The sequence below is a fragment of the Peribacillus sp. SRI_006 genome (genome assembly GCF_057586375.1).
Window position 1 is genome coordinate 1 of record NZ_JBYCZT010000016.1, and the last position, 57,671, is coordinate 57,671.

Consider the following 57,671-nt stretch of genomic DNA (forward strand, 5'->3'; position numbering starts at 1 on the left):
TTTGTAGTTTTTTTCAACTAATTCATCGTAACATAACGTTGAATAGTTGTCAACTTCTACGAAGTATTTCTTTTTTAAAATCGCTCATTAATTAGGCGACTTCATTATCATACTGCTATTTTTCTTTAGTGTCAACATTTAATCCGTAAAATAAGAATCTCTAATAACACTTTCCTCTTGAAACCATCTTGTTAATGAATACAAAAAAAAAACCCTACGTGTTTCATCTTTAAATTAATCAACTGGGACGCACTAAAATAATCGATGGATCATTCAATATGAATATAAAAGTTCGTACGAACAGACTATTGAGTGACACCACCAATTAACAACAGTTCCTAAATCGTAACCACTAGGGGTAAAAGGCTCATTCTTCCTAAGTATCCCCTCGTTCCCAATGACGATGGCAGCTTTATTGTACTCAATAGGATAGATCGTTGTAGGTTTCTGTTTTACAGAAGCATTTTCTTTTGTAACCAATCTTCAATTTCTACTGCTGGTAAAACAGCTAACAAATTAAGTTTTTTATTATACTTTTTAAAAATGGCAAGAAGTTGTTTTTCTTCTTTTTCAGTCACTTCTGTTGAGGGCAATTTTGTCTTCCGAATAAATAAGTTCAGCTTCAGGAGAAGTATGTATTGTTTCATCTTGAAGCATATGTCTTTGTTGTTTCTTATTACGTTCAAGATGCTTATAATAGGAGTGCTTCGCTATTTGACAAAGCCAAACTGACATTTTACATCACCATTATATCTATCAATGGATTTTACAGCTTGATAGAAGGTTTCTTGTGTTAGTTCTTCTGATAAATCTGAGTTGTGACAAAGATACATTAGATATTTAAAAACTTCTTCAGCATAATTGCTATAAATTTCATCTAGTTCTCCCAAGCCTTTTCCTCCTTTCGTCTATATATCCGATTCAGGTCAATTTTGTTACAAAAAATATTTTTTTTATTGGCAACAGAAAACCGCCAAACAAAATGGCGGCTAAAGCATTTAATTCAACATAACTAACCTCCCCGTTACTTTAATTGAAATGTTTCACAATATGTTCTCTTATACAAACAAGAATCTTTTTAATGTTTGTTTCCTTTAGCCTCTATTTGCACGTGTGAAATGAACAAAGCAGCATAAGACATACATATTAGAGTGAACTATGTAAGCTGATTTTCATAATACATTCCATTTTCCTTCTTTTATTGAATATTTCAACTGATTACATTCCTTGCAAAAACAAGAATAAGAAGAGGGGCAGGACACAAACTATGCTAAAAAGGAGAGTGTATATCATGGATGAAAAGGGTTTAAAACAGAACGCTAGTAATACTTTACGTACGAATAAAAAGAAAACTTTAAAAATAATAGCAAGTGTTGATGAGTTGAAAAAAGAGCATGAACCAGAGTATGTCTTTTTATATTGGGATGAATTGAGATAAGTATCTTAAGAAGAGAAATTGAAATGGATATTGGATAGAATAATACCAAAATAAAGAAATTCTCCTTATTGAGAATTTCTTTCAATCCAGTAGGATATTCAAGTAATGTACCCGTTAGTTGAACAAGATTTTGACAAGTGTATAAGTCTTATCTTTCAGACTTCTTTTTAAAAACAAAGAAAATCAATAAACAAATGACCAAATATATTAATGCTTGAACAGTTGAATTTTCACTAAGAAAATTGTGAATGCCATTGGCACGAAGTATGGAACGAATAACAACGGAAGGAATTGCAGCGATAAATATAGAAATAAAGACTCTTTGCCCATGAAATTTCACTCACTTTTGGTATTTAATCTTAAATGTTTTAAAACATAGGTCGTAAAAGGTATTCAAATTCCTCCACCTAGATAACCAATAACCAATACACAATCCAATCATCTATTCCAGTTCCATAAGTTTTTGGTATTAAAGTATTTAACGCTTTTATTACCTCTTTTTTATCCTTAATCGATGTTTTCTCTAATTGACTTAACACAGGACATTCTTTAGGTTGTGCGTACCCTTGAATTGAACAAAAAAACAACATCGGAATGTTAACAATCAATATATTTAGCCTTTTCATAAAACTCAACTCAAAATTTATCTTTCCTAATTTTAAGAAAAATAGTCCAGTATTTGAGGTTTAATAGCTCAATTGTTATTCAACTAATCTGCCCCGATAGTTGCATAAAGAAAAAGCCACCTTAAAGACAGCTCCGAACTTCAACTATAGCACCCGTTAGTGAAGCATTAATCCTTAGTAAAACTTCAATGCTTTATTCTTTCTTTTTCCAAGACATTAAATCAGAAAATGCCAATCCGAATGATACACCCAAAGGAATACCTAAATCCCAAACATCCATTTCCGAACGTCTAAAAAAATAAGAAAGAAGATAGTTCAAAGCATTTAAAGAAATAAACCAAATAATAAACGTAAAAAACCTTTTTCTTATTTGAATCCAATTTAACTTCCTTGTATTCGCAATAACTAAAAAGAGGGAGAACAAACTTAACGCAATTGCTGAAGGTGAAGAGGATCCTGAAAAACTAGCAAACTTTGCTCGACGCACAATGAAAAAGAAGAAAGATGAACTAGAACTCGCCCTTAAAGGTTATATCAATTCGCATCAACGCCTCATGTTAAAAACCATTTTAAAGCATATTGATTTTTTAACAGAACAAATCGAGATGCTCGACCAAGAGGTCGAGGAAAGAGTAAGCTCATATCAAGAAGATGTGGAACGATTAGACTCTATTCCTGGTATAGCTACAAGAATGGCTGAGCAAATTTTATCTGAAATTGGGACTGATATTAAGAAACAGTTTCCAAGTGCAGCTCATATGTGTTCTTGGGCAGGACTAGTTCCTGGGCATAACGAAAGTGCGGGGAAAAGAAAATCGGCTAAAACAAAAAAAGGAAACAAGTATTTGAGATCAGCATTAACAGAAGCAGCTCATTCTGTAAGAGGATCTAAAAATTATCTCGGAGCACTGTATAGGCGTACAGCATCTCGAAAAGGTAAGAAACGAGCAGGAATAGTAGTCGCTCATGCCATGTTACGTATCTCCTATTTATCTCTTAACTCGAAAAGAAATGTATGTAGACTTAGGCGAAGACTACTTTGATAAACAGAGACAACAATCAATTTTTCGGCATTCTCTAAGAAGACTTGAAAGTTTAGGATACACAGTTACATTACAAGAACCTGAAGAATCTTAATCCAATCCACTTACCTACAATAAATCAGTAAATTAGGCGCTCTCCCCTTTTTAAAAAAACAATGAGCTGCGTCTTCTTAAGTATTGCCTTTTCCCCTAAATTCCAGAAGTCTATTTTCATGGTAGTTCCGTAAGAAAAAGGTTGCCGCAGCAACCTATTATGTTCGTCTGTTGGTTCAAGCCGTTTAACTGGAACATGGTGAATAGTGTTTACCTTATTAGAAGGAATATGCGGTCCACCGGCTACATAGCCGGTGGCGTTTTCATTATGTAAAACAATTAGTTTTTTCCAATGCCGAATACTGTACCTTCCTTAAAAATCAAATGACAGTTCAGGCATGAATTGATTCATATGTTTTTGGATTTCGTTATATTTGTCAGACTGATCACTCAAGGCATTCATTGGAATGATCTCATATGGCCGGTTTACCCAGGTTGGCAGGAATTTAGGATTTTGCAGTTCGATTTTCACATCATCCCCGGTTTGGATTTTCCTTACGCCAATTTGCATAATACCGCCGATGTCTTTGTAATCCCCCTGCTGGCCGGATAGGAAATTCCCAAGCGAATAAGCAACAAATGCCCGTTCGCCGTTTGGTTTTGTAAGCCATGAAACAGGCTGCAAAACGTGTGGGTGGTGGCCAATAATAATATCAGCACCTGCATTAACTGTCGTTTGAGCAAGCAGCTTTTGTTCATCATTAGGCAACCGTTCATACTCTTTGCCGAAGTGCAGACTGACCACAACGACATCTGAAACTTTCTCTGCTTCTTTAACTTCCGTCTGGATTCTCGTGGTATCAATTAAATTCACAAGATGGGGCTTCCCCGCAGGAACAGGAATCCCGTTCGTTCCATACGTATAGCTGAGAAACGAAAAGGTAATATCGTTTCTTTTTAATATTCGAATGATCTTCTGGTCTTCAGGAGATTGATAAGCTCCTGTATATGGCATCCCAATACTGTTCCAGTGGTCAAGCGCATTCAAAATGGCCTTTTCTCCTCGGTCAAGTGTATGGTTATTGGCGATTGTCACGAGATCAACCCCGTTTGCCTTTAGAGCATCGCCCACCTCTACTGGTGAATTAAAGGAAGGATATGAGGAAAGCCCCATTTCTTTCCCGCCAATCATCGTTTCCTGATTGGCCACCGTAATATCCGTTTTCCCTAGATAGGGCTTCACAAATCGGAACATCGGATTAAAGTCATACGTGCCGTTTGACTTGCGAGCGGGTATATACACCCTATCGTGAATTAAAATATCTCCTACAGCGCCTATGGTTGCTGAAGTTACTTTTTGTTTCGGAACAGGTGTTAGAGCTTGAGATGAAGCGTTGTCGGGTTTAAGTTTCTTTTTATTTTCTGCCTTTGTTTCCGAGACTTTTGGTTCCTCTTGAAATTGACCTTTTACAAATGGTGCAAGAATCCATAACAAACACATAAATGTAGCTAGAAACACTAGTATTCTTTTCATGACAAATGCTACCTCCTACTATTATAGTAGGGTGTTTTTAGGAAATAACAACAAAAATATCTATTTGATATTTAAAATGAACACATCATTCGTTTGAAACAGAGTACGAAATAATAAAAGTTAGACATATCGTGTGTTGCTATATCAGATGTGCTTGCTATCTCCGGCTATTCCATCATATTTATCCATTTTCCCGTTATTAGTTCAAGCTCTACTTTCTTTTACAGGGACAGCCATTGATATACCCTTTCTAGCTAAACTAATAAATTCAGCCACTCTATTTTTCCATAAATCATGTCGGAAGTTAGGGTTAAACGATAGAAATATCCCCCTATTTTTTGCAAATTCAATTGCCTTTAAATAAGTTGTTTTAAAAGGGTTTTCAGAAATGCAGTTGCAGATCTAAAGTGAATGATCTTTGCACCGATGCGATGTGCCTTTTATCACAAAAACCACCACAACTTATATGGAGGTTGTGATAGTTTTAGTTAATTTTAGAATTAGTGCGAAAATTTATAAATAAATGAAAAGCAATTAGAGCTTATTTTCACTGGGGATTAGTAGGTTCTGAGTAAAACTCAACAAGATCCCCTCTTGCTAATATTTGATAATATTCGATAGGTCTTTCGAAAGAATCATAAGTGGTGCCTTCTATTGAAAGGCAAGGGTTTTCATTTCCTATTTTGAGTAATTTACTTTCAATCGGATCCGACAAAGATATTCGCATATACTGTTTTTGCTTTGCCAATTTTAATCCGTAAAATTCATCTAATACATTGTACAAGGATACCTTGGTAGATATATACTCTTCTATTTGTGAGCAAAATTTGTGCGGTATTTGACTTAATTCTATAGCAACAGGGATATTATCAACGATTCTTAATCTTTTTAAAGAAAAAATCTCTTCCCCCGTAGAGATATTTAATTTACTAGCCAGAAATTCATCTGCTGTCTCTATTTTTGCAAATATTGTCTCGGTAGAGGGCTTTAAACCTTTATCTTCCATCCCTTTTGTAAAACTATTTACAGTAATAAAGTTCCATTGAATTTTACGATTCGAAATGAACGTACCTACCCCCACTCTTCGTTCAACAAACCCTTCTCTTTCCAAGGTAGAAAGCGCGTGTCGAGCTGTCATTCTACTTATTTTGAACTTTTCAGCTAACACTCGCTCTGAAGGTATCTTGTCACCATACTTAAGGTTCCCAGTTTTAATTTCCTCTATAAACATTGTTTTTAGTTTTTGATAATAAGGAATTCCATCAATTTCTTTTTCCATATTCTACATCATCCTTAATTTATTTCGATTTATACACGCACACTTCATAACAATTTAATGTGTACCTTTTAATATGTTATAAAATCATATTTTCTTGTTATACATAAATTTATTAACTTTTATAATAAGGATTCAATAATTTCAATCAATAACCCTTCAAAATGAATAATAAAACTCTGTTTGGAACGTTAGATTTGTGTAAACAATCTATTGATTGTACGTATAAAATACAATAAGAGGCGGACTCAAATATAAAAGTTCCCGCCCCTTATAGTTTAAATGCCCATTTAAAAGATCATACCAAGTCTTTGGAAAGGTTAGTTTTTTTACTTAATCCATATCCAAATGCACCATAACTTTCACAGTTTTTTGCGGCTGCTATTGCTGCCTTGTTCAATGCTTCAGTGACATTATGATGTTGGTGATAATGTACCAAAAACATGGAAATGAAGGAATCACCTGCTCCCAGGGTGTCTATCACTTTAGCTTCCACAATAGGTTGCTTATACACTTGGTCATCCACCAAAAATAAAGCACCTTTTTCTCCTCTTGTAACTCCAATGATTTTAGTTCCTAAATTTTTTGCGTAATGCATTAATTCAATACACTGTGAGTCGTTTAATTCACTTCCTGAAAAAAAACCATAATCAAGATACGGGCAAACCTCTTTAAGATATGTTTCTTCATGTCTTGAAGAAAAATCAAAAGAAATGGATATTTTTTTCGATAGCTTATGTAAATCTTGTTCTATATGGCTATACAAGCTTGTATGCATAAGATCATGAGTTGAAATATAGTTAAGATCGTTTTCATCAAAATTTAATTTTATTAGGCCTTGTACCCCTCCATTATTTGATCCGACAAACGTGCGGTCGTTATTTTCGTTAAGAGAGATAACCGATTCCCCATTTGGTCCATATGCTTTTCTAATTCTAGAGATATCAACACCTTCAGCTTTCAAGCTATTTACAATATGCTCAGCCGCTAAATCGTTTCCGATAACTCCAATATATGAGCTTTGTTCCACCCCATACCTTTTACATAAAACAGCTATATTTAGAGCGTTTCCGCCTGGATAAATTTCACCACGGTCTTGATAATAATCAACTACATTGTCCCCTACCCCTACGATCTTCATTTCCCTTCACCTCAACATCTACATTTCATCTAATAAGTAATTCCAATGAAAGTGAAGAATCTATTATTTAATTTAAAGTTATCTTACTTTTCCTAACTCTATAATCAATCTAAAAGACCCTTTTATCTTCAAGTTTATTTTCAGTATCAAACGGCATTTCTTGATATAGTACTCAAAAATTTTCTGATGCGTTCATTTCCATTCGTAGAGTGAAAGAACCTTTCTGGTGGAGCATCTTGAACAATTACTCCCTGATCAATAAATATGACACGGTCACCTACTTCACGAGCAAAGCCCATTTCATGTGTGACTACTGCCATTGTCATGCCCTCCAATGCTAATTCCTTCATTACTATAAGAACTTCACCCACTAATTCAGGATCTAGAGCGGAAGTTGGTTCATCAAAAAGCAACATTTTAGGCTTCATTGCCAACGCTCTAGCAATGGCAATTCGTTGTTGCTGCCCACCGGAAAGAGAATGTGGAAACTGGTCGCGTTTATCTAGCAAGCCGACTTTCTTTAATAGATATTCTGCTTCCTGAATCGCTTTCTCTTTTTTGATTTTTCTTACATGGATAGGCCCTTCAATAATGTTCTCAAGTACAGTTTTGTGTGCGAATAAATGAAAACCTTGAAATACCATTCCAATTTCAGCTCGAGATTTACTTAATTCCTTTTCATTTCGTGAAATAGGCTTTCCATTTATGTCTTTATAGAGAATGGACTCACCTTCTAGCTTAATATCTCCTTCGGTTGGATACTCAAGAGCATTCATCATTCTCAAAAGCGTACTCTTTCCACTGCCACTCGGTCCAACGATAACGACTACTTCACCTTTTCTTACTGATAGGTCAATCCCATTAATAACCTGCTTTTCATTAAAGGATTTTTTAAGATTGGTTAATTGTAACATTATTTTTATTACCTCGCTTTTCTAGATAATCTACAAGAATGGCAAGTGGATAATGTAAAACCCAATAAATGATCGCAATCATCGTGAATATCTGTATGTTTTGATATGTTGATGAGGCTAACAAATTTCCTTCATGCATTAACTCTGTCACAGTAATGACTGCTGCTAATGAAGAGTTTTTAATCAATACAATAGCTGAATTTCCGATGGCAGGAATCACATTTCGAATGGCTTGGGGGAGGACAATCCTACGCATCGAAAGAGAGTAATTCATTCCAATTGCCTTTGCTGCTTCCATTTGCCCCTTAGGAATTGATTTAATACCTGCTCGAAATGTTTCAGCTAAGTAGGCGCTTTCATTAATAGAAAGTGCCACAATAGCTGCTTGGAAAGCACTTAATGAAAGCCCCAAATCCGGGAAAACAAAGTAAACATACATCATTTGTACTAAGAGGGGCGTTCCTCTTACTATGCTGATATAAATACCACATACTTTATTTATAAATTTATTAGGTGTTATTTTACCAAGAGCAACTGCTAGACCAATAATAAGAGAGAGAATCAAGGATATTACGGTTAATTCAATAGTAATAATGGTACCTTCTAGAAATCTGGGTGCAAATTCTTTAGCATTTGAGAAAAAATCGTTCATCTACAGTCCCCTCCCTCTTCATTAATTATAGTCCCACTCCACACCCCATTTTTTATAAATATCTTTAAGGGTGCCATCTTCTTTCATTTCTTGAATGGCTTTATTGAATTTTTTTAATAGTTCAGGGTGATCTTTTGAAACACCTATTCCAACTTCCCCAGTGAGAGAAGGAACATATCCCTCAACAATTCGATACTTCATATCAGGATTCTTAGCTTTAAAATAACTAAAAGTAGGGGCATCTGCCAACGCTGCATCTATACGATTTGTTTGAATATCTTTTAGCAGATCGGATAGCGTTTGGTAAGTCTTTACTTCTATATTTAATGATTTATTTTCTTTTTCTAGCATGTCTTTGAATGAGGTGCCCATTTGAACACCGATTACTTTACCCTTTAAGTCTTTAAGAGATTTAGTTTTTGTATCACCTTCCGGTACAATAAGGCCTTCACCAAAACCAAAAACAGGATCTGTAAAGCTAATTTGTTTTTTTCTTACGTCAGTAATATACATAGCATCGGCAATAACATCTGCCTTACCTGATTTCAATGAAGGAATAAGCGAATTCCATTCTCCGGTTGATATCTGAACTTTCACATCTGATCTCTTAGCTAGTTCATTAACGATTTCAATAATAAAACCTTCAATTTCATTAGTTTTTGGATTTGTAGCATTAAATGGATATCCTCCAGCTGTAGTTATTACTTTAATTTCCTTATTCTTTGTTGAAGCTTCCCCACTTGTTGATGTGTTTTTGCCACATCCCACTACCCCAATAAGTAAAATGAGAGTCACACAAGCTATAAAAATTCTTTTCATTAAAAGCTCCCCCTATATTAAAGATTTTCCTACATTTTGACTTCATATGACCTGAAATCAATATTGTTAGATAATATTGAAAATTCAAGAAATAATAAAGATAGGCCTATCATACCACAGAAAAAACAAAATGGTATATACCAAATGAAATTTTATCTAGCCTACCACTTCAGCTTAAACTTCCCAAACGTTTTCTTGGTTGGTAATGATAAAATAACAGCTCCTGGATCAATACTCTTTACTGCATGTGTTACTTCCATCCACTCCAATTCAATAATCAAACATAGCAATACCGTTTTTTTCTTTTCACTGTATACACTTATGTCCTTCCATGAATTCACTTCTCTGTTTAACTTTGCTGTCAACAATGAAGCTAGTTCTTCCCCCTCGTTTGTAACAATAATTATCACATTTTTCTCTGCAATATTTAGAATGGCATCATATGTTTTAGTCCCCACGAAAAACGATAGGATTGTATACATAGCTAACTGAATATCGAAAATCAGAGCGGAGATCGTTACAATGGAAGCGCTAAAAATTAATCCAGATTTCCCTATAGAAAAATTCGTGTATTTCGCTATAACACGGGAAAGTATATCTAGCCCTCCCACTGACCCTCCCAGACGAAGAATAACGGCTGCTCCACTCCCCGAAATAATCGCTCCGTAAATACAACACAATAATATATCTTTAGTCCATATTAAGCGGACTGGAATCCAGTCTAAAAAAAGAGAGGATACTATGACCGAAAATAGAGTATAAATTATAAATTTTTTACCAACATGAATATAGCCTAAAAACAGTAATGGGATATTATAAACAAAATATTGTATTCCCATTGGCCATTCAAATAGATGATAAAAAATTGCACAAACGCCGCCTAGTCCTCCTGCTAATAAACTGGAAGGAGTTAGCAGGCAATTGGTTCCAAATGCAAATAGGAAACAACCTAATGTAATTCCTGATAGTTCATAAGTAATTTGATACTTACGAGCCACATTAAAACATCCTTTCAACTCTCTCACGGAGAACCTTCTGTTGACTTCCCATTATCACTAACTTAATTATGATCCAGGTCTAATGAATGGATGTTAAAAGGAAAATTATTTTACCATCAATACTTTTCCAAAAACTTTCTTTCATCAGACGCATCTATTCATACGCTTAAAATCTCAAATTCCCAGAAAAGTATTGACGTATGTAGTAATTAACTTGCTTGTTAATCACTACAACATGTGGCTTAGAAGCCTTACTTGAGGAGAATGATTACTACCTGTATCCTCCTCAAGTTTAACTATTTCTTAATATGCTACAGTACGATAATACCTTCTCTTATCTAATGAATGATTCCGTTTATCTTCAAGGTGAACGCTTACTCGTTGTAGTAAACTTCCTAAAACTAGCGGAGGGAAATATTGGCGGAATTCTGGACTAATTCCTTCAAGCACATAATCTTTTGTATCAAAAATCGTAAGCTTATCAGTATATTTCTCAGCAAATCGCTCGACTCTATCTGCTAAAGGTCTAGTTGCATCTTCCCCTTTTAACAAAATGATACTAGTGTCTCTTTCAACCAACTCAATCGTTCCGTGGAAGAATTCTGCTGCGTGGACGGATTTTGTACGAATCCATTGCATCTCTTCCAATACGCACATACTATATGCATAGGTTCGTCCCCAAGCTGTTCCCGATCCAATTAACATATGGTAATCTTCATCTTTATATTTAGTTGCGAATTCTTTAGCCTTTTCTTCCGCCTGTTCTTTTACTGAAATTAAATTTTCAGGCATTTTTTCTAACTCTGATACAAATTGTTCGTACTTCGCGAATTCCCCATTATTATGCATAAGCCTAAAGATAACCATATACATTTGAAGGTTTATTGAATCTGCAGCATAATCATTTTCCGCATAGTTAGCGATTGGATAGTCTACGATGTTGGCCAATGGCGTTCCCATTTCTCCTACTAAACCAATCGTAGTGGCTCCTCTTTCCTTACAATATTTTGCTGCTTCAACAGTTTCCTCTGTCGTGCCTGATAGAGAAGAGAGAATAACAACTGAGTTTTCATTAAATTGTTTATGGCTTTGTAACATAAACTCAGAAGCAATTTCGGCATAGGCAGGAATAGTTGATGTGGAATTCCATATATATTCAAATGGATACATAATAGCAATTGAACCACCGGATCCAATAAGGAAAAGATTCTTAAATTCTTTTTTTGAAACTTCATCCATCTTCTTCTCTATTCCTTCTCTTAATAAAACTGCTCCATTTGTTACTTTTAAATAGTTCTGGTGATTAAACTTTAGCATTTAGCACTCTCCCTTATAATTTGTAATGGATTAAGTAAACTTTTGAATGGTATATACCATTAGATAGAAAAAACATAAATGGTATATACCATTTATGTTTTAAATTATAGCATGCAAATTTCTAAGTATCAATATAAAAATTATAAAATTCTGAATATTTAAAGCGGTCGGTGGTGAAGGTTTATCAATTATCTGCAATGTAAAAAAGGAATCATATTCCCTTGTCTTAATTTATCACCGAACTATCTATAAATAATAAAATCCTGTATACAAATTAAGATATTGTTCTGCTTTTTAATACCCGCATACCAATCGTCCCTTAGCATTGGTTGCTTTTTACATTTTTCGAACCAATTTCCCGAAATCTTTTATTATCTTCAATTTCACTTTTCCAATCACCATTCTTCATGCTCCATCATATAATACCTCAAAGGAAAACCGGGGGTATCAACATGCAAGACAATCAACATGGATCGCAAATGACTGAGGTTGAAAAGTTTGATGAATGGGTAAAAAGTTTTTTTCTGGATCCGGAAACTTGTGCGTTGGATCATCAACTTTTTTCAATTGATATATACGAAAGTGACGATGAGTATATGGTGGAAGCGGTTTTGGAAGATCATGATGTAAAAGATATTAAAGTATGCCTAAGTGATAATGAGCTATCGATCATCGTTGACGATACTCATAAGCCATTTCTTGAAAAAAAAGAAGATAAGCTACCCACACAGAGAAAGATCCCTTTCCCCTTTTCGATTTGCTCACGAAGAATTACCGCTGAATTCTCGAATCCGATTTTGGTGATTCGCATCCATAAGTTTTCCCCCGGAAAAACAGCTGAAGATATTAACATTGAGTAGTCTGTTCATAAAAAAATAAAAAGAATGGTTAAGGGGAACCTCCCCTTGGCCATTCTTTTTTCTTGATTAACCAGCAAAATAAAAGGACGTCCGACTTCCTTTTTGTGTCGAAATGACTTGAAGCTGGGCATCGATTCTTTCTTTCAATTCCGGGACATGGGATATTATCCCGACCAATCTCCCGGTGCTTTGTATATCCATTAATGCTTCAATTGCATGATCAAGAGATTCAGGGTCGAGCGTACCGAAACCTTCATCGATGAACATCGTTTCAAGTGAAATTCCGCCAGCATTCTGCTGGACAACATCTGCAAGACCCAAGGCAAGTGCAAGGGAAGCCTTAAAGCTCTCTCCTCCCGAAAGGGTTTTGACATGCCTCTCTTGTCCTGTATATTGATCATACACAGATAACTCCAGACCGCTCTGGATATTCCTTCGTGTTGGATCAAGCTTTCGCAATAACTGATATCTTCCGCTTGTCATTTTCAGCAGCCTTGAATTGGCTTCTTTTAAGATATCATCTAAAAAGGCTGCCAGTACATAACGTTCAAAAGTTATTTTAAAGGAGTTTTGACCTTTGGAAATCTCAGACAGATGACCGACGATACTGTACCTTTCATCCAAACTTTTCTGTTCTTCCCTAATTTGCGCCAATTTCCTTTGGATTTCTTCGTTAGTCCGTTTTTCAGCCTGCAACTCATTCTGTTTTTGGCGTAATGACTCCAATTCTTCATCTATGAAATCAAATGTCTTTTTCAATCCTTCAAGATCCGGTTTGGTCACATCTTTTAATTTCATTTCTAAATCATGAAACAGACTTAAAACACTTTGCCAATTTTGATTATACTGCTGAACTTGGTCCTCCAAATTTCCAAGAGCTGCTTCCGATATTTTTGCTGCCGTATATTCTTTATAATTGGAAAAACCTTGATTGGTCATATCCGCAATTAACTTTTCCCGCTCCTCTTTCAATTCTGTATTTAAAGCCTCGATATTTCCACTTAGGGATTCTTTTTTCGCACTGATGGCCGATTCTCTTTCCTTCACCAGTTGAAGGTTTTTTTGTGCATCTTCCAAGGCCGATTGTAAGCGTTTCTGCGTATTTACAGCCATTAGATAAGCTGCATTATATTCTTCCTCTGTCCGTATTCCGTCTGGCAGGGAATCGGTTAATCCTGTTAGTTTTGTAGAGTTTTCAATATACCTGGTTTTTTCTTGGTCCTCTTTTCTCTCTAAAGAGATCAGATTTTCCTTTAGCTCGGATGCTTTCTCTTTTAAATCCAGCAACCTTTTTTCCAGATCATTTAATACTGACTTTTTCCGCATCAATTCTTTTAGCTGTTCTTGCAGCACTTTTCCTTTTTGTACAAACTGCAGCAAATGCTGATTAATATCTTCATTCCTAAACTCCGGCATGTCATTTTGTAAGTCACTTAGCTTCTCTTGTGAAGACTCTAACAGTGCGTCATATTTGGATTTCGCTTGATAATATTCACTTTCAGCTTGGCTTTTTTGTTGTTCCGCCGTTTTCAGCTTGTTTTCTTGCTCTTTCAGTTCAAAATCCGTCGGCATATGCTCATGCATCTGTGCTGGTTTTGGATGACTTTGTGAACCGCACACAGGACAATTTTCTCCAGAGTGCAGCATGGAAGCAAGCATACCCGCTTGGCCTGATCGCCAGTTTCTGTTCAGGGTTTCCAGTTTTTCCTTCTCCTGAATTTGTATTCTTTGTAACTCCTGGAACCGATTATTCTTTTCATCCAGCACTCGTTTCGTATTCTGGATTTCATAAAGAACTTCTTGAAGCTTTTTAATTTTCGATAAAGCTGAATGATTTCTTTCTGCTTCAATTTCCTGATCACGATAAAGAACAGCCGCTTTTTCCGCTTCTGTTTTTTCTTGAGCGACTTTCTCAGCTTCCGCTTCGACCGACAAATGTTCCGAAACAGTTTTTTCACGAAGTCGTTTACAAGTTTGCCACTCTTTTTCATCTAAGGTAACCTGTGCTTTTAAGCTTGCAAAAGTCATGACAGCCTCTTTTACCTGCTCAAGCTGATGAACAGCTCGGACTGCCCGCTCTCTTTCGCTTCCCTTCAACATTTCCTTATCATAGCAATCCTGCTTCTCAATGCGCTCAGTTCGTAACTTCTCGGACTGCTCGCTTAACTTTTGAAGTTCGGCATTCGCATCTTGCACTTGTTTGCCAATTCGCAAATAGTATTGTTCCTGCTTTTCAAGTGAAGCCGCTTTGTGTGCCATTTTCATTTGGACTTTCACTTGTTCCATTTCTGGCAGCTTTGCTTCAAGGGCCTCTTTTTCTTTTCGAAGTTTTTCTTTTTCCGAAAATCTATTTAATAAATCGACAGCTTTTGAAAGCTCTTGATTTACTTGATCACGAGCTTTTTGCTTTTCCTGTATTTGGTTATTTATATATTCATTTTTTTCTGTTGCTTGCACAATGACTTCCTGTAACAACGGTAAAACCTGCTGTTCATTAGGCTCTTCCCCTTGCAATTGCGCCTGCAGCTCTTCATTATTTCCAGGATGGATGCCTTTCATCAATTCAATTCGCCGCTGAGCACTTTTTTCGCTTTGCTTTCTTAGGATGGAAGCCTCTTCTTTTAATTTTTCTTCTATTCGTTTATAAAGTTCAGTATGAAATAATTTCTGGAGAATCTGTTCTTTATCCTTGCTGTCGGAAGTTAACAGTTTTCGGAATTCATTTTGTGGAATCATCAGGATTTGCCGGAATTGGTTCGCATCAAGTCCAATGAGTACTTTAATTTTTTCTTCAACTTCCCTTACATTCGCACCCAGCAATTTTTTTCCTTCAGGCAATACCTCATATAATTCAGCCTTTGCTCCAACCGTAGTTGTTCCTTCACCTGCTTTTTTCTTCCGTTCCTGCTGTGGCGACCGGGTCACCAAATACGTTTTTCCACGCAGGATAAATTGTAATGATACTTCAGTCAACAGATCATCTTCGGCAAACTGACTTCGTAAATCTTGCCCGCTCCGATCTTCACCGCTGGCTTTTCCATATATCGCAAAACTAATCCCATCAAATATCGTTGTTTTCCCTGCGCCTGTCTTTCCAGAGATGACAAACATGGTCCGTTCCCCAAGGGAATTAAAGTCAATGGTTTCCCTTCCTGCATATGGTCCGAATGCCTGCATCGTTAAAATATCCGGTCTCATTTCAAAGCCTCCTCTTTCTTAACAGCTTCAATTACCGAAACCATCAAATCCTGCTTTTGTGAATCAAAGTCCCTATCTGTCATTTCTTGATAAAACGTTTCAAACAGGTCCAATTCTGATTTCCGTTCATCTTTTACAGAAGTGAAGGAATTTTTCCTCCTAAGGTCGGTCAAATCCCACTTTCGCTCCAGATGAAGTACGTTCGGATAAATCTGACGCAAGCGGTTAATAGGATCGATGAGTGCCCCCTCATCATTTAGTGTTATTTTCAAATAGTCATCCCTTTTTTGCGATTGATAGAAAGCGGGATCAAGCAACTCTTCCATAACCCCGGATATTTCCCTCATATCGAACTTGGGTGCCAAAGAACGATAACGAATATCAAAGCTTCCATCTTCTTGCATATCGACGATGGAAAGCGATTTATTCTGCTTGGCCTCGGAAAAAGAATATTTTAATAGTGATCCAGAGTAAAACACCTTAGGATGACGTATCGCGTCTGGACTATGTAAATGCCCAAGTGCCGTATAATCGAATGCATCGAATAAGTCGGATGAGACACAGCCAGAACCACCTACCGACAAGACCCTTTCCGAATCGCTCGTTTTACCGCCTAATACAAAAGCATGTCCTACAAAGACATTCGGCTCATCACTATTGAAATTCTCGGCTATCGTTCCGGTTATCCGCTTCATTGCCTCTTGATGGGAATGGATACTATCATCTTCAAAAAGATGGCGGACCGTCCCAGGTTCTGCATAAGGAACACAATAAAAGTTCACGCCCTTGATGCGAACCGGCTCACATGTTTTTGTCAATTTCCCATGAATGTATAACTGGCTATGACGATACCATGATGAACCGAATGCGAGTCTTTCCGCAGAATCATGATTTCCCGATATCGCAACGATCGGAGTATTCATTTTCACATTAATCGTATAAAGGATTTCATCAAGAAGCTCCACCGCTTCAGTCGGCGGAACGGAACGATCATATAAATCACCGGCAATCACAACCGCATCCGGTTTTTCCTCTTCGACAATTTCTATGAATTGCAAGAGTGCATGCCTTTGGTCATCTGTCATATGTACCCCGTGAACGATTTTACCTAAATGCCAATCAGCCGTATGGATAAATTTCATAGTTTCACTCCGTCCTAAATTTTACTTACTATTATTATATCAAAAATTTAACGAATAGCATGGTTTGGGTACAAACGTTCTAATTTTTACCACACAGCTCCTTTTCATGATTCAAAATGAAAAAAGCAGACCCCAAATGAGTCTGCTTCTGAATGTAGACAAACACGATGAAAATCGAGTTTGTCTACATTTTTTTTGCTTGTACAAATTTTGACGTTGATTTCCACTTCAGGCACTCGCTCCAATCAACTATGTTTAAAAATTTGGATAGAACTCCTTTTGCCTACAGTCTTTTTTGTTTTAAAATAAATCTATTAAAACTTGAGGTGATGAGGATGCTTTCGAAACATCATTCTATTCAACGAGAACAACTTGAAATGATTACTTTTGATCAACTGGTGCCGCCGAGCCATTTGGTTCGTAAAATGGAGGCTTCCATTGACTTCATTTTCATTTATGACTTGGTGAAAGATATGTATTCAGAGGTATGACGCCGAAGTAATGATCCAGTTATTTTAGTTAAACTGACATTCATTCAATATACCTTCGCTATTAGTTCCATACGACGATTAAGTGTGTATTCGCGGATGCAAAAGAAAAGCAAGGTATGCGTTGGACTACTTTAAGGGGACTAAAAAAATTGTCGATGCAAGCGCTGCTTACTTTCACTGCCATTAATTTAAAGAAGATGGCCATGTGGACATGGCAAGGTCCTAAAATAGCATAACCTAGTGGCTCTAAGAGTCCAAATCTCTTAACCTTTGGTCAAAATTTCAAAGGGAATTTTAAAAGGGGTTCGAAATTTTTATTCTGAACGCCTTTTTCTACAAACTGAAGCAGACTCCAAATGAGTCTGCTTTTTTCATCATTAGCTGAATAAATGTTCATATGGAACCATATTCACCTTTCTTTCAGCTAATTTTTTTTGCAAAAATTTATGATCACGTTTTGGTGTGGCAATGATATAGCCGCGTATCACTAAATCTTCCGTAATATCGCCCGCTTTTTCCTTTAACGCCAACTCCCCGATTTTCCCTGCGATTTTATGTCGTGCAACATCACGAAAAAGTTCTGGCACAGGGCTCACTAAATCTTCCAGTAATTCCTTTTGCTGTTTTGACCATAAGTGCTTTGTTTGTTCCAAATAGTATTCTTCCCAATCCATATCGGATTTCCCATCTTCTTTTGGAAATCTTTTCAGAAACTTTCGAAACATGAAAAAGCCACCTATGCTCATCAATATAATTAAAAGGGCTACCCAAAATAGAATGAACCATAAAAACCATCCGCTAAGCAAAGTACCACCTCATATGTATAGAATGATCATCACTATTTATTATAGACAGTAACCCATATCTTTACAAGACTGGCAATGCAATCATTCTTGACCGTTCACTTCCAGCAAGACGAGTGAAAAATCCCCTACCGCATTTTCTTCATATAGATTCGTGACCGAAGTTGCATAGTTAAAAATCTCTGCACGAAACTCCTCGTTTGACTGTGGAATCTTTAAATCAAAAACCATCTGATAAAGAAGTGTAGTAATATCATGATATTCACTATGTGTGACCTTGAAATTGAAACTGACTTTTCTGATTTTATTACCTTCAGAATCCTTTACAGTTTCAAAAAGAAAATCCGTAACTTGCAGCGGAACATCGTTTAAAATGACCTCGTCAACCAATATCAACATCTCCTTAATAAAGTGGTTAAAGACATGTTATCACTAGAAACTCTCAGCGCCAATTATTCAACCTTGAAAAAATGAAAAAACGTGCACAGGAAACCTGAGCACGTTTTCTTCAAATCAATTTACTTTCCCTTTTTTACGATTATTCGCCATTTAGCGTCATCGATTTGCTCGAACTCGGTGATTTCATGACCTTCTGTAGCAGCCCAACGCGGAATGCTCTCCGTTGCTTGTGTGCAATCGAAATTAATGATCAATTCCTCACCTTTTGCCATGTCCGCGATCGCTTCTTTTGCTTCCACTAAAGGGAATGGACATACCATTCCAGTCGTTTCCAATACTTTTGCCATTTATATTCCACTCCTTGATTAAAAAGTTTTTGACTCGTATCTTAAGCCGCTTCGGATGCGGCCGCTGCCTGCTTTTGCTTACGGATGATCGTGAAATATGTTGCTACCCATGTACCCAGCAGGAAAAAGACAATCGCAATCCAACCTTGCCAAGCAAATAACGCCGAATTCACCAGGCCATTTCCGATTGTGCATCCCCCGGCAACACTTGCACCGAATCCCATGGTTACACCGCCAATTGCATTATTACGTAACGTTTTCATATCAGGCAAACGCCAACGGAATTCCCCGCTCCCTTTGGCAGCGATGAAAGAACCTAGGAAAATGCCTACTACTAAAAACGTCCCCCAATCGATTAACGCATCATCTCCGGTGATAAGGAAAGTTAAAATATTCGCGGAAGGCGCTGTAATTCCAAGTCCGAACATCCTCCCTGTCATTGTACTCAGCGGCCAAGCCATGATTGCAATAAGGCCGACCAATAATGCTGTCACAAAAGGATGCCAGCGTTTCTCGAATAAGATGTGGGCCAATCCGGTTTTTTTCGGTTTCATTTTAAAGATTGGAAGTTTCGGTTTTCTCAATTCACGAATCACCAATATGCCAACCAAGAGTGTCAAAATAATAACAAGAACCCAAGGCGAAACATTTAACGTTTCATGAATATACGTATCATTTGTACGATAAAATAACAGATTATCCCCTGCCACTTTCCATACACCATATTTCGTCATTGCTGCCCCTAGCATATATCCAAAAAGGGCAACCCAACTTCCGATCATGCCCTCTCCGGCACGATACCATGTTCCAGTCGCGCAACCTCCTGCCAGAACCATACCAATACCAAAAATAAAGCCACCCACAATGGTTCCCAGCCATGGAAAACCATCATTTCCAAATTGAATGACCCCTGCATCATTCAATGCATAAACACCAATACTTTGTATCGCTATAACAACAAATGTAGCCAAAAACATCCGTCCATCTTTAGCTAAAATCAAATCACGATATGCACCAACAACACAGAAACGGCCTCTTTGAAGCACAAATCCCAGCAGTAAACCACAAATAATCCCTAACACAATCATTTGTAACATGTACCGTTTCCTCCTTAAGTAATATAATAATAATACTAATATAATATAATTCGGATGAAATTACTAGGTTTTTGGATTGATTTTTTTCTAATGAAGTTCCCATGCAAATGAAAAACCCGAGTCATCATGAATAACGACTCAGGTTTTGTAGATTATTCCTTTGTTTATCAAACCATACTGCCTCCGCCGAAACTGGCTGCTTTAACTTTCTTATATTGGTAAAGCATGGCAATTCTCCACGGAACGATCATCGCAAAAGCAAGTAAGAAAAACATTCCGCTCAATACACCGATTTCAATCGTGCTTCCCAGCATCAGCTTTGCCACCAGTCGAATCACCATGAGACCAATCAATATGAATATGAACGCTTTAGAGCGCAGAATATAAATTTTTTCATCTCTAACTTCAAATTTAGATGTTTTGATCAATAAGATGGAAAATAGCATTCCTGCAACAAGAGCCTCCAACAATTCGTATCGAGTGACCCTGAACATCGGGAAAATAAACATCAAGGCACCGGTACTCATAAACAGCGGCGGTAAAATGATTTTCTTTTCATTCACTGGTTTTTTCGTTTCCTTCATCCGTAATATGAAAACACCTATAGCCATCACAATCGCTATACCTGTTGATATATATATCATCTCTTAACCATCCCTTTTAACTAATAATAGGTAAGTACCATTAAAAATTATATATGACTTCAATTTATAAACAAAGTATATAGTACCTATTTAAGATAAACAAGGAGGTGTTTATTAATTAAGCCCGCTATTGATGATGCTTCCAATTCCCGCCTCGACAAAAGGCTTGTCGATAAAACCTTGGCCCCGGCTTCTATAGACTTCGTCAACCATTTTTGCATTATGAACATCGCTGCCTGAAGTTCCTTCTTAATTTCTTAGATCAGGATTGAATTTCTATATAATATTCAATGCTTACCGCCCAATCCCGCCTTCATCAACCACTTAGTGACTTACCTTATACCCAAAATAAACGAAATGGGCACCATAAGACCTAATAGCTGGCCTCAATTAGAATAATATTGAAAAATTAACTTATTATGGACTAAAAACCTGTAAAGCCACCGAATAGTCTAGACAGGACTGCAATTATTTTGGTCATCCAATCAAAAAATAAAACCACACCCATTATAATCATTAAATATCCGCCAATCTTCATGATGTATTGGCTGTACTTTTTGATCCATTTCAACTTTCCGACAAAGAAGGATAATATGAAGAACGGGATGGCAAATCCTAAAATATAGGCAGTCATATAGCTCATGGCAGCACTTGGATTCGTTGCCCCCAATGAAATGACAGCACCTAACAGCGGACCTGCACAAGGAGTCCATCCAGCGGCGAAGGCCAGTCCGATAAGAATGGAACCTATATATCCGCTAGGTCGATTCTTGAATTCAAAACGACTGTCTTTCATCAAAGATTTCGGCTGAAAGATTCCTACAATGAATAAACCAAAAATGATAATCAGGATAGCACCAATCTGACGAATTAATTCTTTGTAATCCGAGAAAAAGGAACCTAAGTATGAAGTGCTAAAACCAATTGCAATAAAAACCAGGGAAAACCCAAGAAGGAAGAATAAAGTATGCAGCATGCTCCTTCTTTGGAGCATGGCGTTCTCGGATTTGATTTCACCTACACTCATACCAGTGATATAAGATAAAAAGGCCGGATATAGCGGTAAGCAGCAAGGCGAAATAAAACTCAAGAATCCCGCCCCAAAAGCTAAAAACATATTAATATCATTCAAATAAGCTCACTCCTATGTATGTCAACCTATAAACATTGTAACAAATAAGATAAAAAAATACATTTATGGAACTGTGAATATTTCATGACAACCAATAGCTTATAACTGGATGGGCGGCAGGCTAAGTTAACTTATTTGAATTCATTAGTCCAAGCCGATATAATTGTTATATTCATACAGATTTTACAACGAACACATAAATTAAGGGTACCTTGAAATAAATGTTGGGGCCAGAAAGGAAATATAATGGCTAAAAAGAATGAATTTCTCGAACAGATTGAAATGAAGAGAAATGAACTTATCAAAATTGTCGCTAAAGATGGTTTAAACTCTCATGTTGCCGTTGAATATAGCCAGCAACTTGATCAGTTACTAAATAAATATAATGAACTTTTTTATAAAACCGGTACAAATTTTTAATCCAGTACATCTCCCATTGATAACCACATAAGTTATTATATGATTTATTTTGCTGTCAATCTCCCCTTTTTACCTTCTTTCTCAATTAGGATACTTAGGCATGACCTTTGCAATATAAGATAACAGGCAACCGCCATGGGCATTGCCTGTTTTTCCATTTAAAATAATGCATAAGAATCATTTTGCATCGGAATGTCGAAGCATAGTTTATCACAACAGAACAGCAGGAGATCCAGCTAAGATGGAAGAACCGTCCGGACCACTTCCTACCCCAATGTGACACCCGGTTGTGTACGTTATTTAATCCCTACACACCACATATGAAGTATTTTGTCGATTATCTAAACACCTTAAGTAATGGCGGCCGGTTCTTAATCAATTCCTTAACTAGTATTTCCAAGTCGGCGGCCTCAATTGATTTCCATATATAATGATCACGAGTAAATGCGCGGAATTCACGAGTAAATCAGCTAAACTCACGAGTAAATAGAGCGAATTTACGAGTAAATCGTGTAAATTCACGAGTAAACGCAATATTTACGAGGGCAACAGCTAAATTTACGAATAAAAACAGCTAAATCTTCGATAAACGCAAAATTAATGAGGGAAACAGCTAAATTCACGAGTAACAGTGTGAAATTCATGTGTAGCAGGAGGTATTCGTTTAAGAGATATCCCTTACAAATAAAAGGAATGGTTTTTTCTACCTAAATATATTTATTTTCAAATTCAACCTGGAAACCTCACATATCCTCGTTCCTTTTTCTAAAGCAATCATTTTAAATTTACATGATAAAAATTGTGTTTGACAAATCGATCAAAAAATATTATCTTTAATTAAAGATAAATTAACTCGAGATAATATCACTGTATTTTTTTAAACATAAATCTCGAATTAAAGATATCTAAATTCAAAATAAACTCTAGGAGGAATCATAAATGATTGGTATTGGTTTATTAGTTATACGCTTAGTGATAGGGTTATCGTTTGTTGGACATGGAGCTCAAAAATTATTTGGGTGGTTTGGCGGTCACGGCTTGAAAGGTACAGGAGGCTGGTTTGATTCAATTGGGATGAAGCCAGGAATTACCATGGCCCTATTTGCCGGTCTATCTGAACTGATAGGCGGAGCGTTATTTGCTTTAGGTCTCCTTACACCCTTTGCAGGTATATTAATTGCACTTACAATGCTCGTTGCGATCGTTAAAGTCCATGGAGCAAATGGCTACTGGGCAACTCAAAACGGTTATGAATATAATCTTGCCATTCTTGCAGTGGCGATTGGCGTTGCGCTAACCGGAGCTGGCCCATACTCTCTTGATTCCTTTCTATTTTAAGGAAGCTTGGGTTTTATAATCCCTATATTATGAAAAACACGGAGTTGGCTATAACCACTCCGTGTTTTTACTTTTTCCCCATTATTCAGAGATTTTTCTAGTGGTTATCAAAGCTTATAACTGAGTGAAAGTTACTTCGATTATAGTTTACATAGGTTGTCCCATATTTAAATTAGATGGTTTCAATATTAAAATGCAAACTCCCTAAGCATCACTCTTGTACAGTAATTTTCACAAAGGAGTTGGAATAATGCCATTAAATTATAGAGTACCATCGAACCCTATTCTTTATGTTCCTACAAAAGAAAATCTTGGATTGAAAACAATAGTTCCTAATTTGAAATATCATGTCTAAAAACTAAAACTCATTTTCAAAAATAATAGAGTACAGTAATAACGAGAATGATCATAACCTCATGTTTTTTTGATTTATATTTTTAACACTTGAAAATAGGAATATCTAGTAATAAAAAGAAAAAGGGGGAGGAATAAATGAGGCTTTTATCTTTTGTGACAGTATTTTTATTTTCTTTTAGTCTTGCTGCAACAGGATTTGCCGAGGAAAATGGTACAAGCGTTAGCAAAGAAAGGCTGACACCAGAAGAGTTGAATTATCTTGTAAATGAAGTCGGCAATACTCAAGAAGAATCCGAGGATTTACCTGTTGAAGTTTCAAGACGATTAATTGAAGAGGAGGCTAAAGTTATAGATTCTGGATCGGAATTTATGTTCATATATGATCCAGAAGTTACTAAACCAGGGCAAATCAGCACTTTTGCATCAATTGCTGCAACAACTTTAAAAATGAGGGGAACTGTATATAAAGTAAAAAGTGATCGTTCAAAAGAAGATAAATTTTATATATATGGTAACTTTCAATGGCTAAAAACACCTTCATTTACTTTAGTGGATAAAATGTCAATTGGTTTCCCTTCAGGTTCAGGACTATATTTACCAACAAGTGGAGGGAAAGTAAAACAACACCAGCACAGATATTCTCAAGATCAACAAGGAAATGGACGTTGGATTGATTATGCAATCAAGTATTCTCCAAGTAATTGGGAACCAAGTGCTGGTGTGGCTGGTTCATATGATATAAGGGCTTCTACTAGTAAAACCAAGCATAAAGGGTATATCGGACAATATGTATATGTTCCTACATCAAAAAATGGTAAAATAAACATAAAAATAACGTATGGGCATAAAAAAATTTCTGGTACGCCTTCTGTGTCAGTTTATCCGGCCGGTTTATCAATTACACCAAATAATACTACAGATACAAGGTCATATGCATTAACGCTGTCTTATTGATCTGTTGTTAGATTGGGGGCACCATGAGGCAAATTATTATTAATTTCATTTTCATTCTAGTCATATCAGTAATTTTATTTTTTATCTTTAGCTATGATGCATCTTTAGATAGTGATTATATGTTGTCTCTTTTACTTATCATTTCTCTGCAAATATCTTTAATATTAGCTATTCTGTTAAAAAGAAGGTAACACCAGAAGAGAGAGCAACCATTAATTAATGGTTGCTCTCTCTTCTGGTGTTAACTAGCGTCCTTCCTACCTTTTCCACGCGTTCCGTAAAGAAAGCCCAAAATTTCCGAATGTATCTGCCGGTGAGGCTTAATTGCTAGTCAATAAAAATTCTAAACTTTCCCCTGTTTTATTTCCGAATCAGCTTAGAAATAGAATGCTCAGTTATTCATTCGGACTCAATTTAAAATCACTATTTAGATTCTCATTCATATAAATGACTTTTCCATACATAAAAACCCGGATAAGAACACTTTTATATGTGTTTCTTAACCGGGTTATATAACCAAACAGTACTTTTACGAACTTTTATTCAATCCCCGGAAACCATCCTGGAGAGTGGATGATCGCTTGCCATAATGGGTCTGGAATATCAAGTTGCTGCTGATTTTCTTTGTTTATTTTGGTCACGATTTCAGCTTCTCTGCCTTGTTCCACTTTTTGTACCCATTCAGGATCAATTATGATTTCACGCCCTAATGCAATTAACGGAACCCCCGATTGCAGTGCTTTGATCGCATCATCTGCTGTATAGATGGAACCAACACCAATTAATGGAACTTGATCTCCGATACGTTCTTTAATGATCTCTATCCGAGGTCGGTCAACGTCGGTTCCCCGTCTTGCTTTCGACCAGAAATCCATTAATGAAACATGAAGATAATCCAGATCCTTTGTTACAAGCCCATCAATTAATGCAAGTGTATCATCCATTATGATTCCTGGTGTTTCCGGTTCTTCCGGTGAAAAACGGTAACCTACGATGAACGGATTCTTGGCATGGTTGGCAACCGCCTTTTTCACTTCATCCACAACCGCTAATGGAAAACTCAGGCGCTTTTCAAGAGAACCGCCCCACTTGTCTTCACGACGGTTCGAATGCGGCGAAAAGAATTGCTGTAGCAAGTAACCATTTGCACCGTGAATCTCGACACCGTCAAATCCCGCTTCAATGGCACGTCTGGTGGTTTCACCAAAGTCGAGAATGATCGATTCTATTTCCTTTTCAGATAGTGGACGTGGAACTGCTTTCCCTTCACCTTCCGATGGGATGTTGCTTGCACTGACAACATCACCATTTACCAATTCGGGTGGAACCTCTCGGCCGCCATGAAAGATCTGGAGAATTGCCTTTGCCCCTTTCGCTTTAATCGCTGATGCCAAACGACTTAGACTAGGTATCAATTCATCCTGATCTCCGCCAAATTCACCGTGAAAACCTTTGCCATTAGCCGTCACGTAAGTACATGCCGTTATAACCATGCCGACCCCGCTTGACCGACGTTCATAATAGTTGACTTCGGCGTCGGTTACAGTCCCGTCAGGATTAGAAGAGAAATTTGTCATAGGTGCCATCACCAATCGATTTTTCACTTCTAATTTCTTTCCTAAATTGAACGATTCAAATAATGGTGTATATTTAGAATTCATTTAGTAATCCTCCATTTAGTTACCCACCCTGTTGGTTGGTATAAGTCCTTAATTAAATATCATCCGCGTATAATCATGCATACTTTGCGATTAATGCCGAAATGGCTTCTTTTGGCTGGAAGCCAATAGCTTGATCTACCTTTTCTCCATCTTTGAATAGAATAAGAGCTGGAATTCCCATCACTCCATATTCGCTCGTCGTATCTGAATTTTCATCCACATTAAGTTTAACGATCTTAACCTGATTACCCATTTCCTCATCTATTTCATTAAGAACTGGGGCAATCATTTTACACGGACCGCACCATGGGGCCCAAAAGTCAACCAATACTAAGCCTTCCTTGATTTCACTAGCAAAATTATCATCTGTAACATGTTCTATTGTCATGATCATTTCCTCCTTGTATTATCCGAAATATTAATGATCTTTACTCACACTATTTAAAATCGAGTTTTGCGATTCTATTTCCCGGGATTTGAACCTCTGATTTCCAGGCAGTTATTTTCGGGTGGATTTTGATGGATTCCAATTTACCGGATAACTCCATAAACCATGTTTCATCTTTAGAAAGTAAAGCCAAATCAATTAAGGCCAAAAGATGAGCTTCGTTACTGACTTCTAGATCCGGCAGTTTTTCAGTCCATTTACTCGGAATCCAAATCGATTTCCCAACCGCTTTTTCATTGTCACTTTCAACTACATTCACTTTAACGATTTCTCGATTTTCGCTTACGTTTTCAACGAAACCATGGATAAGTTCCCCATCTCTTGATTTTCCCTGTACCCAATCCCCATTTTTGAACAGATTGTTTTCAACCATTTCCTTAGCACCCCTTTTATGTTCATTTAATATTAAAACTATAGTTATTAACTGTATTAATAAAATATACATTTTGTGCAAAGAAAAAACTAAATCAATATCACGGACATTGTTTAATTTTTTCCAAAAATGTGCTGAGAGTTATATCTTCTAAATATTTTTCAAAATATAATTCAGCTTCATCAAATATTTGATCCATGACTACCTGGGTATTTGAAGATATGACACATTTTTTCTCCGGATCGCCTGTACACCACTTTGGTTTCAGGGTTCCATGTGAGACCGCTATATAAATATCCGCCAAACTTACCTCTTCAGGGTTACAGTCTAGTATATAGCCTCCGCCCACACCTTCTTTAGTCTTAACAAATCCCTTTTTTCTTAAGCTGCTCATCATTTTCCGAATCCTAGCCGAGTTTGTACAAACGTTTTCTGCGATGGACTCACTGCTTGCCATATGATCTGGTAGATAAGCTAAATAGACCAAACTATGCACAGCTATTGTAAAATCACTATTCACTTTACGTATCCTCCTCAAGGAGATTACTGTAATATTAATATTTACAGTTGATAAAGTCAACTCAAAAACCTCAACAGCTTCCTCCATTATATTTGATCAATTTAGTATTGCAGTGAAATCCCCACTTTACGCTTTTAATATTGCCCAAGTTATTGAGCCTTAAAGTAAGACTTGGTGATAATATTTATCCCTTAATTATAGATACACTAAATTGACAACGAATCCATTCTTTCTTCATGAATGGTTTTTCTATTTACAAACATTCAAATAAAAAACACCCGATTACTCGGATGATTACTTTAATCAATTTTTATAATCACCAACTCATTAATGGTTTAGCGCTTAAATAAAAAGATTAATAGAAAAGATTTATTATTTTTTACATTTAGATTTCAATTTGAATTTTGATTCCCATTTATTGTCTTTAAATTTACTTTTGTGTTCAAATTTAAGCTCACACATAGGAAAACACACCTTACATTTTTTTACAAAATCATTTATCATTCTAACCACCCTCCTTAATACTATATATGCATCTTTTGATAGAAAGTGTGGACAAGTATAATTTTTTGGCGAATTTACTTTCCAAATAAAAAAGCCTCACATAGATGGAGGACTTACCTTACCATTCCAAAACAAAAACCACCTTTTCTGAATCATTCAATCAGAAAAAGTGGCTTAAGAAACAAAAATGAAAGATAAACCAAAATTTTATATAAAATCGGTAGAAGGATTCAGACTAAATCCATTTCGATATTATATAAAATTTTGCATCCAATCTTCCAAGAACATTGATATATCAAGGTTTCATGCTATCTTATTTTGTTTGTTGTTTATTCATGGCGCTCATCATTTGATTAATTTTCTTTTGGGATGGTTTCATACCCATTTGCATCATCATCATTTTCAACATTTGTTCGTTAATTGGCGGATTTTTCTTTAAGTAATCCATCATGTATTTACGAGCGATGAAAAATCCCAGCACTACTCCAGCAATCAATGCCAGTACGCCAACTAGAATGTAAACCCACATACTATTTCCTCCTTCATGTTGTCTAACATCAGTGTACTAGACCAAAGGTTATTATACAATACCCGCTACCGAAAAGTCCCCCATTTAGACAAATTTTCTTTCTTTTATCGGTTTTAACCAACCGTATTTTTCATGTTCAAAATCAATGGCCAGAAAACTCGCTTCATATTTTCGAATACTTTCAAAGAAAGCCGTTTCCGCTTCATAGTCTCCTTCAGCTTCAAGAGTAATGGAATCATTCTGAATGATTAAAACGGCTTTACTTGATCCGTTTGTTTTTTCTAAATAGTATTTTCCATTTTGAGTCCAATAATTCATCTTTTTTTGCAAACGTTGTTCAATAGCTAACTGCAACTGGATAATCGGGACTTTTTTGGTGACATATTCGATTTGTTTTTGCAAAATACTCTTTAGTCTGCCCCTTGCTTGAATATATTCCAAAAACAAATTGAAAAATAGCTTTTCTCTTCCATAATAATGATGGGCAAATTCATCTTCGATTAAATAAATTTGATAGGTTCTCATCAGCCAATGCCTCCTAGCTTTCCTATTTTGGTACGAAACATCTAACCACCAGCACCCTGTCCAATATTTTCCACTATTGATGACTTTCCCCTTTAACTGACACATTTAAACGAAATTTATTTATTCTCATTATATATTGACAAACAAAAAAGATATGTTGTTTGCTGGAGAAATTTTCTTCTTTTTTTGTCGAATGGAAGATTTCCTTTAGTATAGAAGCACATTCAATATATAATAGGACTCTTTTGATAAAAAAACTGACACCAATCTAGTTGGTGTCAGTTCCGCATTATTGTTATTTAAGCATTTCTTTAACAAGAGCAACTACATTTTCTACAGTGAAACCGAATTCCTCCATGATTTTACCGCCTGGTGCAGAAGCTCCAAAATGATTGATGGCCAATATTTCACCCTCATCACCTGCATAACGATCCCAGCCAAACGGTGAAGCCACTTCGATAGCTAAACGTTTTTTCACTGCCGGATTGATTACGCTTTGTTTATATTCTTTTGATTGAGTTTCAAATCGGTCCCATGATGGCATGCTGATTACCGCAACATCAATTCCTTCGTTCGCTAAAGCTTCCTGTGCTTTCACAGCCAAGTTCACTTCGGAACCAGTCGCAAGAAGTAATGCATCGGCTACTTCTTTCTTAGAAGCAGAGATGATGTAAGCACCTTTTGAAACACCTTCATACGCAGTTTCGGAAGTGCCTTTTATTGTTGGCAATCCTTGACGAGTCAGTACAAGAGCAGTTGGTTTATTTGTAGACTCCATAGCCACTTTCCAGGCTGCTGCCGTTTCATTGCCATCAGCTGGACGGATTACCCCTAGGTTAGGCATTGCACGCAATGATGCTAATTGTTCGATTGGCTCATGAGTCGGTCCGTCTTCCCCTACAGCAATGCTGTCATGGGTGAACACATAATTAACAGGCAGTCCCATCAGCGCTGCCATTCTTATGGCAGGACGTAGATAATCAGAGAATACGAAGAATGTTCCTCCATATACTTTTAAGCCACCATGAAGTGCCATTCCATTTAAAGCCGCACCCATAGCGAATTCACGTACACCGAACCATATATTACGGCCACTGTAATTACCAGGTAATAGATCTGTCTCACCTTTGATGGCAGTATTATTAGACCCGGCTAAATCCGCAGAACCCCCAATGAAGCTAGGGACCTTTTTGGCGATCGCATTCAGTACTTCCCCACTTGAAGCACGGGAAGCTAATGTCTTACCTTCTTCATAGACTGGAATTTCCTGATCCCATTCAGCAGGCAGTTCACCTTTAATTGCAAGCTCTAATTGCTGTGCTAACTCAGGATGTGCTTCTTTGTAATTTTTAAATAATTCATTCCAAGCTTCTTCTTTTTGAGCTCCTGCATCAACAACAGCTTCATTGAAGTGTGAATACACTTCTTCAGGTACATGGAAGTCCTTTTCGAATGTCCATTTGTATGCTTCTTTTGTCAATTTAAGCTCATCTGCACCAAGCGGAGCGCCGTGAACGGCAGATTTACCTGAACGATTTGGTGAACCGTAACCGATAACCGTTTTCACTTCGATTAATGTTGGGCGTGCTTCGTCGGTTTTCGCTTCTTCAATCGCTTTAGCAATTTCCTGAAGATCATTGCCATCCTCAACGCGGATATATTGCCATCCATAAGATTTGAACCGGTCTGCTACGCTTTCACTAAATGATTGACTTAAGTCGCCGTCAAGGGAAATATCATTAGAATCATATAAAACAACAAGTCTTCCCAGTTGTAGATGTCCAGCTAATGAAGCGGCTTCTGCAGAAACACCTTCCATTAAATCTCCATCCCCACAAATGCTATATGTATAATGATCGACCACATTATAAGAATCGCGGTTATAGCTTTCTGCCAAGTGACGTTCTGCCATTGCCATTCCGACTGCCATTGCGATACCTTGTCCAAGCGGCCCGGTAGTTGCATCCACACCAGCCGTATGTCCGAATTCAGGATGTCCTGGAGTTTTACTGCCCCATTGACGGAAGCTTTTCAAATCATCGATAGATAAGCCATAGCCTGATAAATGAAGAAGGCTGTATAACAGCATGGAACCATGTCCAGCTGAAAGAACAAAGCGATCTCTATTAAACCAATCTGGATTTTTCGGGTTATGGTTCATATATTCGGTCCATAGTTTATACGCCATTGGCGCTGCACCCATTGGCATACCTGGATGGCCGGAATTAGCCTTTTCAATTGCATCAATTGATAATGTACGAATCGTATTGATAGAAAGTGCATCTAATTTATCTAACATATTGTAAAAACATCCCTTCCTGTAATGTACCTCTTTATATTATAGTGACAAGCATAATATCACAACTAAAATCACTATTTAATGCCCCAATATTACAATTTTCTAGGAATAAGAAGTCACCTATTTAGATTAAACTAAATAGGAGAATACATACATGAATGCACTCTCTTTTTACTCCAAAATGCCAAAGAATCCTCAAATGGAATATTCCATCAGAAGAATCCAAGCATTAATGTAAATTTCGTTTTTCTTTTATATTTTTTATCTTTTGAGGAGTGACGTCATTACCCTCTGGATCCACGACTTTCACATGCTCCAACGTGTCGGACATGGATTTTCTGAATGTTTCCAAATACTCACTTCTCAATTGGGTTTGCTCTTTCGCTTCAACTTCCGTCAAGCCTTCCCCCTTTGCCTTTTTAGAAAGTTCATTTATACGGGCTATTTTTTCTTTTGATAACATAATTTCGCTCCTTCATAATCTGCGGATATTGTCATGGTATTAAAAAAAAAGCGAAATTACAAGTTCTATGATTTACTTTCCTTTGTATTCATTTGATGTTCGAGAAAACGCCTGTTCACAGTAGCCTTAGATACATTGTATCCAAAGCCCCTTAATGTGGCTGCGATTTCCGAGAATGTTAACCCATTGGCACGCAGTTTAATAATTTCTTCAATAGGAATCTCCATACGATCCCTTCCAGTGGAATTCCTTTGATTCTGAAGATTTTTTTGAGGACGGTACCCTTTTTCAACGGCTCTCATCATTCCGCGCTTTATTTTAAGATTATGTAGTTTCCTTTGATATTCTTCTACAATGCCCACTATCTGAATGACCATGGCATCCGAATCCGATAACTCCAGCTCTCCATCGTGTGAGAGAGTATAAATTTTCACATCTTCTTTAAGGATGACATGGAAAAGGGCTATTTTGGCATTCCCTCTTCCCAGTCTTGTTTCATCCTGGATTAAAAGCACTTCAGCTTCTTTGGTTTTAAATAGTTCGAGCATGTCAAAAATGCCATCCCGATTCAACTCATAACCACTTGCCTGTTCTTTTATAATGGAGACAACTTCCACATCCATCTTTTCAGCCAATTTGACTAATTCATCTTCCTGCCTTGCCAATGATGTTTCCTGTGACTCTTTTTCGGTGCTGACCCTACAATAGATTACCGCCTTCATAATACCCTACCTTTACTACTTACTGCTCACTGGCCAAATTCTGGACAAGTTCTTCCCCTTTAACCGGTATGACAATGACTTGTCCAGGCTTTATCGAATCCGCACTGACTCCATTATTCTCTTCTATCCAACCAATGAATTCTTTTTTTGTCAAATTTGATTCTTCATATTCTTCGGCAATTCCCCATAGGGTGTCACCCTCGCCTACTTCTATAGAAAGGAAATCCTTTTTTTGATCATTGTTCAATGTACAAGAGAATAAAATTGAAAAGATGAATACTGATCCCGCTAATAGAATCGTATAAATATAATTTTTGTATAATTTTTTCATAATAATCCCTCCAAAGCGAATGTTCGTTCGTATGTTATGATCAAATTATAATACGAACGTTTGTTTCAGTCAACAACAAATTCGAACTTATGTTTGTATAGAGATGGGGGCCATGCTATAATGTAGCAAAGAACATTGGGGAAGAGGTGCACAAATGACAAAACTATCAAAACGGCAGCAAGATATTCTTGATTTCATTAAAGAAGAGGTCCGCCAAAAAGGGTATCCGCCTTCCGTACGGGAGATTGGCGAAGCAGTGGGACTTGCATCAAGTTCAACAGTACACGGACATTTATCCCGCCTGGAAAGTAAAGGCCTTATTAGACGTGACCCAACCAAGCCAAGGGCCATTGAAATAATGAATTTGGAGGAAGCGAACAATATTCCCAAAGTCAATGTCGTGAACGTGCCGTTACTTGGAAAAGTAACAGCGGGCATGCCGATAACGGCCATTGAGAACATTGAAGAATACTTTCCGCTTCCCGAAAGCATGGTTCCACATGATGACCATGTATTCATGCTGGAAATCATGGGTGAAAGTATGATAGAAGCAGGAATTCATGATGGAGATTATGTCATCGTGAAACAACAAAGCAGTGCCAATAATGGAGATATCGTCGTGGCGATGACGGAAGATGATGAAGCCACTGTAAAACGATTCTTTAAGGAACCGGATTACATAAGGCTTCAGCCTGAGAACTCAAATATGGAACCAATTATTTTACGAGATGTTTCGATACTTGGAAAAGTAATAGGCTTATATAGGCAAATACACTAAAAGCGCTTCCCGCGCTTTTTTTGTTTGTTTAATTTATGTCCAGAATTCTCTCTATATGCATATGGAAGAGTAGATATTGAAATATTTTTTTATAGAATCTAGTTTCATGCGAATTTAAACATCCTTTATAAGGGATGAAAGTTACTATCGCCTTTCTCGTAATATGATACTTTGGAAAAAGCTCATTGAAATAAAAAAGAGAGGATTTAAAATCCCCATTTTAATAAGGTTTAGATCGACCAAGTCATTCCACTGTTGAATATGCACTTGTTGACAACCATTTGCAGGTGCAGGGAAAAAAATACATATATTTATTTTCCCCTGATAACAAACTTCCAACCATATCCATCAGAGACCCGTTGAATTAATACTTCAATAAGTAATTACGACCTGGCTGTTTCCATTGGCTGAATTACCATCTCCCTAGTTACCCGTACCATCAAAATAATGCCTCCTCAACTAAGAGAAGGCATTTCGTTATTTCTCAATATAGACCGAACGAATCAGCGTCCGGGTTCTTTCAGTACCATCCACATTTTTTTCCTTAACATCTATTGTTACATTATAAACACCTGACTTAGGTACTTCCGGAAGGGTGCCAGTAAAATTTTCAGTATCCATTGCCTTAATTGAGTTTTTTTCACTAATTTCATTACCGGTTTCATCTATCAGATGAACCAAAAATGTTGTACTGATTGGTCTTTTTTTATCATTCATTGGATTCTTTATTAAAAATTTTGCATCTTTTTGCTTAACTTTACCGGCCATACTTAATGTAATGGGATTCTTTTCGTTAAATTGTGCTGTGAACAGGAAGGCGTCTTTTGGCGATTTAGTCTTCATTCGTACTTTCCAGTCACCAATTTCAAGGTTATTTCTGTAGAATGATTGGATGGTTGCACCATTAAAAAAGGAAGTTTCATTTTTGGCTGAATGAACGTTTAAGGAAGGTGAATACTTTTTATTAGATGGAGAAATCAATTCAACCTCGACATCATTTGAGGCTGTATATATGCTTATATTACCTGGGGCAGCTTCATTTACATGGAAGCTTTGTTCGACCCAGACATTTTGTTTCAGGACATCACCCAGAACGGTTTGAGCGAGTGCTGTTGTAATGACATCATCTTCAACTCGTTCTTTATAATTGACATGATATGCAGGAATCCCAGCTGTGGATGTGCTTTTTAAATAGGGTTCAATTCTTGAAAATACAGCTGAGCCAACTCGAATATTGTCGTGATCAAAGTTGGGATCTGTAAATAAATGTGTTGCATAGGGTATTTTTGTACTCCATACATTCACCAGTCCATCATTTTCCCCATATGATGATAAATATTGTCCCCCCATTGATAAGGCTGATAGTACCGGGCCTCTGTTCATACCTGCCACAGTGAAATACAAGTTTTTACGAGAGTTGATATGGTTATCCGTGACAGAACGAAATTCAGCCATTTTACCAACTTGTAAAGAATAAGTTCCCTCATCTTTTTGACCTAATAAGGAACCAAGCCAGCCCGCATACCAGCTATAAGCCAAATCAGCTAAGTGAGAACCATGATGTGGGGAGGCTAAAGTGATCACCCTTCCAACATATTGATGTGCTCCATAGTGGACTAGAGCCGCTTGGGTGTCTGGGCCCCCTTTGCTGTGAGCTATAATATTTACTTTTTTGCCCCCGAAATGGTTACTGATTTCTGAAAGCATTTGAGCTAAAAGCCTTCCATTGGCATATTGGCTCACTGACCCATTTCCAGCTGAATCATGAAGCTGAACAAAAACCGTTTGGTAGCCAGCTTCATACGCTTTGGTATACATATCATTGACACCATGATATTCCGTTTCGCCATACCAGCTGGTTGAACTGCCGTTTTTCCCTTGAACAAACACGATCGGTGGTTTGTTTGTATCAAGATTGGGAGGGATACTTCCAAGAAACCAATCCCCTGGACTGAAAGTTTCGGAGGGCGGTTTCAATTTTCCTGCTGAGGAAATGTCTGGCTTTGCCATAAATAATATGGTTAGAATGAGGACTAGAAAAACGACATAATTGATTACATTCCTTTTCAAGGGTTATCTCCTCCAATATCATCTGGAATTTTTTTGAACTCATCCAATTACCAATGCCCAGCTTCCAAAGCCTTCATTAGTATATAATTGTACTTTTGAATACCATTACCTGCTATCTTCATAAAGATGGGAGAAAAAAACTAGAAGAAGTTTCATTGATAATAGAGAAAAAGTATGAAGATTTGCCTTCCATACTTTTTTGTATGTGGTCTTTTTCATTTTATGAAGACGTGCATTGGGGAAAACGGACTGCTGCCAATTCACGAAAATAGAGAACAAGCCCTTATCCTGCATAGGATAAGGGCTTGTTCATCCAGATTAACTTTTCCTTCGAATTTGCCATTGTCCATTTGCTCCTATTCATGGTGTTCAGAAGTCCGCCCTATACATGAAGTAAATAATTTTCTTTAACAGCAATTGGCTGTCATTATTGGAATCTCAGTTCCAATCGTATATTTGCACAAGAAGATTGGATTTGTACACCTTTTACTCCATACACGTATTTTACAAATGTTCTAATGTCAGCAGCTCCTATGCAACTTCAAAAGTATTATTTTCCCTTTCCTCTTTGTTCCCCCCTTTCCATCGTTACTTGAATCTTGTCCTATGGAAGTCAGGATTGTATGGATTCAAATGGCCACTCTGTTGAGGAAATGCTGGTTCAATCGAAGCTTTAACTACATTTAAAGTGTAGGTCAGGGTCAAAAAAAATGATATCGTCAATCGAGAATCCTACACATTCAGCAAATAAATAAGCCTTATCGATTCGCAAAGGAATCTTATATTGCTCATAGTCAATGTAAGTCCTCTTGGCCATCTTCAGCACTTTAGCCATTTCATCTTGAGTTAATCCTTTATACTTCCTGGCTTGTTTAAGTGTGAACTTAACGCTTGTCATATCTTGTCACCCCCTATCTAAAAAAATAATATCACACTTGAAGTATAGTTACCAACATTTTTTCGCAAAATTCACGCACTTTTCGTTTACTCACTTTCACTCATAGTGTATATTCAAGTAAGAGGTGAAGAAATATGCACATTGGTGAACGGATTAAAATGTTAAGAAAAGAAAGAAAAATGACACAAGAAGATTTGGCAAAAGTATTAAAAGTAGCTCCTACGGCAGTATCAGCTTGGGAATCCGGACGGAATAAACCTTTAATGGATAAATTGAGCATGATGTCCACTTGTTTTGAAATACCGCTATCCCACCTCATTGAAGGAGCGCCTATCGTTAGAAATAATCCTGGAATGGAATTCCTAAATGAAAAAAATGTAAGATTAATTGGTGTCTACGGAAATATCCCCGCTGGAGAGCCTAATTTCACCAACGAATATATAGAAGCGTATATGCCGACATTAAATTCGATGCTTAAATCGGATAAGGAATATTTTTTCCTTAGAGTGAATGGCAATAGCATGAATAAAGAATTCAGAGACGGATCATTGATTCTCGTTGAAAAAACAACCTACCTTGATAACGGGAAAATTGGAGTGGTCTTGGTAAATGGACACGATGCTACGGTCAAAAAAGTGAGAATCAATGAAGAAAACATCATACTCACTCCCTGCAGCACGGATCCTTTTTATGAAGAAAAAACCTATAACATAAAAAATGATAGAGTCCGTATTTTAGGAAAAGTGGTTCAAGCCATTAAAATATACGATTAATATCCAACTCGAGGGTTTATTACGGGAAGAAAGTAAAATAAATGAATAATGAGCAGCCATACATAGATTCAATTCTTTCAGTTTATCAACTTAATTGCTGCTGCATTTTAGGTACAAGCCATCATGGTTTGTGCTTTTTAGTATTGTCTTTTTATTTGTCTTTACATAAAATCCATTTATATTTGTGTCAGCCCATAAAAAAAAGGCATACCTTACATACGGAAGGACCGAATCAGGACGGCAGAATGTAGAGTTTTTCATTACATGCATATTCCTGAATCAAAAAGGCCCCTCTCTTTTTGAGAAGAGCTTACTGTGTGGAGTGCTTCTGGAAGGTATAAATAATTATTAATTATTCATTTCACCCGCAGTTTCTGGTTAACCGTAATGGTGTACTGACTGTCAAGACCGTTCCAATCTTTAATTTGCTGAACCGTACTGCCATAAGAATTGCTTAAGGAATATACTGTATCCCCACTAACGACAGTGTGGTATACAGCTGTACTTTTCTTAGTTAGATTGAAGCATTTAACTAAACCGTTTACATGTCCGCGAGCCAGTGATTCGATAAAGGATGACGTTTTCAACTTTGCTGCGTCATTTACATTATCGATAAATCCATTTTCAGTCAGGAGTGCAGGCATTTCCGTTTCACGGAGTACATGTAAATCTCCTGTTTTTTGTCCTCTGTCCTGGATGTTAATAAGCTTCATGACCTCTGAATGAATATGATCTTGATACTCTTTCGTTATCTGGTTAGTAGACGTATAAATGTAATCCTCGTACCCGGTTCCGCCGCCTGCATTAATGTGGATGGAGAGAAAAAAGTCAGCTCCCCACGCGTTCGCTGCATTCGTACGATCGTTTAAGGTGGGGAAGGTATCTTGGGTCCTGCTCATTTTCACAGAAACGTTATTATATTCTATCAATAAGATGTCTTTAATTCGGGTTGCAATGTTTAAAGTTAAATCCTTTTCTCTCAATCCATTTCCGACCGATCCTGAATCCGTACCGCCATGGCCGGGATCAATAAATACTTTCACCATTTCTATCACCTCTATTAATCTTATGTTACGTATTAACAAATGCTTGTACACATAACTATCGGATTAAAGAAATTCTGCCGTTCTCAAAAAAAAAACACCCCCTAAAGGTGAAGTGGCATTATATGATGTCATTCCCCCAATGGTGGGGAATTCTTTGAAAAAGACTTTCTCTATTTTTTTACTTTCGCATTTGGAATTTTTGGAGAATAAGCCATCTATAATCTAAGGAACAAGAAGATTGAGGGATATTAAAAAAGTCAACATTAACACAAATTTATCGGTTTTTGGTTTGCTGTTTCCACTAATATTATATTGTAGCGTCCCTTTCGTAGTTTCCACTTTATATTTTTCTAATTTCAATGTCAGCACACCTCACTATTAACGTGTGTAACAAGCTATTGGTTTCATTTATAAAAATTGCTAAATGGAATCTTTGAATTTTTTACGAAAGCTATAGAAAATGATCATGTGAACTTTCATTCCTAAACATTGTAGGGATTCTAAAAGGAGAGATTGTATGATAAATGAATATGATAAGTTTGAACAATTAGTTAAAAAGTTGGATCAAGGAAACAAGCTAATTCGCGCATGGGAATTAATGGGCGGAATTTCTGCAAATGTGACAGGACTGGAAATATTTCAATCGTCAGGGCGGATCGTAAAAATGATCGTTCGTCAGCATGGTGATAATGACTTGAAACGGAATCCAAATATTGCTTCATTTGAACACCAGCTCTTAGGGATATTGAAAGCTGCCTGTTTGCCTGTACCAATGCCCTATTACTTTGAGCAATCCTGCGAGATATTTTCCAAGCCATGCATACTTATCGAGTTTATTGAGGGTAAGTCAGAATTCACCCCCTCAAATCTTAATGATCATATCTTGCAATTGGCAATCAATCTAGCAAAAATCCATCGTGTTAATTGTGCAGATCTATCTTTATCATTCATGCCTAAACTGGAAAATACATATGTCGAGATGTTAAATAATAAAGATAGGGTAATCCTGGACGAAACATTAAATTTGAGCTTGATTAGAGATTTGCTGAAATCCTCCATGCCGCTACCCTCCATGAATAAGGAAGTGATTCTTCATGGTGATTATTGGCCAGGAAATATATTATGGAAAGAGGATACACTAGTTTCCATAATTGATTGGGAAGACTCTGGTTTAGGGGACCCTTTGACTGATCTTGCCAATAGTCAACTCGAAATTTTATATCATTTTGGAATGCAAGCGATGAATGACTTCACCAATCGATATAAATCCATGATGCCAGAGGTGAATTTTACAAACCTACCCTTCTGGCAATTATTTGCCGCATTGCGGTTATCTACATTTCCCGAATGGGGCTTGGAAAAAAGCAAGGAAAATATCTGGCGGAAAAGACACAAGTCATTTGTTTGTGAAGCGATTAACCGAATGCGGTAAATTAATGTTTATTCATTTTTTTTGAAAATGATTGAAGGATCTTATATGCCCGTAATTTTTGATAAAGGCATTTATACCAGTCCCTTTATCATTTATTTTCATAAACTAATAATGACTTTCAAAAAAAACCCAGGAGGTGTTTACATGTATAATAAGCCCTGGGGGCATCCGAAAGGCGGTCAATGTCCACCACAATATTGCCCACCTCATAGAATGCCCACTCAATATAATCCATCTCAAACCTCCCCGACCAAGCAATATGTTAAAACCAATGTCATTAACACTGTTATTCCGGTTTTTCACCCGACACATACAACAACCGTGAATAAACACTTCAACACCTATATACCTCATACCCGAAGTATCGTAAAGGAGTGTTATTCACAAAGTTTTGTTTGTGGAGTACCTCAACCCCCCAGTTATTCGAGGAGAATGTTAAGATATTAATTAAAAAAACCCCGAATCGGGGTTTTTTATTAATTCCTTCAAACTCATTGAGTTACAAAGGATTTACAACTGTCTGAATGCAAACTCCCTATACTTTTTAAAATTTTGTTTCTTATAAAACTCTTTTGCTGCCATGTTTTCAAACCAATAATCCAGTTCTATTAAATCTATATCATTCTTTTTAGCAATATCATAGACCTCATTCATTAGTTTTTTACCGTAACCTTTATGGGTTTGACCTTCAATGATACTAAGCTGATGCACATATACTGATTTATACTCATTTTTAAAAGCACTTTCAGGATAGTTTTTAATTTCAATCCATGCGTAACCAATTGGCACTTCATGTTCTTTTAAAACTAGAAAAACAAAATTATCATTTTCAACCAAATTTTTAAAAGTTTCTTTCATTGCATTATAATTATATTCCTTAAAATACTTAGGATATAGTTTTGCATGCAGATTGTGAACATTTCGATTTAATTTTGCAATTACTTCATGATCCCTGGATTGACTTACATACATAATTATCCCCCCTGCCTATACTATATTACAATCAAGCAACGTCCACATTCCAAAAGTACAATCCTAGCCACTATCTGATAAATTCATTCCAAAACATCAGGTCCACCAAACCTACTTTAGTTACTTCAAACGCTTCGCCACCACAAGCAGCTGGCAATGGATTTTAGAGAACTTGCCTAAATGAAGGTACATTAATCTTATTAAAGCAGATGGAGCTTCTGATGAGACGCTTACGGCTTATCCGAAAGCCAAACTTGTCTGCCGCTGGCTTTCTTAAGGCAATCTATGAATTGTACTTACTATAAGGAATCCTATTTTCATAGGATAACGTCAGCCAAGTGAAAAAGAGGTATCGGAAACGGTTATGAGCGAATAAAATATTACGGAGAAAGTCTTCTAAATGTCCTTGCATATGTAATAGTTGAATATGTGAGTTCAAGCACGATAAAACACGATCCTTCCTTCTTGAAAGCGGATAAGGATCATGAGCTTTACAACTTAAAGTCGTGACCCTTTCCTTCCTGCACGGTTTGATTTTGTACATTCGAAATACGTGATATGAAGGGTGCTAGTACACTCTAAAAGTGGTTACCTATTTCGCACTAGGGAACATTGTTTAAACGCCAATATGGATGATATTCCGTTGATTTTTTCACAGTTGGGTATACCTTAAAACGGAGCCATATAATCATGCCGGATTAACCAAAGACTTTTGTTAATCTTTGATTTAAGGGTCTTTAGTTGAATAAGTAGTAAAAAGGGGTCTTCATAAAAAAGACCCCTTTTCACTTGCCGATAACATCTGATTATATTAACTAAAGAGTATGCACTATAGTGGGATACCTAGAATAGTGGGAAAATGATCTATTCGCCGCAGACTGGGAATCCTAAACCTATTAAAGTTGTGGCTAATATAGATGAAATACGGATTCTAAGTGTAGCTACGTCATCAATTTCAGTGACTAAAAAGAATTGACCATTAGCTTCTAAGATACAAGGTGATTGCATTCTTTCTTCCCCCTTACTATAAAAAGATATGATAGTATATGAAAGATATATAAAAGTGTAATAGTTTAATAGTTGATTTTAATAGAGGATAATCATTAGATTTCGATGTTAATTGCCTTAGGGGATTGCTTTTGTAGGTTAAAAGTGCGGGGACACTGAAAAAAACACATGAAGCGCAACTGCTTCCGGGAAAACTTCAGCTTGATCCCTTTGCGTTTAGTAGTTGAGCTTCCTCTTAAAGGAGTATTTTTCCATAGTATATGAAATTTTAGCAGTTGGATGTACAATTCCACTTCTTGCGCCAATAAGTGAAACCTCCCCGTTTATAGGAAAAACAATTGGCGGTCAAGGTTTCCTTCTTGGAGCGTCCCTAACTGGACATAGGAGAAATACACCCTACTAACAAACCAATAGTGAGTATTTTGCTATTGGTGGATCACATGAATATTATATATTCTATCGAGGTATATCTTAAAATAAACCATGTCTTTACAGAGGTTCTTCAGACTGTCGACTGGTTTTTCCATTCAATTGATGGACGGATGTATCTGGCTAGATGAAAGGTTCTACCTTTACCTTCGAAATCAAGTGCCGGCCTTACACCAAGAATGAAGACCTTTTTTCTATCTCTATGAATATAATGGGTCCAGATTTTACTGGATCTCTTTTTCTTGGTGATTGACTGTTACCATATCTTCCACCTGAAGTAATAGGCTGTTGCCGTTCCCCCCGTTATTCGTTTCTTAGGCTTTGTTCCTCAGTATGTTCTCACTGGTGATATAAGATGACGATAGGAGGAATTATCGCTTGGCTCGATTAAGACAGGTCTCATTGGACCGCCAAAACTTAGCTTTACCTCGTTTTCTTTTATCGCTTTTAAGGCATCCAATAAAAAACTTCCATCCAGTGATACACTTACCCCCGCCTCACCTCTGATTGACTTGATGCTTTGCGTTTCTTCTATTTTCCCTAATTCCGATGAATTAGAAGATATCCTTAATTTACTATTATCAAGGATTTCGGTCGGAGGAAGCGGCTTATTTATCACTTTCAGTCTAATATTGAGTGTAACTGGAAATTTTCTGCCATGACAGAAAATATGTAACTGAATATAGGTGGTATGGGTTTAATATGAGTCCTTTAGATGTTAAGATTCTTGGGGGAAGAGATTGAAAAATAGTAAGTAATATATATATAGGAGGAGTTCATCTTGAATCCTTATGCATTTTTGGCAATTGCCATCCTAAGTGAAGTGTTTGGCAGTTCGATGTTAAAAGTATCAAACGGGTTTAAAAGGTTATTCCCTTCCATTGGTGTGGTTATTGGGATGGGTTTGGCTTTTTATTGCCTATCGTTATCTTTAATAACCATCCCGCTTGGAACGGCTTATGCCATTTGGTCGGGAATAGGCACAGCTTTAACTGCTTTAGTGGGAGTTATCGTTTATAAAGAAAGCTTTAACCTGAAAAAATTTTTAGGTTTAGTCCTGATCATTGGCGGAGTGGTTGTATTGAAACTCTCTAGTGAAGGCACTTCTTAATAAGAATCGGAGGTAACAACATGAAAGGATACATAGCTTTAGGAATTTCTATTATAAGCGAAGTATTTGGTACGACCATGCTTAAGCTGTCTGAAGGCTTCACTCATTTATCCGCTACATTTGGGGTTATGATAGGATTTGGTATAGCATTCTATAGTTTATCTGTATGTCTTAAAACAATTCCGTTAAGCTTAGCTTACGCCATTTGGTCAGGAATAGGCACAGCTTTAACAGCATTGATTGGCGTACTTTTATGGAATGAGCCATTCAGTATCACTACATTAGGCGGCTTAGTATTAATAATTGGCGGAGTGGTTTTCCTAAATGCTTCCCATACCTCCAAACAAGCGGAAGGAGAATCAAACTAAGTTTGACTCTCCTCCTCTCCCCGCACATTCAAAAATATTAGCTGACTTCACCAAGTTCTCCGTGCAAAGTCCGTGAACTTGAATTTATCGGGTCTATGCCTGGATTCGCTATACTGAAACAAGCTTCCATCGATTAAATGGACCGTACTTTTCACAACTGCCACCATATCGAAGTCTTCAATGTCCAATAATTGTTTATCTTCTTCACTGCATGGCTCCACGGTAATTTCCTTATTTGAAAAACCAATCTGGAGCCCAAGTTCCTTTTCGATATACCCATAAATCGAATCCTCACAAATTTCCTTTGTCAGGTTGCTTACGAACTCGCTTTTGAAATAGTCTTTGTCCAGGATGATTTTCTTCCCATTGATTTGCCGAATCCGGAAAACCTTCCATACTTTACCATCATCAGTTAAGTCTAGAAGCTTGGCCATATTTGAGTCGGGGGTCTCAAGCTCCAACTTATGAATGATCGTTTTGGAATGCAAATTCAACTTTTCCACCATTTCTTTATAGGAAATCAACCCTGCTACAGGAAAATTAAATTTGCTGAAGTCCAAGACAAATGAACCCTTGCCTTTGATTTTATGGATATATCCATTTTGTTCAAGCAACTGTAGGGACTTTCTCACAGTATCCCTGGATATGTCATACTCTTCCATGAAGCTGCTTTCGGAAGGAAGCTTTGAATTTATCGGAAAGGTTCCTTCTTCAATTTTTGAAACGATATCACCATATAGCGATAGATATTTGCTGTTCATTTCATCACCACAATATATTTTTCTTAGTCTGCTACTCGTCCTTTTTCAACAAATAGACAACCGATTCATAGGGACGGAGGATAAAATCACCTGCAAGTTCTTTCGAATCGATATAGTTTGAGAGCAGGAGCTCTGAGTTGTACCCGGATAGGTCGATATCATTTGGTATTTCGAAGGACGCTTCTTTTGCATAAAAGTTATTGATGACCAAAAGTTTCTCGTTTTCATAACTGCGTATATAAGCGAACAAAGCGTCATGGTCGCCAAGAATTTCCTGATAGTCCCCATATGCAATGATATCATGTTTCTTGCGTAAGAATATAAGTTTTTGGTAATGATGAAAAATGGAATCCTGATCCATCAGTGCGTGTTCAGCGTTGATGTTTTTAGCATGATCAGGCACCGCAATCCATGGAGTCCCTTTTGTAAAGCCTGCATGCTCCGTATCTTCCCATTGCATGGGAGTTCGCGAGTTATCACGGGACTTAGCTTGAAGGATTTCAATTATTTCCTTTTCATCCTTGCCTGCCTCTTTTAAAATATTGTAATAATTAATCGATTCCACATCCCGGTATTGTCCAATATCATTGAACTTCGGGTTGGTCATCCCTATTTCCTCCCCTTGATAAATATAAGGGGTTCCCCTAAGCATATGAATGGCTGTTGCCAGCATCTTGGCAGATTCGTTATGATACTCTTGATCATTCCCGAACCTGGTTACAATCCTCGGCTGGTCATGGTTGCACCAGAACAGGGCATTCCATCCATTTCCTTCTTGCATCCCATATTGCCAGCTGCTTAGGATCTCCTTTAACTGACTGAAGTCAAAATCTGCAAGTGACCACTTTTCCCCATCCTTATAATCCACCTTTAAATGATGGAAACTGAATACCATGGACAGCTCCTTTTCAACTGGAGCTGAATATTTGATGCAATGGTCAATGGTCGTCGATGACATTTCCCCTACAGTCATCACCTCTTCATCCTTCCCGAAAGTTTCTTCATTCATCTCTTTTAGGAATTGATGAATCTTGGGACCATCTGTATAAAAGCATCGTCCATCTCCATCTTTGTCATTTTCATAGATGTCAGGTTTCGAAATAAGATTGATGACATCCAAACGGAATCCTTTGACACCTTTATCCAGCCAGAAGTTTACTATATTGAAGATTTCCTGCCTCACTCTGGGATTTTCCCAATTAAGGTCAGCTTGTGTTCGATCGAACAAATGGAGGTAGTATTCATCATGTTCCGCTACATATTCCCATGCAGGACCTCCGAATTTCGAAATCCAATTGGTAGGGGGCTCTCCATCTTTCGATTTCTTGAAAATATAATAGTCCTTATATTCTTTATCTCCAGCCAATGCTTTTTGGAACCATTCATGCTCTGTTGATGTATGGTTGAATACCATATCCAACATGATTTGGATATCCCGCGAATTCGCCTCTTTCACCAATCTTTCGAAATCATCCATCGTCCCAAAAACAGGATCAATGGATGTATAACCGGCTACATCATATCCATTATCATTTTGCGGTGAACGATAAAAAGGGGTGAGCCAAATATAATCCACTCCCAGTTTATTCAGATAATCAAGTTTTTCAATAACACCATTTATGTCCCCGATGCCGTCACCGTCCGAATCCTTAAATGATTTCGGATAAATTTGATAGATGGTACTTTTTTTAAAATCCTTCATTGTAATTCCTCCTCTTCGATCCCCGATGTATCTTTCGTAAGTATCGTAAAAAAGAGGGAGAATGCTTCTCCCTCCGCGTTATCAAGCATTTAATTTCGTTGTTTTCGTTCTAGTTTTCAAGTTCATATTAGGACGTTTGGAGAATGCTATAGTCAAAATGAATGGCACAACGAAAGCAACCAGCATCGCAAGTGCAAACATTCCCATATGCTGCGGCTGGATGGATAGGATACCTGGGATCCCTCCAACACCGATGGAATTTGCCATTACTCCAGATCCGACTGAAACGATGCCTGCGAAAAGTGAACCGATCATACCGGCTAAGAACGGAAAGCCGTATTTCAAGTTAATGCCGAACATGGCTGGCTCGGTTACACCGAGATAACAAGAAATCGTGGCAGGTATGGAAACCTGTCTCTCCTCCTGGTCCTTTCTGTTGATGTAAATCATTGCTAGCACTGCCGTACCTTGTGCAATATTGGATAACGCGATCATCGGCCATAGGTTCGTACCGCCAAGTTCACTCATAAGCTGAAGATCGATTGCGTTTGTCATGTGATGCAGGCCTGTGATGACAAGCGGTGCATAGGCAAAACCGAAAACGGCAGCAAATAGCCAGCCAACTGATGAAGTCAACCCGGAATATACAATCGTAGAAATGACAGAACCGATTTTCCAGCCTATAGGCCCCAGAATGGTATGGGCGATGATTACAGTTGGAAGTAACGCGAAAAATGGAACGACGATCATGGAAATGGAATTGTGCACTTTATCTCTCAAGAACCGTTCTAAATACGCCAAGACGAACCCTGCAAGTATCGCTGGTATGACTTGAGCCTGGTAGCCGATCATATCGACATGGGCAAAACCGAAATCCCAAAAAGGTATATCACTTGCCTTTGTGTTTGCCACTGCATATGCATTAAGAAGCTGTGGGGAAACCAGGGTCAAACCAAGGACGATGCCGAGAATTTGAGTCGTGCCCATTTTCTTCGAGATCGACCATGTAATCCCAACAGGAAGAAAATGAAAAATAGCTTCACCTATAAGCCAAAGGAAGGCGTGTACCCCTCCCCAAAATTGTGAAATATCCACAAGGGTCTTTGTGCCGTCATCGAACATTTTAATATCCCCGATGATATTGCGGAATCCAAGAATGAGTCCGCCAACGACTATGGCAGGAATCAGCGGGGTGAAAATATCCGCAAGATGAGCAATCATACGCTGCAGCCAGCTCATATTCTGTTTTGCTGCATTTTTCACATCTTCTTTTGACGCTTCCTGAAGTCCAGCTATGGAAACGAATTCATTATAAAACGATGACACTTCGTTCCCGATTATGACCTGAAACTGGCCAGCTTGTGTAAAAGTTCCTTTCACAAGCTTAATCGATTCGATATTCGTTACATCCGCCTTGGCGGGATCTTTCAACGCAAAACGCATTCTTGTTGCACAATGCGTAACCGTCGCAATATTTTCTTTCCCTCCGACATGTTGAAGCAAATCCGTTGCTGGTTCTGTGTATTTACCCATTTCACTACTTCCTTTCCCTAGAAAGCAAAATATAGTTGTTTTTATAACCTGTACGTATAGGTTCTGTATACGCTTTCATATTATCCTGTACGTACAGGATATGTCAAGAACTTTTTCCCCCACTTTAAAAGAATTGATTATCATGGACTTTCATTTACATTCTGTTCTTGCACATTTGGATTTTGATAGCATTCATATTATCCCGTGATTTTAGTCGAGTAGCTGAAAAATTCAGAAATAATGTATAATGAAGATATAACCTCTCAATTTATATTTTAATGGTTAGAATTTAGCAGGGAAATGGGCGATGAACTTATGTCTGAAACTAATAAATTTCCACTTATATCAGGTAATCTTTCTCTGGATTTAGTGAATACGGAACTGGTCAGTCGTGGCCAACGGCAAGACTTATTACTATCAGAACGGGATATGCTGGACTGGCTTACTGTAATAAAAGGGAATAACTCATATTTGGATAATCAGTTTTCCCCAATAATTAAAGAGAGAATTCAACGAGTATTTGCAAGCATTCTAGAAATGCGTACTATTTTAAGAAAACAATTTGAATTAATAGCAGATGGGAATTCGATTCCTGATGGGTTTATCGCCTATTTGGAAAAAAAAATCGAAAAATCGCCTTTCACATATAAATTAAGTGATCAAAAACTGGTTCCCATACCTGTTGGAGAAGCGGAAGGTATCCTGCAATCTTATATTGCCTTCGACTCATTAACTTTAATTGAAAAAAATAAGCTGTCATCATTAAAGCGATGCTCGAATGATGATTGCGTCCTGTTATTTATCGATGAAAGCGGAAGACGCAAATGGTGTTCAATGAAAATATGCGGGAATAGGAAAAAGGTAGCCAGATTTCAACACCGGAAATCTGATGATGAATGAAGATACACACCTTATTAAGTTTGTCAGAATGTATACAAATTTCGAAGTAAGCTTGTTGCCTGCAGTTTATTCATTATAAAACGATTCCAGTTAATTTCTTCACATCCATTTAGGATTTCATAAAACAGTAAAATGATTCGGGTTGAAACTATTCTGAACCTCCTCTTGTCAACACACTAAGTTGGCTTTTTTTGCTATTTTTGGATTTTTAAACTAACCACTAAAAATTATTTTGACGGGTTAGTCCATTTCATGTAAAGTCTAATTATATAAAAAAGGAGGGTTCACTTTGGACCGTATTTCAGCCGCGAGGCATAATGAAAAACGCTTATTTCATATTCATTATTTATCGAAGATGAAGGGAAAAGGAAGAAGCCCTTTACAAATAAATGTAAAGGACGCAATAACGGGGTTGATTGGGGGATTTTTAACTATATTCGCCTTAATTCTTTTAACAAAAATAACATCAGCAGTGTGGTTAATGGCTCCATTTGGTGCCAGCTGTGTGCTGGCGTTCGGTCTGTGGAATGCACCATTATCACAACCGCGTAATATTATAGGCGGTCATTTTATTTCAACATTCGTAGGTTTAGCTTCCTATCATTTTTTTGGCGATGAACCTTGGGCAATCGGCTTGGCTGTCGGATTAGCAATTGCGGTGATGATGCTGACAAAAACGACGCACCCGCCAGCTGGAGCAGACCCGCTTGTAATCATGCTTGGCCAGTATGGCTGGAGTTATTTATTTACTCCTGTTTTAACTGGTGCCGTGATAATCGTTTTACTGGCATTGTTAATTAATAATTTGCGCAGCAATCGGAGCTATCCAACCTTTTGGATTTGATTGCTTTTTAATGTGGATAAAGCATAATTTTTCAATGTTTCACTATCATGAAATAATAAACGAGGAACGCTCAGACTCCTCGTTTTTGTCAACCTTAATTGCTGTATTCCTGTTAATTAAGTTCTCCCTCGCTTTTCAATAACCTTTATCATCCATCATTTAGTTTGACTTGCGTTTCAGCAACTTCCACTCCGTTCACAAGGAGTGATATTCGATGGATCCCTATGTAATGTCGACGTGTCGTCAGGTCTTTCCAATTGTGAATCCTCACTCTTTCAACTCCTTCACCATCTGAGAAATCCCTATCTGCCAATAGGAAAATTTTACGGGAAGTTTTCTGATTTGCTTTCACAAAATCGATGGCATACTCGATGCGAAGTTTCACAGTGTTCTTTCCTTGAACTTGAAAACCGAAATGAAGTTCACTCGTTTCCCCAATAAAAATCGAGTCTGGTTCATTTCTAATAAATGCGTTTGTAATGATATTCGGATTATTCAATATATCCGTGTATCCAAATAAAGAAAGGACTTCTGGATCTGCTTGACGAACTAAGGTCCTGCATCCCCGTCGAATAATCCAAATCGTGTTGGGTTCTCCGCTTTCATACCAGCGCTTAGCTGTTTCTATTACGGTTTTCGGATGATCTTTGGCAATATCATTCAAGTTATTGGCCACACTTTTGCGAACATATAGGGACGGATCGTTTTTCAGGTTCTCAAGTAATTCCAAGACGGGTGCCGGATCGGATTTGAACATCGGTAAAGATTGGCCCCAAGGTAACCTGGGCCTGCATCCCTCACTAGCCAGCCTGCGGACATGCTCATCATCATGATTGGTCCATCCCTTCATCTTCTCGATCATTAAAACGGGATCAAGCAAGATAAAAGCACGGATTGCAAACTCGGAGGATGACCTTGCTGTAAAACGCTCCAACGCATCTAGCGATAACGGCCAATCTTTCTTATTCAATCCATGTACCTCTACAAAATCAGGGAAAAATAAATATCTAAAACCCTCACAATCCTTATCAAGCCGATACAAAATATCCAAAGCCTCTTGATAATCACTTGGAAGATACTTTCCAAGAGTAATGGAAATGTGCCTTATTCGTTCTTTTAACTTCCTCTCGTCCCAATGCTCATCAATTACTTCCCCTTTAAACGATTCAGTAGAGAAGGACGGATGGACACCCTTTACTTTTTCACCGAATTCACGAATGAACATTTCATTATATAAATCCTTTAAAGGCTCAACCATTTCATTCACTTCTTTTCTTCAGGTTAAATTTGCTTTTGGATACTTGCACTGCCTATCAGCTATCATTTCAAACTATGTTATGCACGATACAATCATTAAAAAAGGAAGCTTACTCTACAGAACAAGTCTGTCCAAAATCAAGTGAAGTTCATTCATCACTATTAGGAATGACTGCATAATAGCTGATTCTATAGGATTCTATAAACCTCTTTCCAATGGATGTAATCTTTGCACCAGAACCCGTTTCCCATAAGTCCATCTAATATCCCCATACAGGAGTTTTCCTTTGTGTATAGTATGATAGTAGTAGCATATAAAGTAAAATATTTCTAGCATATTAATGAATGAATCAAAACGACAAAAGGCCCACTCTAAGAGCAAGGGCCTGCTTCTAGCTTTTATCAAAGAAAAAAGGTCAGTCCCACTGAGTTAATACTTTAACACAGTGGGGACTGACCCCATTATCTATTAGACATTTTGATTTTTGCTTTATCTGACCTTTCTACTTATCTATTTGATTGTTTCACCTTTACAGGCTTTTTTTCCTTGCTTAATTTGATGATTTGACCGATAATACTGATGGCAATTTCTTCTGATGTTTCCGAGTCAATTTCCAAACCGATTGGAGAATGGACCTGCTCCAACTGTTCTTGCGTGACCCCTTCACTTTTTAACTTTTCAAATATGCTTATGACCTTGCGTTTACTGGCTACCATCCCAACATATGCAATCGGAAATTGCAGTGCCGTTTTTAATACAATATCATCACAATCTTTTGTAACAATTACCACATATGATTTTTCATTTAGGTTGGCTGCGAGCAAAGCCTTTCCAATATCCTCGTTCACAAAAAGGTTTGCCGCATTCGGAAAGCGTTCCTTTGTACAATAACCAACGCGATCATCGACAATGCAATAAGGATATTCAAGGAAATCAGCAAGCTTTGCCAACGCATGGCCTAAATGACCGGCCCCAGCCAGAATGAGTTCAGGCCTGCTTTTATAGACTTCAATAAAGACCCGTAACGTGCCGCCACAATTCATCTGAATTCCGTCTTTTGCATGTTTATTCAATTTATATTCAACGATTTTCGATTGTCCATTTTGGATCGCCTTTACACTATCTTCGATCACATAGTGTTCAGCCAAGCCCCCTCCGACAGTCCCTTCAATGGTACCATCCCGGTAGACAATCATTTTTCCAACATGCCTGGGAGTCGAGCCCTTTGATTCAATAATCATGGCTAAAGCAAAGGTTTCGTTTTGGCGCGTTAGCATGGCCACTTTTTCCATCAGCTGCATGAAAAGCTCCCCCCTATCTTTAAACATTAATTCGGTTGATATTGCTTCATGCTAAGAAAATAACGTAAAAGATGTAACGCGACGGTTTTTCTGTATGCCGCAGTGGAGCGTTGATCGTCGATTGGTCTAATGATCTTATCGAAGGCTGCCACAATTTCAACGATGTCTGCATCGGCTAATGGTATCGTTTTTCCAACCAGTTTCCTCTCAATATCAATGGAACGAACCATCGTAGGTCCGACCGCCCCGAAGGCAAATCGAATGTCATCGATTCGATCTTTGCTTATCCGGACGAAACCCGCAAACGATACTTTGGCAATGGCATCTGCGTTGCGGTTGCCGACTTTCTCGAAAACGACATGTGAATCTCCTAATACAAACGGCAGAATAATCTCCGTTACCATTTCATTGTGAAAGCGTTGAACCTGTCGTGGACCTTGAATGAAATCGCTAATCGCGACCATGCGATCACCATTTACGGAGCGCAACAGAAGCTTTGCATTGTATACATATAACAAAGGAAGCATGTCACCGGCTGGAGAGGCGTTGCATATATTACCGCCTAATGTTCCCCGGTTTCTAATTGCCGGGGCAGCAATTGTTTTAATTGCATTCTTTAAAGCAAAAGGAATCAACGGATTTTCAAGTAATTCACTATAGGTACAGCAGGCCCCGATGTGGAGATCCTTGTGATGTTGATACACCTGCTTTAATTCGGAAAGATGATTAATGAAAACAATCGGTTTAGGGATTTTTGGAGGTACTCCCCTTCTACTTTTGTGAAGGACCATAACATCGGTGCCTCCGGCTATGATTGCACAATCTTCTCTATTCAATTGGCTCAAAGTTTCGTCTAAACGCTCGAAGCGATACGCTGTTATTTTCTCTATCATAAGCCATCACCTTTTTTAGCTGCTAGGTTAATCGCATCAACAATCATATTGTAGCCCGTACAGCGGCACAGATTTCCGGAGATGCCCTCACGAATTTCAGCCTCTGAAGGATGAGGATTTTCAGATAACAAAGCTGCACTTGCCATAATCATTCCCGGTATGCAATAGCCGCATTGCACTCCCCCGGCTATGGAATAGCTTTCATCTAAAATTTTAAATTGTTCCGTTTCAATGATGCCTTCGATCGTTTGAATATCGGCACCAGCAATCGAGCCAATTGGAATAAGGCAGCTGTTTTGCAGGAGGTTATTCACAAAAACACTGCAGGCTCCGCACTCCCCTTCACCACAGCCTTCCTTTGTTCCGATTAACTCAAACTCATCTCTTAATAAATCTAGTAATCTTGCTGTAGCAGGGGCGTCAGTTTCTACCGTTCTTCCATTTAGTGTGAATGTAATCAACCCTCTTCACCTTCTTTCATCCAAAGACTTTCAATAATGACTTCCGGTGTAATCGGAATTTGCTGAAAAGAAGTGTGCAGGGCATCCTCAATCGCAGCTTGGACTGCTGGAGCGCCTCCGATTAAAGTCAATTCACCTGCGCCCTTCGCCCCGTATGGACCATCAGCATAGGGGTTATCAAAGACCTTGCTTTCAATTGAAACGATATCCAAGGAAGTCGGCGGTCCATAATCCGATATGCTTTTTTGTTGGATTCTACCTTGTTTTGACGTCATCTTTTCCAGATAACCGTATGCTAGCCCTTGAGCCAAACCACCGTCAATTTGGCCTTTCATAATCCGTTCATCGATGACCTTCCCAACTTCATAATTGCCGTATACTTTTTCTAACTTTAAATTACCTGTTAACGTATCAACTTCTACTTCAACGATATTAACGCCCCATGAATAAGCCGGGTACGCATCTCCAGTGAAGGTTTTCTCATCCCAAGGAATCATTTCACGGTGAACATAGTGCTCAACCACTTCCTGTTCCACCCCTGTTTGCCACTGATCCTTAAGTTTTTTTGCGGCCCGTTCAAGCAATTTTCCGACAATCATCGTCGTCCTGGAAGCTACGGTCGGACCCGAGTCGGGAACCTCTTTTGTGTCGGGATAAGGGTACAAAATATCTTCGAACGGGAGGTTAAGTTCTTTGGCGACAATTTTACACAACGTCGTCAAAATACCTTGTCCCATATCAGAGTTTGAGATTTTTAGTGATACCTGGTCGTCCTTTGATTTAACCAGTTTCACCTTTGCTTTAATATGATCTCTTTCGCCACTGCCAGTAAATCCACAGCCGTGGAGGAACAGCGAAGTTCCTATCCCTTTTTTATAGCGCTGATTTTGTTGATTTAAGCGCTGAAAGTCTTCTTTTTTCTTATAGTACTCTGACACGTTGAGTACGTCCTCAATCATATCTTCCACTAATATCGGGTCGCGGAATTTACCTTTGGTGATGGTGGGATCTCCTTGTTTGACGAGGTATTTTCGTTTATATTCAAGCGGGTCGATTTTTGCCAGTTTACTAAGATGTCCAATATGACTTTCGATTCCGGCAAAGCTTTGAGGAGCACCAAAGCCTCTGAAGGCGCCGTTCGGAACGGTATTGGTTTTTAAGACATAGCCTTTTGCATGAAAATGCGGAATTTTATAAACACCAGCACTGTTTAATAATGCGCGCTGCAGCACGACAGAGCTCAATCCAACATTTGCCCCTCCATCGAGAAAGATGTCAACACACATGCTTAAAATATTTCCTTCCTTATCAAGGGCCGTCCGATATTTGAGTTTGGCCGGATGCCTTTTCGTCGTTACCAGCATATCCTCAGAACGGTCGAACACGAGCATTACCGATTTTTTTACTGCTCTTGCGGCAACGGCTACGTGACAAGCCATCATTGAAGGATAATCTTCTTTGCCGCCAAAACCTCCGCCGGTAGGGCTTTGAACAACCCTGACTTCATCGTCACCACAGGCTAATGCGCTTAGCAATGCATTTTTTATATAATAAAGACATTGCATCGATCCCTGGACGACAATTTCATCATCCTTATAAACGGCGAGCATTCCTTGCGGCTCAAGATAGACATGCTCCTGATAACCCGTATCATATTCTTCTTCGATGATTTGATGGGCTCCCTGCTCGATAGCTGAAATGTTTTCTAAGCTTTCCCCAAATTCATAGCTTGCCAAAACTAAGGATACTGATTTTTGCTTGATCGCTTCGTCCAATGTATAGATAGCCTGATGTTCTTCAAATTCAACCTTCACTTCATTTAACAAACTGTACAGGATATCCAGGTGTTTGCCCGTGAGCATGAGAATTGGCTCACCAATATAATTGACCCACTCATTGGCAAAAATGGGCTGATCTTCTTTGATAATTTTGACATAATTCGGTCCGGGGATATGCTCTGCTCCAACAGCTTCATACCCTTCCGGAAGATTAGGTAATTGAATGGATATGATTTTCCCATAAGCAATTGGCGATCGATACAAAACACCATAAACCATATTTTCCACTTTTACGTCACTAATATAGGGCAACTGGCCCGATACTTTACCTTTATGGTCCTTTTTGGGCACTGAGGTGCTTATGTCTTTGAGATTCATTGCAACAACACCCTTCGACTCATTTTTTTAATGGGACATATTCTGAATAGAAACCTCTTCCAATGATTTTATCAATGAGCATGATCTTTTATGATTCATTTCTATTCAAGATTTTCGTGGTTTTTATTTTTATTTTTACTTCGAGAAATTTAAAGCATTATCATAATCAATGGCTTTTTGGTAATCCTCCGGTGTATCAACATCCATTAATACTCCCGCATCATCTACATTCATGTATTGCTTTTCGTAACCGTCCAGGACCACACGCAAATTACTTTCTGGATTGGTTTCGAGAATTTTCTGTTTCACTTCGCTCGATAATTTAATGGGATGGCCGCCTTTATAGTCAAAGCTGGGAATAACCACGTTTCCTTTGTGTTTTGCTAGTAGCTGAACAGTCTCTTTTTTTACAAGCGGACAATCGCCGGGTGTTATAAAGAAGGTTGGGGCATTCACTTCGTTGCAGCCCTTTTGAATGGAATGAAACATTCCCTGGTCAAAGTTTTCATTATAAACAAACTCGATCTGAAATGAATAGGCATTTTCACTGATGATTTTGGCAATTTCCTCTTGGATTATTTCCGCTTGAAATCCAGCTACGACGATGACCCTGCTGCATAATCCTTCAAATTTAGAGATCGTTTGCTCCAACACGCTCATTTGCCCCATCGGCAAAGTCATTTTAAATGCATTCGCTCGGCTGGAATATCCAGCAGCTAGGACGATTGCTTCCATTTTCGTCACCTTCTACCTATCATTTTTCTTAAATCTCACAATAAAAGCATAAGCGGAGGCAGGATTTGCTGTATGGACTATTAAGTGAACATAGTGTTTTTTCTTTATATGCGTAAAAGCCTCATTATATTACTTATGGTACGATTCACCGTAGTTATTTAAAAGGCAAAAAAAACAGACAGGATAAATATTTTCCTGTCTGTTTTAGTTTATTCAAAATAAGAATCAGAATCATTTCACCCCTAAATTTTCACAACATTGAAGGTGTAAACTATGTTCCCACATACTATATGTGTAGAGTGCAGACGGTAGGAAATATACAAAATAAAGATGAGATGTAGTGGTGCATCTTTGCTTATCTTTTTTACTAGTTCATGAATTAAAGGTATACATCACGGTAATTTAACTCAGTTAGTTTCACCTTTTAAAACTCCTAAAGATATCATTATCTTTAACCTTATTGGGTTACAAACTGTAAATAATTTCTAATGAGATGGTCGTCGCCATCTTCATGAATACGTATTTGTTTATAATAATGTGTATATATTGATTTAAAAGTGGAATTACCTTAGAATTAATATAAAGATTACCTTTTTAGGATATCGAACCCACCCACCTTTAGCAAAGAATGGAAGGGTTCAATGAAAGGCATTGTCGGTAGAAGTCTCCTTTACGGGACTGCTACCGACAATGCCTTTTTCTTTAACTAAATCTGAATATATGAAAGACAATACATTTCTAATAAAAGAATAAGTGTTGTTTCCGCTATTTATTTGAATAATTTGAAACAAGGTAATTTCAATGCCTAGGAGGTCCTATAAATGGAGTTTGTTACAAGTGTAAACTCATCAGTCAACATTAAAGTAATTGGTATTGGCGGCGGAGGAAATAACG

The 57,671-nt window shown here is 37.7% G+C and carries 59 protein-coding genes and 1 pseudogene (1 of these 60 running past the window's edge); 17 read left to right on the top strand and 43 right to left on the bottom strand.

All coding sequences use genetic code 11. The annotated features are described in order from the left end of the window. Positions 1–452: 452 nt before the first annotated feature. The gene (locus AC2YHV_RS21505; RefSeq protein ID WP_487374112.1) at positions 453–593 is read right to left on the bottom strand and encodes a hypothetical protein; all 141 of its coding nucleotides are present in this window, start codon (positions 591–593) and stop codon (positions 453–455) included. A gap of 117 nt (positions 594–710) precedes the next feature. After that, positions 711–890, bottom strand: coding sequence for an RNA polymerase sigma factor (locus AC2YHV_RS21510; protein ID WP_487374113.1), 180 nt, complete (start codon positions 888–890; stop codon positions 711–713). A 401-nt stretch (positions 891–1,291) separates the two neighbouring features. Here AC2YHV_RS21510 and AC2YHV_RS21515 point away from each other — a divergent pair, with 401 nt between their 5' ends. Together AC2YHV_RS21515 and AC2YHV_RS21520 are read left to right on the top strand one after the other, a co-directional pair. Then, positions 1,292–1,438, top strand: a complete 147-nt coding sequence (locus AC2YHV_RS21515) for a hypothetical protein (RefSeq protein WP_487374114.1) — start codon at positions 1,292–1,294, stop codon at positions 1,436–1,438. Positions 1,439–2,552: 1,114 nt separating this feature from the next. Further along, positions 2,553–3,107: a transposase gene (locus AC2YHV_RS21520; RefSeq protein WP_487374115.1), complete on the top strand. Its 555-nt coding sequence runs from the start codon at positions 2,553–2,555 to the stop codon at positions 3,105–3,107. A 406-nt stretch (positions 3,108–3,513) separates the two neighbouring features. On the opposite strand, the gene AC2YHV_RS21525 is transcribed toward AC2YHV_RS21520, so the two are convergent. The 8 genes from AC2YHV_RS21525 to AC2YHV_RS21560 all read right to left on the bottom strand — a co-directional run bounded on the left by AC2YHV_RS21525 (position 3,514) and on the right by AC2YHV_RS21560 (position 11,791). Further along, entirely contained in the window at positions 3,514–4,674 is a 1,161-nt protein-coding gene (locus tag AC2YHV_RS21525) for a CapA family protein (RefSeq protein WP_487374116.1), read from the bottom strand. Between the two features lie 547 nt (positions 4,675–5,221). Then, on the bottom strand, positions 5,222–5,953 hold the full coding sequence (locus AC2YHV_RS21530) for a GntR family transcriptional regulator (RefSeq protein ID WP_268937583.1): 732 nt from the start codon (positions 5,951–5,953) through the stop codon (positions 5,222–5,224). A 295-nt stretch (positions 5,954–6,248) separates the two neighbouring features. Continuing rightward, positions 6,249–7,091 (bottom strand): PfkB family carbohydrate kinase, encoded by an 843-nt coding sequence (locus AC2YHV_RS21535; protein ID WP_413002537.1) that lies wholly within the window; start codon positions 7,089–7,091, stop codon positions 6,249–6,251. A gap of 146 nt (positions 7,092–7,237) precedes the next feature. After that, positions 7,238–8,005, bottom strand: a complete 768-nt coding sequence (locus AC2YHV_RS21540) for an amino acid ABC transporter ATP-binding protein (RefSeq protein ID WP_268937581.1) — start codon at positions 8,003–8,005, stop codon at positions 7,238–7,240. Next, positions 7,983–8,657: an amino acid ABC transporter permease gene (locus tag AC2YHV_RS21545; RefSeq protein WP_268937580.1), complete on the bottom strand. Its 675-nt coding sequence runs from the start codon at positions 8,655–8,657 to the stop codon at positions 7,983–7,985. The genes AC2YHV_RS21540 and AC2YHV_RS21545 overlap by 23 nt, the downstream gene beginning before the upstream one ends. Before the next feature lie 21 nt (positions 8,658–8,678). Beyond that, positions 8,679–9,476, bottom strand: a complete 798-nt coding sequence (locus AC2YHV_RS21550; protein ID WP_268937579.1) for a substrate-binding periplasmic protein — start codon at positions 9,474–9,476, stop codon at positions 8,679–8,681. A gap of 161 nt (positions 9,477–9,637) precedes the next feature. Further along, positions 9,638–10,501, bottom strand: coding sequence for a YitT family protein (locus tag AC2YHV_RS21555; protein ID WP_487374117.1), 864 nt, complete (start codon positions 10,499–10,501; stop codon positions 9,638–9,640). A 276-nt stretch (positions 10,502–10,777) separates the two neighbouring features. Further along, positions 10,778–11,791, bottom strand: coding sequence for an SIS domain-containing protein (locus AC2YHV_RS21560; RefSeq protein ID WP_268937577.1), 1,014 nt, complete (start codon positions 11,789–11,791; stop codon positions 10,778–10,780). 452 nt (positions 11,792–12,243) lie between these two features. On the opposite strand from AC2YHV_RS21560, the gene AC2YHV_RS21565 reads away from it, so the two are divergent. Then, on the top strand, positions 12,244–12,651 hold the full coding sequence (locus tag AC2YHV_RS21565) for an Hsp20/alpha crystallin family protein (protein ID WP_034312897.1): 408 nt from the start codon (positions 12,244–12,246) through the stop codon (positions 12,649–12,651). A 66-nt stretch (positions 12,652–12,717) separates the two neighbouring features. On the opposite strand, the gene AC2YHV_RS21570 is transcribed toward AC2YHV_RS21565, so the two are convergent. After that, positions 12,718–15,849 carry an AAA family ATPase gene (locus AC2YHV_RS21570; protein WP_487374118.1) on the bottom strand — a complete coding sequence of 1,044 codons (3,132 nt, stop codon included), beginning with the start codon at positions 15,847–15,849 and terminating at the stop codon, positions 12,718–12,720. Continuing rightward, the gene (locus AC2YHV_RS21575; RefSeq protein ID WP_095679709.1) at positions 15,846–16,991 is read right to left on the bottom strand and encodes an exonuclease SbcCD subunit D; all 1,146 of its coding nucleotides are present in this window, start codon (positions 16,989–16,991) and stop codon (positions 15,846–15,848) included. The genes AC2YHV_RS21570 and AC2YHV_RS21575 overlap by 4 nt, the downstream gene beginning before the upstream one ends. A 335-nt stretch (positions 16,992–17,326) precedes the next feature. On the opposite strand from AC2YHV_RS21575, the gene AC2YHV_RS21580 reads away from it, so the two are divergent. Together AC2YHV_RS21580 and AC2YHV_RS21585 are read left to right on the top strand one after the other, a co-directional pair. Next, positions 17,327–17,482, top strand: a complete 156-nt coding sequence (locus AC2YHV_RS21580; protein WP_170946974.1) for a hypothetical protein — start codon at positions 17,327–17,329, stop codon at positions 17,480–17,482. Between the two features lie 74 nt (positions 17,483–17,556). Further along, positions 17,557–17,718, top strand: a pseudogene (locus AC2YHV_RS21585) (transposase); the annotation flags it as partial. A 141-nt stretch (positions 17,719–17,859) separates the two neighbouring features. Here AC2YHV_RS21585 and AC2YHV_RS21590 read toward each other — a convergent pair. The 6 genes from AC2YHV_RS21590 to AC2YHV_RS21615 form a co-directional block, all read right to left on the bottom strand. Next, positions 17,860–18,288: a DUF2621 domain-containing protein gene (locus AC2YHV_RS21590; RefSeq protein ID WP_048685984.1), complete on the bottom strand. Its 429-nt coding sequence runs from the start codon at positions 18,286–18,288 to the stop codon at positions 17,860–17,862. Between the two features lie 81 nt (positions 18,289–18,369). Next, positions 18,370–18,675: a DUF3219 family protein gene (locus AC2YHV_RS21595; RefSeq protein WP_487374119.1), complete on the bottom strand. Its 306-nt coding sequence runs from the start codon at positions 18,673–18,675 to the stop codon at positions 18,370–18,372. Positions 18,676–18,803: 128 nt separating this feature from the next. Next, a complete protein-coding gene (locus AC2YHV_RS21600; RefSeq protein WP_034312908.1) occupies positions 18,804–19,031 on the bottom strand; it encodes a sulfurtransferase TusA family protein in 228 nt (75 codons plus the stop codon). A gap of 41 nt (positions 19,032–19,072) precedes the next feature. Continuing rightward, complete coding sequence (locus tag AC2YHV_RS21605) at positions 19,073–20,128, bottom strand: YeeE/YedE thiosulfate transporter family protein (RefSeq protein WP_487374120.1); 1,056 nt, start codon at positions 20,126–20,128, stop codon at positions 19,073–19,075. 167 nt (positions 20,129–20,295) lie between these two features. Further along, entirely contained in the window at positions 20,296–20,772 is a 477-nt protein-coding gene (locus tag AC2YHV_RS21610; RefSeq protein WP_034312912.1) for a CcdC family protein, read from the bottom strand. Between the two features lie 424 nt (positions 20,773–21,196). Then, positions 21,197–21,904: a cytochrome c biogenesis protein CcdA gene (locus AC2YHV_RS21615; RefSeq protein WP_034312916.1), complete on the bottom strand. Its 708-nt coding sequence runs from the start codon at positions 21,902–21,904 to the stop codon at positions 21,197–21,199. Between the two features lie 246 nt (positions 21,905–22,150). On the opposite strand from AC2YHV_RS21615, the gene AC2YHV_RS21620 reads away from it, so the two are divergent. The 3 genes from AC2YHV_RS21620 (at position 22,151) to AC2YHV_RS21630 (ending at position 24,973) form a co-directional block, all read left to right on the top strand. Further along, a complete protein-coding gene (locus AC2YHV_RS21620) occupies positions 22,151–22,324 on the top strand; it encodes an aspartyl-phosphate phosphatase Spo0E family protein (protein WP_098864503.1) in 174 nt (57 codons plus the stop codon). 939 nt (positions 22,325–23,263) lie between these two features. After that, positions 23,264–23,662: a DoxX family protein gene (locus AC2YHV_RS21625; RefSeq protein WP_095679715.1), complete on the top strand. Its 399-nt coding sequence runs from the start codon at positions 23,264–23,266 to the stop codon at positions 23,660–23,662. Positions 23,663–24,154: 492 nt separating this feature from the next. Then, on the top strand, positions 24,155–24,973 hold the full coding sequence (locus AC2YHV_RS21630) for a hypothetical protein (protein ID WP_487374121.1): 819 nt from the start codon (positions 24,155–24,157) through the stop codon (positions 24,971–24,973). A 539-nt stretch (positions 24,974–25,512) separates the two neighbouring features. On the opposite strand, the gene AC2YHV_RS21635 is transcribed toward AC2YHV_RS21630, so the two are convergent. The 10 genes from AC2YHV_RS21635 to yneA all read right to left on the bottom strand — a co-directional run bounded on the left by AC2YHV_RS21635 (position 25,513) and on the right by yneA (position 33,348). Beyond that, complete coding sequence (locus AC2YHV_RS21635) at positions 25,513–26,634, bottom strand: NADH-dependent flavin oxidoreductase (RefSeq protein ID WP_487374122.1); 1,122 nt, start codon at positions 26,632–26,634, stop codon at positions 25,513–25,515. 73 nt (positions 26,635–26,707) lie between these two features. Further along, positions 26,708–27,022, bottom strand: a complete 315-nt coding sequence (trxA, locus tag AC2YHV_RS21640; protein WP_034312928.1) for a thioredoxin — start codon at positions 27,020–27,022, stop codon at positions 26,708–26,710. Positions 27,023–27,071: 49 nt separating this feature from the next. After that, on the bottom strand, positions 27,072–27,455 hold the full coding sequence (locus AC2YHV_RS21645; RefSeq protein ID WP_487374123.1) for an IDEAL domain-containing protein: 384 nt from the start codon (positions 27,453–27,455) through the stop codon (positions 27,072–27,074). Between the two features lie 100 nt (positions 27,456–27,555). Then, a complete protein-coding gene (locus AC2YHV_RS21650; RefSeq protein WP_034312932.1) occupies positions 27,556–27,975 on the bottom strand; it encodes an RrF2 family transcriptional regulator in 420 nt (139 codons plus the stop codon). Positions 27,976–28,792: 817 nt separating this feature from the next. Continuing rightward, positions 28,793–29,008: a YneF family protein gene (locus tag AC2YHV_RS21655; RefSeq protein ID WP_034312934.1), complete on the bottom strand. Its 216-nt coding sequence runs from the start codon at positions 29,006–29,008 to the stop codon at positions 28,793–28,795. Positions 29,009–29,092: 84 nt separating this feature from the next. Further along, positions 29,093–29,533 carry a sporulation inhibitor of replication protein SirA gene (gene sirA / locus AC2YHV_RS21660; RefSeq protein ID WP_034312935.1) on the bottom strand — a complete coding sequence of 147 codons (441 nt, stop codon included), beginning with the start codon at positions 29,531–29,533 and terminating at the stop codon, positions 29,093–29,095. Between the two features lie 295 nt (positions 29,534–29,828). Continuing rightward, on the bottom strand, positions 29,829–31,832 hold the full coding sequence (gene tkt / locus AC2YHV_RS21665; RefSeq protein ID WP_057276125.1) for a transketolase: 2,004 nt from the start codon (positions 31,830–31,832) through the stop codon (positions 29,829–29,831). A gap of 229 nt (positions 31,833–32,061) precedes the next feature. After that, on the bottom strand, positions 32,062–32,295 hold the full coding sequence (locus tag AC2YHV_RS21670; RefSeq protein ID WP_034312941.1) for a DUF896 domain-containing protein: 234 nt from the start codon (positions 32,293–32,295) through the stop codon (positions 32,062–32,064). Between the two features lie 65 nt (positions 32,296–32,360). Further along, positions 32,361–33,017 (bottom strand): YneB family resolvase-like protein, encoded by a 657-nt coding sequence (locus AC2YHV_RS21675; RefSeq protein WP_034312943.1) that lies wholly within the window; start codon positions 33,015–33,017, stop codon positions 32,361–32,363. A 19-nt stretch (positions 33,018–33,036) separates the two neighbouring features. Next, on the bottom strand, positions 33,037–33,348 hold the full coding sequence (gene yneA, locus AC2YHV_RS21680) for a cell division suppressor protein YneA (protein WP_082854661.1): 312 nt from the start codon (positions 33,346–33,348) through the stop codon (positions 33,037–33,039). Between the two features lie 154 nt (positions 33,349–33,502). On the opposite strand from yneA, the gene lexA reads away from it, so the two are divergent. Further along, positions 33,503–34,126, top strand: a complete 624-nt coding sequence (gene lexA / locus AC2YHV_RS21685; protein WP_034312948.1) for a transcriptional repressor LexA — start codon at positions 33,503–33,505, stop codon at positions 34,124–34,126. A 477-nt stretch (positions 34,127–34,603) separates the two neighbouring features. Here lexA and AC2YHV_RS21690 read toward each other — a convergent pair whose 3' ends face one another. Together AC2YHV_RS21690 and AC2YHV_RS21695 are read right to left on the bottom strand one after the other, a co-directional pair. Next, entirely contained in the window at positions 34,604–36,136 is a 1,533-nt protein-coding gene (locus AC2YHV_RS21690) for an esterase/lipase family protein (protein ID WP_240520740.1), read from the bottom strand. Positions 36,137–36,869: 733 nt separating this feature from the next. Beyond that, a complete protein-coding gene (locus AC2YHV_RS21695; RefSeq protein WP_034312951.1) occupies positions 36,870–37,094 on the bottom strand; it encodes a helix-turn-helix transcriptional regulator in 225 nt (74 codons plus the stop codon). A gap of 134 nt (positions 37,095–37,228) precedes the next feature. On the opposite strand from AC2YHV_RS21695, the gene AC2YHV_RS21700 reads away from it, so the two are divergent. Then, entirely contained in the window at positions 37,229–37,867 is a 639-nt protein-coding gene (locus AC2YHV_RS21700; RefSeq protein WP_052137445.1) for a LexA family protein, read from the top strand. A gap of 356 nt (positions 37,868–38,223) precedes the next feature. Here AC2YHV_RS21700 and AC2YHV_RS21705 read toward each other — a convergent pair whose 3' ends face one another. Then, on the bottom strand, positions 38,224–38,913 hold the full coding sequence (locus AC2YHV_RS21705) for an N-acetylmuramoyl-L-alanine amidase (protein WP_063576655.1): 690 nt from the start codon (positions 38,911–38,913) through the stop codon (positions 38,224–38,226). Between the two features lie 517 nt (positions 38,914–39,430). On the opposite strand from AC2YHV_RS21705, the gene AC2YHV_RS21710 reads away from it, so the two are divergent. Both AC2YHV_RS21710 and AC2YHV_RS21715 read left to right on the top strand, forming a co-directional pair. Beyond that, entirely contained in the window at positions 39,431–40,345 is a 915-nt protein-coding gene (locus tag AC2YHV_RS21710; protein ID WP_487374124.1) for an aminoglycoside phosphotransferase family protein, read from the top strand. Between the two features lie 213 nt (positions 40,346–40,558). Then, positions 40,559–40,792 carry a CotD family spore coat protein gene (locus AC2YHV_RS21715; RefSeq protein WP_223255940.1) on the top strand — a complete coding sequence of 78 codons (234 nt, stop codon included), beginning with the start codon at positions 40,559–40,561 and terminating at the stop codon, positions 40,790–40,792. 63 nt (positions 40,793–40,855) lie between these two features. Here AC2YHV_RS21715 and AC2YHV_RS21720 read toward each other — a convergent pair whose 3' ends face one another. From AC2YHV_RS21720 to AC2YHV_RS21730, 3 genes are all read right to left on the bottom strand, one after another. After that, complete coding sequence (locus AC2YHV_RS21720; protein ID WP_095679722.1) at positions 40,856–41,317, bottom strand: GNAT family N-acetyltransferase; 462 nt, start codon at positions 41,315–41,317, stop codon at positions 40,856–40,858. 864 nt (positions 41,318–42,181) lie between these two features. Beyond that, positions 42,182–42,325 (bottom strand): DUF3956 family protein, encoded by a 144-nt coding sequence (locus tag AC2YHV_RS21725; protein ID WP_145505124.1) that lies wholly within the window; start codon positions 42,323–42,325, stop codon positions 42,182–42,184. Between the two features lie 757 nt (positions 42,326–43,082). Next, complete coding sequence (locus AC2YHV_RS21730) at positions 43,083–43,373, bottom strand: hypothetical protein (RefSeq protein WP_487374125.1); 291 nt, start codon at positions 43,371–43,373, stop codon at positions 43,083–43,085. Between the two features lie 162 nt (positions 43,374–43,535). On the opposite strand from AC2YHV_RS21730, the gene AC2YHV_RS21735 reads away from it, so the two are divergent. Together AC2YHV_RS21735 and AC2YHV_RS21740 are read left to right on the top strand one after the other, a co-directional pair. Further along, on the top strand, positions 43,536–43,865 hold the full coding sequence (locus AC2YHV_RS21735; RefSeq protein WP_054396540.1) for a DMT family transporter: 330 nt from the start codon (positions 43,536–43,538) through the stop codon (positions 43,863–43,865). Positions 43,866–43,885: 20 nt separating this feature from the next. Further along, the gene (locus AC2YHV_RS21740) at positions 43,886–44,233 is read left to right on the top strand and encodes a DMT family transporter (RefSeq protein ID WP_487374126.1); all 348 of its coding nucleotides are present in this window, start codon (positions 43,886–43,888) and stop codon (positions 44,231–44,233) included. Between the two features lie 47 nt (positions 44,234–44,280). Here AC2YHV_RS21740 and treR read toward each other — a convergent pair whose 3' ends face one another. The 3 genes from treR to treP form a co-directional block, all read right to left on the bottom strand. Beyond that, complete coding sequence (treR, locus tag AC2YHV_RS21745) at positions 44,281–44,994, bottom strand: trehalose operon repressor (protein WP_487374127.1); 714 nt, start codon at positions 44,992–44,994, stop codon at positions 44,281–44,283. 31 nt (positions 44,995–45,025) lie between these two features. Next, positions 45,026–46,696: an alpha,alpha-phosphotrehalase gene (gene treC, locus AC2YHV_RS21750; RefSeq protein ID WP_487374128.1), complete on the bottom strand. Its 1,671-nt coding sequence runs from the start codon at positions 46,694–46,696 to the stop codon at positions 45,026–45,028. Between the two features lie 81 nt (positions 46,697–46,777). Beyond that, complete coding sequence (gene treP, locus AC2YHV_RS21755) at positions 46,778–48,229, bottom strand: PTS system trehalose-specific EIIBC component (protein WP_487374129.1); 1,452 nt, start codon at positions 48,227–48,229, stop codon at positions 46,778–46,780. Positions 48,230–48,544: 315 nt separating this feature from the next. On the opposite strand from treP, the gene AC2YHV_RS21760 reads away from it, so the two are divergent. Beyond that, positions 48,545–49,129 (top strand): CGNR zinc finger domain-containing protein, encoded by a 585-nt coding sequence (locus AC2YHV_RS21760; protein ID WP_278089205.1) that lies wholly within the window; start codon positions 48,545–48,547, stop codon positions 49,127–49,129. A 289-nt stretch (positions 49,130–49,418) separates the two neighbouring features. Next, positions 49,419–49,973, top strand: a complete 555-nt coding sequence (locus AC2YHV_RS21765) for an HPP family protein (RefSeq protein WP_057276138.1) — start codon at positions 49,419–49,421, stop codon at positions 49,971–49,973. Between the two features lie 148 nt (positions 49,974–50,121). On the opposite strand, the gene AC2YHV_RS21770 is transcribed toward AC2YHV_RS21765, so the two are convergent. The 6 genes from AC2YHV_RS21770 to AC2YHV_RS21795 all read right to left on the bottom strand — a co-directional run bounded on the left by AC2YHV_RS21770 (position 50,122) and on the right by AC2YHV_RS21795 (position 56,777). Continuing rightward, positions 50,122–51,231 (bottom strand): DNA alkylation repair protein, encoded by a 1,110-nt coding sequence (locus tag AC2YHV_RS21770; RefSeq protein WP_487374130.1) that lies wholly within the window; start codon positions 51,229–51,231, stop codon positions 50,122–50,124. Positions 51,232–51,737: 506 nt separating this feature from the next. After that, the gene (locus AC2YHV_RS21775) at positions 51,738–52,532 is read right to left on the bottom strand and encodes an XdhC family protein (protein WP_487374131.1); all 795 of its coding nucleotides are present in this window, start codon (positions 52,530–52,532) and stop codon (positions 51,738–51,740) included. A gap of 26 nt (positions 52,533–52,558) precedes the next feature. After that, positions 52,559–53,425 (bottom strand): FAD binding domain-containing protein, encoded by an 867-nt coding sequence (locus tag AC2YHV_RS21780; RefSeq protein WP_487374132.1) that lies wholly within the window; start codon positions 53,423–53,425, stop codon positions 52,559–52,561. Beyond that, positions 53,422–53,886: a (2Fe-2S)-binding protein gene (locus AC2YHV_RS21785; protein ID WP_063576666.1), complete on the bottom strand. Its 465-nt coding sequence runs from the start codon at positions 53,884–53,886 to the stop codon at positions 53,422–53,424. The genes AC2YHV_RS21780 and AC2YHV_RS21785 overlap by 4 nt, the downstream gene beginning before the upstream one ends. Beyond that, positions 53,883–56,042, bottom strand: coding sequence for a xanthine dehydrogenase family protein molybdopterin-binding subunit (locus tag AC2YHV_RS21790; RefSeq protein WP_487374133.1), 2,160 nt, complete (start codon positions 56,040–56,042; stop codon positions 53,883–53,885). Before AC2YHV_RS21790 ends, AC2YHV_RS21785 begins: the two co-directional genes overlap by 4 nt. A 135-nt stretch (positions 56,043–56,177) precedes the next feature. Then, positions 56,178–56,777, bottom strand: a complete 600-nt coding sequence (locus AC2YHV_RS21795) for a nucleotidyltransferase family protein (protein WP_413002493.1) — start codon at positions 56,775–56,777, stop codon at positions 56,178–56,180. Between the two features lie 821 nt (positions 56,778–57,598). Here AC2YHV_RS21795 and ftsZ point away from each other — a divergent pair. Beyond that, positions 57,599–57,671, top strand: partial view of a cell division protein FtsZ gene (gene ftsZ / locus AC2YHV_RS21800; RefSeq protein ID WP_487374134.1) — the beginning only. 914 nt of this gene lie beyond the right edge of the window; only the first 73 of its 987 coding nucleotides appear in the window; the start codon lies at positions 57,599–57,601; its stop codon lies off the right edge, out of view.

Excerpts from the sequence above, each read along its gene's own strand:
- AC2YHV_RS21515 (WP_487374114.1), top strand. The coding sequence starts at position 1,292 with ATGGATGAAAAGGGTTTAAAACAGAACGCTAGTAATACTTTACGTACG.
- AC2YHV_RS21520 (WP_487374115.1), top strand. The coding sequence starts at position 2,553 with ATGAAAAAGAAGAAAGATGAACTAGAACTCGCCCTTAAAGGTTATATC.
- AC2YHV_RS21525 (WP_487374116.1), bottom strand. The coding sequence starts at position 4,674 with ATGAAAAGAATACTAGTGTTTCTAGCTACATTTATGTGTTTGTTATGG.
- AC2YHV_RS21530 (WP_268937583.1), bottom strand. The coding sequence starts at position 5,953 with ATGGAAAAAGAAATTGATGGAATTCCTTATTATCAAAAACTAAAAACA.
- AC2YHV_RS21535 (WP_413002537.1), bottom strand. The coding sequence starts at position 7,091 with ATGAAGATCGTAGGGGTAGGGGACAATGTAGTTGATTATTATCAAGAC.
- AC2YHV_RS21540 (WP_268937581.1), bottom strand. The coding sequence starts at position 8,005 with ATGTTACAATTAACCAATCTTAAAAAATCCTTTAATGAAAAGCAGGTT.
- AC2YHV_RS21545 (WP_268937580.1), bottom strand. The coding sequence starts at position 8,657 with ATGAACGATTTTTTCTCAAATGCTAAAGAATTTGCACCCAGATTTCTA.
- AC2YHV_RS21550 (WP_268937579.1), bottom strand. The coding sequence starts at position 9,476 with ATGAAAAGAATTTTTATAGCTTGTGTGACTCTCATTTTACTTATTGGG.
- AC2YHV_RS21560 (WP_268937577.1), bottom strand. The coding sequence starts at position 11,791 with ATGCTAAAGTTTAATCACCAGAACTATTTAAAAGTAACAAATGGAGCA.
- AC2YHV_RS21565 (WP_034312897.1), top strand. The coding sequence starts at position 12,244 with ATGCAAGACAATCAACATGGATCGCAAATGACTGAGGTTGAAAAGTTT.
- AC2YHV_RS21570 (WP_487374118.1), bottom strand. The coding sequence starts at position 15,849 with ATGAGACCGGATATTTTAACGATGCAGGCATTCGGACCATATGCAGGA.
- AC2YHV_RS21575 (WP_095679709.1), bottom strand. The coding sequence starts at position 16,991 with ATGAAATTTATCCATACGGCTGATTGGCATTTAGGTAAAATCGTTCAC.
- AC2YHV_RS21580 (WP_170946974.1), top strand. The coding sequence starts at position 17,327 with ATGCTTTCGAAACATCATTCTATTCAACGAGAACAACTTGAAATGATT.
- AC2YHV_RS21600 (WP_034312908.1), bottom strand. The coding sequence starts at position 19,031 with ATGGCAAAAGTATTGGAAACGACTGGAATGGTATGTCCATTCCCTTTA.
- AC2YHV_RS21605 (WP_487374120.1), bottom strand. The coding sequence starts at position 20,128 with ATGTTACAAATGATTGTGTTAGGGATTATTTGTGGTTTACTGCTGGGA.
- AC2YHV_RS21610 (WP_034312912.1), bottom strand. The coding sequence starts at position 20,772 with ATGATATATATATCAACAGGTATAGCGATTGTGATGGCTATAGGTGTT.
- AC2YHV_RS21620 (WP_098864503.1), top strand. The coding sequence starts at position 22,151 with ATGGCTAAAAAGAATGAATTTCTCGAACAGATTGAAATGAAGAGAAAT.
- AC2YHV_RS21625 (WP_095679715.1), top strand. The coding sequence starts at position 23,264 with ATGATTGGTATTGGTTTATTAGTTATACGCTTAGTGATAGGGTTATCG.
- AC2YHV_RS21630 (WP_487374121.1), top strand. The coding sequence starts at position 24,155 with ATGAGGCTTTTATCTTTTGTGACAGTATTTTTATTTTCTTTTAGTCTT.
- AC2YHV_RS21635 (WP_487374122.1), bottom strand. The coding sequence starts at position 26,634 with ATGAATTCTAAATATACACCATTATTTGAATCGTTCAATTTAGGAAAG.
- trxA (WP_034312928.1), bottom strand. The coding sequence starts at position 27,022 with ATGACAATAGAACATGTTACAGATGATAATTTTGCTAGTGAAATCAAG.
- AC2YHV_RS21645 (WP_487374123.1), bottom strand. The coding sequence starts at position 27,455 with ATGGTTGAAAACAATCTGTTCAAAAATGGGGATTGGGTACAGGGAAAA.
- AC2YHV_RS21655 (WP_034312934.1), bottom strand. The coding sequence starts at position 29,008 with ATGTGGGTTTACATTCTAGTTGGCGTACTGGCATTGATTGCTGGAGTA.
- sirA (WP_034312935.1), bottom strand. The coding sequence starts at position 29,533 with ATGAGAACCTATCAAATTTATTTAATCGAAGATGAATTTGCCCATCAT.
- tkt (WP_057276125.1), bottom strand. The coding sequence starts at position 31,832 with ATGTTAGATAAATTAGATGCACTTTCTATCAATACGATTCGTACATTA.
- AC2YHV_RS21670 (WP_034312941.1), bottom strand. The coding sequence starts at position 32,295 with ATGTTATCAAAAGAAAAAATAGCCCGTATAAATGAACTTTCTAAAAAG.
- AC2YHV_RS21675 (WP_034312943.1), bottom strand. The coding sequence starts at position 33,017 with ATGAAGGCGGTAATCTATTGTAGGGTCAGCACCGAAAAAGAGTCACAG.
- yneA (WP_082854661.1), bottom strand. The coding sequence starts at position 33,348 with ATGAAAAAATTATACAAAAATTATATTTATACGATTCTATTAGCGGGA.
- lexA (WP_034312948.1), top strand. The coding sequence starts at position 33,503 with ATGACAAAACTATCAAAACGGCAGCAAGATATTCTTGATTTCATTAAA.
- AC2YHV_RS21690 (WP_240520740.1), bottom strand. The coding sequence starts at position 36,136 with ATGGCAAAGCCAGACATTTCCTCAGCAGGAAAATTGAAACCGCCCTCC.
- AC2YHV_RS21695 (WP_034312951.1), bottom strand. The coding sequence starts at position 37,094 with ATGACAAGCGTTAAGTTCACACTTAAACAAGCCAGGAAGTATAAAGGA.
- AC2YHV_RS21700 (WP_052137445.1), top strand. The coding sequence starts at position 37,229 with ATGCACATTGGTGAACGGATTAAAATGTTAAGAAAAGAAAGAAAAATG.
- AC2YHV_RS21705 (WP_063576655.1), bottom strand. The coding sequence starts at position 38,913 with ATGGTGAAAGTATTTATTGATCCCGGCCATGGCGGTACGGATTCAGGA.
- AC2YHV_RS21710 (WP_487374124.1), top strand. The coding sequence starts at position 39,431 with ATGATAAATGAATATGATAAGTTTGAACAATTAGTTAAAAAGTTGGAT.
- AC2YHV_RS21715 (WP_223255940.1), top strand. The coding sequence starts at position 40,559 with ATGCCCACTCAATATAATCCATCTCAAACCTCCCCGACCAAGCAATAT.
- AC2YHV_RS21720 (WP_095679722.1), bottom strand. The coding sequence starts at position 41,317 with ATGTATGTAAGTCAATCCAGGGATCATGAAGTAATTGCAAAATTAAAT.
- AC2YHV_RS21725 (WP_145505124.1), bottom strand. The coding sequence starts at position 42,325 with ATGCAATCACCTTGTATCTTAGAAGCTAATGGTCAATTCTTTTTAGTC.
- AC2YHV_RS21740 (WP_487374126.1), top strand. The coding sequence starts at position 43,886 with ATGAAAGGATACATAGCTTTAGGAATTTCTATTATAAGCGAAGTATTT.
- treR (WP_487374127.1), bottom strand. The coding sequence starts at position 44,994 with ATGAACAGCAAATATCTATCGCTATATGGTGATATCGTTTCAAAAATT.
- treC (WP_487374128.1), bottom strand. The coding sequence starts at position 46,696 with ATGAAGGATTTTAAAAAAAGTACCATCTATCAAATTTATCCGAAATCA.
- treP (WP_487374129.1), bottom strand. The coding sequence starts at position 48,229 with ATGGGTAAATACACAGAACCAGCAACGGATTTGCTTCAACATGTCGGA.
- AC2YHV_RS21760 (WP_278089205.1), top strand. The coding sequence starts at position 48,545 with ATGTCTGAAACTAATAAATTTCCACTTATATCAGGTAATCTTTCTCTG.
- AC2YHV_RS21770 (WP_487374130.1), bottom strand. The coding sequence starts at position 51,231 with ATGGTTGAGCCTTTAAAGGATTTATATAATGAAATGTTCATTCGTGAA.
- AC2YHV_RS21775 (WP_487374131.1), bottom strand. The coding sequence starts at position 52,532 with ATGCAGCTGATGGAAAAAGTGGCCATGCTAACGCGCCAAAACGAAACC.
- AC2YHV_RS21780 (WP_487374132.1), bottom strand. The coding sequence starts at position 53,425 with ATGATAGAGAAAATAACAGCGTATCGCTTCGAGCGTTTAGACGAAACT.
- AC2YHV_RS21790 (WP_487374133.1), bottom strand. The coding sequence starts at position 56,042 with ATGAATCTCAAAGACATAAGCACCTCAGTGCCCAAAAAGGACCATAAA.
- AC2YHV_RS21795 (WP_413002493.1), bottom strand. The coding sequence starts at position 56,777 with ATGGAAGCAATCGTCCTAGCTGCTGGATATTCCAGCCGAGCGAATGCA.